Origin of the sequence: Acinetobacter sp. CIP 64.2 (assembly GCF_000369645.1) — a bacterium.
GTDB lineage: Bacteria > Pseudomonadota > Gammaproteobacteria > Pseudomonadales > Moraxellaceae > Acinetobacter.
Window position 1 is genome coordinate 959133 of sequence record NZ_KB850121.1, and the last position, 57671, is coordinate 1016803.

57 protein-coding genes (1 of these 57 only partly in view) are annotated in these 57671 nt (G+C 43.3%); 17 read left to right on the forward strand and 40 right to left on the reverse strand.

The features are described from left to right. Positions 1-448 precede the first annotated feature (448 nt). The 3 genes from F895_RS11930 to F895_RS11920 form a co-directional block, all read right to left on the reverse strand. Positions 449-2425, reverse strand: coding sequence for a BCCT family transporter (locus F895_RS11930; protein ID WP_005240355.1), 1977 nt, complete (start codon positions 2423-2425; stop codon positions 449-451). A gap of 152 nt (positions 2426-2577) precedes the next feature. Continuing rightward, complete coding sequence (locus F895_RS11925) at positions 2578-3273, reverse strand: ion channel (RefSeq protein ID WP_005240358.1); 696 nt, start codon at positions 3271-3273, stop codon at positions 2578-2580. A 45-nt stretch (positions 3274-3318) separates the two neighbouring features. Beyond that, positions 3319-3915: a TetR/AcrR family transcriptional regulator gene (locus F895_RS11920; protein ID WP_005240360.1), complete on the reverse strand. Its 597-nt coding sequence runs from the start codon at positions 3913-3915 to the stop codon at positions 3319-3321. A gap of 85 nt (positions 3916-4000) precedes the next feature. On the opposite strand from F895_RS11920, the gene F895_RS11915 reads away from it, so the two are divergent. Next, entirely contained in the window at positions 4001-5209 is a 1209-nt protein-coding gene (locus F895_RS11915) for an oxygenase MpaB family protein (RefSeq protein ID WP_005240362.1), read from the forward strand. Between the two features lie 53 nt (positions 5210-5262). Here the strand turns inward: F895_RS11915 and F895_RS11910 are convergent, their stop codons facing one another. Together F895_RS11910 and F895_RS11905 are read right to left on the reverse strand one after the other, a co-directional pair. Then, positions 5263-6978 (reverse strand): cation acetate symporter, encoded by a 1716-nt coding sequence (locus F895_RS11910; protein ID WP_010589811.1) that lies wholly within the window; start codon positions 6976-6978, stop codon positions 5263-5265. Position 6979: 1 nt separating this feature from the next. Next, positions 6980-7312 (reverse strand): DUF485 domain-containing protein, encoded by a 333-nt coding sequence (locus F895_RS11905; protein WP_005240366.1) that lies wholly within the window; start codon positions 7310-7312, stop codon positions 6980-6982. 184 nt (positions 7313-7496) lie between these two features. Between F895_RS11905 and F895_RS11900 the strand changes: the two genes are divergently transcribed. Continuing rightward, a complete protein-coding gene (locus F895_RS11900) occupies positions 7497-10991 on the forward strand; it encodes a hybrid sensor histidine kinase/response regulator (protein ID WP_005240368.1) in 3495 nt (1164 codons plus the stop codon). A 316-nt stretch (positions 10992-11307) separates the two neighbouring features. Beyond that, the gene (locus tag F895_RS11895) at positions 11308-12069 is read left to right on the forward strand and encodes a hypothetical protein (protein ID WP_005240370.1); all 762 of its coding nucleotides are present in this window, start codon (positions 11308-11310) and stop codon (positions 12067-12069) included. Positions 12070-12116: 47 nt separating this feature from the next. Here the strand turns inward: F895_RS11895 and F895_RS11890 are convergent, their stop codons facing one another. The 4 genes from F895_RS11890 to def form a co-directional block, all read right to left on the reverse strand. Beyond that, positions 12117-13304, reverse strand: a complete 1188-nt coding sequence (locus tag F895_RS11890; protein ID WP_005240372.1) for a hypothetical protein — start codon at positions 13302-13304, stop codon at positions 12117-12119. 66 nt (positions 13305-13370) lie between these two features. After that, entirely contained in the window at positions 13371-15491 is a 2121-nt protein-coding gene (locus tag F895_RS11885; RefSeq protein WP_005240373.1) for a TonB-dependent copper receptor, read from the reverse strand. 72 nt (positions 15492-15563) lie between these two features. Next, positions 15564-16001: a DUF2946 family protein gene (locus F895_RS11880; RefSeq protein ID WP_005240374.1), complete on the reverse strand. Its 438-nt coding sequence runs from the start codon at positions 15999-16001 to the stop codon at positions 15564-15566. An 11-nt stretch (positions 16002-16012) separates the two neighbouring features. Then, on the reverse strand, positions 16013-16543 hold the full coding sequence (def, locus tag F895_RS11875; RefSeq protein ID WP_004656477.1) for a peptide deformylase: 531 nt from the start codon (positions 16541-16543) through the stop codon (positions 16013-16015). A 122-nt stretch (positions 16544-16665) separates the two neighbouring features. Between def and F895_RS11870 the strand changes: the two genes are divergently transcribed. Genes F895_RS11870 through F895_RS11860 form a run of 3 tightly spaced genes read left to right on the forward strand, consistent with a single transcriptional unit; the run spans position 16666 to position 19560 of the window. Then, positions 16666-17817, forward strand: coding sequence for a LysM peptidoglycan-binding domain-containing protein (locus F895_RS11870; RefSeq protein WP_005240377.1), 1152 nt, complete (start codon positions 16666-16668; stop codon positions 17815-17817). A 10-nt stretch (positions 17818-17827) separates the two neighbouring features. Next, a complete protein-coding gene (gene dprA / locus F895_RS11865; protein ID WP_005240378.1) occupies positions 17828-18955 on the forward strand; it encodes a DNA-processing protein DprA in 1128 nt (375 codons plus the stop codon). Positions 18956-18990: 35 nt separating this feature from the next. Then, complete coding sequence (locus F895_RS11860) at positions 18991-19560, forward strand: L-threonylcarbamoyladenylate synthase type 1 TsaC (protein ID WP_005240380.1); 570 nt, start codon at positions 18991-18993, stop codon at positions 19558-19560. Positions 19561-19978: 418 nt separating this feature from the next. Here F895_RS11860 and F895_RS11855 read toward each other — a convergent pair whose 3' ends face one another. The 12 genes from F895_RS11855 to F895_RS11800 form a co-directional block, all read right to left on the reverse strand. Then, positions 19979-20896, reverse strand: coding sequence for an ABC transporter permease (locus F895_RS11855; RefSeq protein ID WP_005240382.1), 918 nt, complete (start codon positions 20894-20896; stop codon positions 19979-19981). A 9-nt stretch (positions 20897-20905) separates the two neighbouring features. After that, on the reverse strand, positions 20906-22012 hold the full coding sequence (locus F895_RS11850) for an ABC transporter permease (protein ID WP_005240384.1): 1107 nt from the start codon (positions 22010-22012) through the stop codon (positions 20906-20908). Between the two features lie 28 nt (positions 22013-22040). Next, positions 22041-23648, reverse strand: coding sequence for an ABC transporter ATP-binding protein (locus F895_RS11845; RefSeq protein WP_005240387.1), 1608 nt, complete (start codon positions 23646-23648; stop codon positions 22041-22043). Between the two features lie 98 nt (positions 23649-23746). Beyond that, a complete protein-coding gene (locus F895_RS11840) occupies positions 23747-24253 on the reverse strand; it encodes a nucleoside deaminase (RefSeq protein WP_005240389.1) in 507 nt (168 codons plus the stop codon). Between the two features lie 97 nt (positions 24254-24350). Continuing rightward, positions 24351-25259 (reverse strand): hypothetical protein, encoded by a 909-nt coding sequence (locus F895_RS11835; RefSeq protein WP_005240392.1) that lies wholly within the window; start codon positions 25257-25259, stop codon positions 24351-24353. 312 nt (positions 25260-25571) lie between these two features. After that, the gene (locus F895_RS11830; RefSeq protein ID WP_005240395.1) at positions 25572-26513 is read right to left on the reverse strand and encodes a LysR substrate-binding domain-containing protein; all 942 of its coding nucleotides are present in this window, start codon (positions 26511-26513) and stop codon (positions 25572-25574) included. Between the two features lie 118 nt (positions 26514-26631). Continuing rightward, positions 26632-27249 carry a glutathione S-transferase family protein gene (locus F895_RS11825; protein ID WP_005240397.1) on the reverse strand — a complete coding sequence of 206 codons (618 nt, stop codon included), beginning with the start codon at positions 27247-27249 and terminating at the stop codon, positions 26632-26634. Further along, positions 27246-28160, reverse strand: a complete 915-nt coding sequence (locus F895_RS11820) for a hypothetical protein (protein WP_005240399.1) — start codon at positions 28158-28160, stop codon at positions 27246-27248. The genes F895_RS11825 and F895_RS11820 overlap by 4 nt, the downstream gene beginning before the upstream one ends. Continuing rightward, positions 28153-28809 carry a Rieske 2Fe-2S domain-containing protein gene (locus F895_RS11815; RefSeq protein ID WP_005240401.1) on the reverse strand — a complete coding sequence of 219 codons (657 nt, stop codon included), beginning with the start codon at positions 28807-28809 and terminating at the stop codon, positions 28153-28155. Before F895_RS11815 ends, F895_RS11820 begins: the two co-directional genes overlap by 8 nt. A gap of 42 nt (positions 28810-28851) precedes the next feature. After that, positions 28852-30030, reverse strand: coding sequence for a BMP family ABC transporter substrate-binding protein (locus F895_RS11810; protein WP_005240403.1), 1179 nt, complete (start codon positions 30028-30030; stop codon positions 28852-28854). A 352-nt stretch (positions 30031-30382) separates the two neighbouring features. Beyond that, positions 30383-31297, reverse strand: a complete 915-nt coding sequence (locus F895_RS11805; protein ID WP_005240405.1) for a DMT family transporter — start codon at positions 31295-31297, stop codon at positions 30383-30385. Between the two features lie 105 nt (positions 31298-31402). Beyond that, complete coding sequence (locus F895_RS11800) at positions 31403-32056, reverse strand: TetR/AcrR family transcriptional regulator (protein WP_370538958.1); 654 nt, start codon at positions 32054-32056, stop codon at positions 31403-31405. A gap of 136 nt (positions 32057-32192) precedes the next feature. On the opposite strand from F895_RS11800, the gene F895_RS11795 reads away from it, so the two are divergent. From F895_RS11795 to F895_RS11775, 5 genes are all read left to right on the forward strand, one after another. Beyond that, on the forward strand, positions 32193-33425 hold the full coding sequence (locus F895_RS11795) for an MFS transporter (protein WP_005240408.1): 1233 nt from the start codon (positions 32193-32195) through the stop codon (positions 33423-33425). A 266-nt stretch (positions 33426-33691) separates the two neighbouring features. Beyond that, positions 33692-34906 carry an MFS transporter gene (locus F895_RS11790; protein ID WP_005240411.1) on the forward strand — a complete coding sequence of 405 codons (1215 nt, stop codon included), beginning with the start codon at positions 33692-33694 and terminating at the stop codon, positions 34904-34906. Between the two features lie 14 nt (positions 34907-34920). Then, positions 34921-35694 (forward strand): AraC family transcriptional regulator, encoded by a 774-nt coding sequence (locus F895_RS11785; RefSeq protein WP_005240413.1) that lies wholly within the window; start codon positions 34921-34923, stop codon positions 35692-35694. 118 nt (positions 35695-35812) lie between these two features. Further along, the gene (locus F895_RS11780) at positions 35813-36358 is read left to right on the forward strand and encodes a glutathione peroxidase (protein ID WP_005240415.1); all 546 of its coding nucleotides are present in this window, start codon (positions 35813-35815) and stop codon (positions 36356-36358) included. Positions 36359-36527: 169 nt separating this feature from the next. Then, positions 36528-37127, forward strand: a complete 600-nt coding sequence (locus F895_RS11775; protein WP_005240417.1) for a hypothetical protein — start codon at positions 36528-36530, stop codon at positions 37125-37127. Positions 37128-37205: 78 nt separating this feature from the next. On the opposite strand, the gene F895_RS11770 is transcribed toward F895_RS11775, so the two are convergent. The 10 genes from F895_RS11770 to F895_RS11725 all read right to left on the reverse strand — a co-directional run bounded on the left by F895_RS11770 (position 37206) and on the right by F895_RS11725 (position 45382). Then, entirely contained in the window at positions 37206-37625 is a 420-nt protein-coding gene (locus F895_RS11770) for a F0F1 ATP synthase subunit epsilon (RefSeq protein ID WP_004773226.1), read from the reverse strand. Between the two features lie 28 nt (positions 37626-37653). After that, positions 37654-39048 carry a F0F1 ATP synthase subunit beta gene (atpD, locus tag F895_RS11765; protein ID WP_004656517.1) on the reverse strand — a complete coding sequence of 465 codons (1395 nt, stop codon included), beginning with the start codon at positions 39046-39048 and terminating at the stop codon, positions 37654-37656. 30 nt (positions 39049-39078) lie between these two features. Next, positions 39079-39948, reverse strand: a complete 870-nt coding sequence (gene atpG, locus F895_RS11760) for a F0F1 ATP synthase subunit gamma (protein WP_005240419.1) — start codon at positions 39946-39948, stop codon at positions 39079-39081. Positions 39949-40025: 77 nt separating this feature from the next. Next, positions 40026-41570 carry a F0F1 ATP synthase subunit alpha gene (gene atpA / locus F895_RS11755; protein WP_004773229.1) on the reverse strand — a complete coding sequence of 515 codons (1545 nt, stop codon included), beginning with the start codon at positions 41568-41570 and terminating at the stop codon, positions 40026-40028. A gap of 42 nt (positions 41571-41612) precedes the next feature. After that, positions 41613-42149 carry a F0F1 ATP synthase subunit delta gene (locus F895_RS11750; RefSeq protein ID WP_005240421.1) on the reverse strand — a complete coding sequence of 179 codons (537 nt, stop codon included), beginning with the start codon at positions 42147-42149 and terminating at the stop codon, positions 41613-41615. An 11-nt stretch (positions 42150-42160) separates the two neighbouring features. Next, a complete protein-coding gene (locus F895_RS11745) occupies positions 42161-42631 on the reverse strand; it encodes a F0F1 ATP synthase subunit B (RefSeq protein ID WP_004656525.1) in 471 nt (156 codons plus the stop codon). 39 nt (positions 42632-42670) lie between these two features. Then, entirely contained in the window at positions 42671-42916 is a 246-nt protein-coding gene (gene atpE / locus F895_RS11740; protein WP_000424060.1) for a F0F1 ATP synthase subunit C, read from the reverse strand. A gap of 82 nt (positions 42917-42998) precedes the next feature. Further along, positions 42999-43874, reverse strand: a complete 876-nt coding sequence (gene atpB / locus F895_RS11735; protein ID WP_005240424.1) for a F0F1 ATP synthase subunit A — start codon at positions 43872-43874, stop codon at positions 42999-43001. Positions 43875-43973: 99 nt separating this feature from the next. Beyond that, a complete protein-coding gene (locus F895_RS11730) occupies positions 43974-44372 on the reverse strand; it encodes an ATP synthase subunit I (RefSeq protein WP_005240426.1) in 399 nt (132 codons plus the stop codon). A 170-nt stretch (positions 44373-44542) separates the two neighbouring features. Continuing rightward, positions 44543-45382, reverse strand: a complete 840-nt coding sequence (locus F895_RS11725) for a metal ABC transporter substrate-binding protein (RefSeq protein WP_005240428.1) — start codon at positions 45380-45382, stop codon at positions 44543-44545. A 220-nt stretch (positions 45383-45602) separates the two neighbouring features. Between F895_RS11725 and F895_RS11720 the strand changes: the two genes are divergently transcribed. Genes F895_RS11720 through znuB form a run of 3 tightly spaced genes read left to right on the forward strand, consistent with a single transcriptional unit; the run spans position 45603 to position 47674 of the window. Then, complete coding sequence (locus F895_RS11720) at positions 45603-46100, forward strand: transcriptional repressor (RefSeq protein ID WP_004656533.1); 498 nt, start codon at positions 45603-45605, stop codon at positions 46098-46100. Then, on the forward strand, positions 46073-46861 hold the full coding sequence (gene znuC, locus F895_RS11715; RefSeq protein ID WP_005240430.1) for a zinc ABC transporter ATP-binding protein ZnuC: 789 nt from the start codon (positions 46073-46075) through the stop codon (positions 46859-46861). Before F895_RS11720 ends, znuC begins: the two co-directional genes overlap by 28 nt. Before the next feature lie 3 nt (positions 46862-46864). Continuing rightward, entirely contained in the window at positions 46865-47674 is an 810-nt protein-coding gene (gene znuB / locus F895_RS11710) for a zinc ABC transporter permease subunit ZnuB (protein ID WP_005240432.1), read from the forward strand. Positions 47675-47680: 6 nt separating this feature from the next. Here znuB and F895_RS11705 read toward each other — a convergent pair whose 3' ends face one another. Further along, positions 47681-48307: a LysE family transporter gene (locus F895_RS11705; protein ID WP_005240433.1), complete on the reverse strand. Its 627-nt coding sequence runs from the start codon at positions 48305-48307 to the stop codon at positions 47681-47683. 157 nt (positions 48308-48464) lie between these two features. Between F895_RS11705 and F895_RS11700 the strand changes: the two genes are divergently transcribed. The 3 genes from F895_RS11700 to F895_RS11690 all read left to right on the forward strand — a co-directional run bounded on the left by F895_RS11700 (position 48465) and on the right by F895_RS11690 (position 52352). Then, complete coding sequence (locus F895_RS11700; RefSeq protein WP_005240435.1) at positions 48465-49385, forward strand: Dyp-type peroxidase; 921 nt, start codon at positions 48465-48467, stop codon at positions 49383-49385. Positions 49386-49557: 172 nt separating this feature from the next. Then, complete coding sequence (argS, locus tag F895_RS11695) at positions 49558-51348, forward strand: arginine--tRNA ligase (protein WP_005240437.1); 1791 nt, start codon at positions 49558-49560, stop codon at positions 51346-51348. Between the two features lie 389 nt (positions 51349-51737). After that, positions 51738-52352 carry an SPOR domain-containing protein gene (locus F895_RS11690; RefSeq protein WP_005240439.1) on the forward strand — a complete coding sequence of 205 codons (615 nt, stop codon included), beginning with the start codon at positions 51738-51740 and terminating at the stop codon, positions 52350-52352. 56 nt (positions 52353-52408) lie between these two features. On the opposite strand, the gene F895_RS11685 is transcribed toward F895_RS11690, so the two are convergent. The 8 genes from F895_RS11685 to F895_RS11650 form a co-directional block, all read right to left on the reverse strand. Further along, positions 52409-53062 carry a glutathione S-transferase family protein gene (locus F895_RS11685; protein ID WP_005240441.1) on the reverse strand — a complete coding sequence of 218 codons (654 nt, stop codon included), beginning with the start codon at positions 53060-53062 and terminating at the stop codon, positions 52409-52411. A gap of 97 nt (positions 53063-53159) precedes the next feature. Continuing rightward, complete coding sequence (locus F895_RS11680) at positions 53160-53558, reverse strand: OsmC family protein (RefSeq protein WP_005240443.1); 399 nt, start codon at positions 53556-53558, stop codon at positions 53160-53162. Next, entirely contained in the window at positions 53555-54502 is a 948-nt protein-coding gene (locus F895_RS11675) for a pirin family protein (RefSeq protein WP_005240445.1), read from the reverse strand. Before F895_RS11675 ends, F895_RS11680 begins: the two co-directional genes overlap by 4 nt. A 170-nt stretch (positions 54503-54672) precedes the next feature. Beyond that, positions 54673-54945, reverse strand: coding sequence for a DUF2798 domain-containing protein (locus F895_RS11670; RefSeq protein WP_005240447.1), 273 nt, complete (start codon positions 54943-54945; stop codon positions 54673-54675). Between the two features lie 144 nt (positions 54946-55089). After that, complete coding sequence (locus F895_RS11665) at positions 55090-55398, reverse strand: DUF3861 domain-containing protein (RefSeq protein ID WP_005240449.1); 309 nt, start codon at positions 55396-55398, stop codon at positions 55090-55092. Between the two features lie 144 nt (positions 55399-55542). After that, positions 55543-56076, reverse strand: a complete 534-nt coding sequence (locus F895_RS11660; protein ID WP_005240451.1) for a PadR family transcriptional regulator — start codon at positions 56074-56076, stop codon at positions 55543-55545. Positions 56077-56273: 197 nt separating this feature from the next. Beyond that, complete coding sequence (locus F895_RS11655) at positions 56274-57539, reverse strand: OprD family outer membrane porin (protein WP_370538959.1); 1266 nt, start codon at positions 57537-57539, stop codon at positions 56274-56276. A gap of 68 nt (positions 57540-57607) precedes the next feature. Beyond that, positions 57608-57671 carry the 3' portion of an MFS transporter gene (locus tag F895_RS11650; RefSeq protein ID WP_005240455.1) on the reverse strand. It continues 1280 nt past the right edge of the window, so only the last 64 of its 1344 coding nucleotides appear in the window; the start codon falls outside the window, past its right edge; the stop codon is at positions 57608-57610.

Consider the following 57671-nt stretch of genomic DNA (forward strand, 5'->3'; position numbering starts at 1 on the left):
TATCAATCAACTCAAGAATCCAACCTTTTCAGCCAAATCCTTGTTTCTCAACAAGTTTTTATCTGCATCACCGCCGATGGATGTGCATTCTACAGCATTTCAGAACCGTTGCAAGCACTTTCAAAAATTAAATTATTCGGTTGTTTTATTTTTAAACTTTAACGCATCTAATTCACTGATTTATATAATTTAAAATTTATTAATTATCTTAAAAGTGAATTTAAACACACTAACCATTTGAAATTTAACTACTTTATTAAAAATATGTTTTTATTATCAGCAATAAAACCGCTTTATTTTTATATTTTGCTTTTATTTTAAACACCTCACTCGATTCAAAAATCTGTCTCCTATTCAATGAATGTTTAAAATTCCATCACCCAGAATAAAAACAACGGCTTTGATCGCTCAAAACCGTTGTTTTCAGTATTGCAATAAGTACTTTCTCTTAAGGAGTACTCCCTCTCACAATATTCAAGAAGTATAGATGACGTTCATATTGATCAATAATGTCCTGGATTAAATCTTCCTGCGTCCAATCCATCACATCATAGTTTTGCCCACCCTCTCTTAAGAAGACTTCTGCTTGGAAGTAATTGGCCTCATCTTCCTCCGCTCGTCCCAACATAAAACTTGGTGGAACAGTGGCATGGGAGATCACTTTATAAGTGAAGTTAATTTCATGATGATGATCGACATGCAATTGCAGACCATTTTCGATTTCACGTATCTCCACTTCCAAGTGACGGCGTTTAAATTCACGTTGAATACTTTCAAAGGCTTTACGCACCTGTGTCTCGATATAGTGCTGAACTTCAGTTTCTGTATGCGGGTAATGCATGATCAGACCCAGACGTTGCTGCCAACTACGTGGATTATTGATGGCACGTGGGGTAATGCGCGCTTCCTGAATGGCTTTCATCTTGGTGACATCCAGCTTTAAGGCCTTTAACAGCCCCCAGCTCATCAGCAACATAATAAAAGTAAAAGGTAATGCACTCATAATGATGGAAGATTGCAATGCAGACAGACCACCCACCAACAATAGAATAATGGCCAATGCTGCCATCAACACCGTCCAAAACAAACGTTGCCATGTTGGAGAGTTTTCAGTTTTAGCGGTGAGATAATCGGTAACCAACGCACCCGAATCCGCAGAGGTGACGAAAAAGAGCATCACCAATACCGTCGCCAATAAGCTCATCACTCCTGAAAACGGCAAGTGATTCAAAAACTCAAATAAAGCCACTGATGAATCCGTTTGCACAGCATGAAGCAAACTTACATTATGTTCTTGCATAATACTGAATAAAGCAGCATTACCTAAAAAGCCCATCCAGATGATGGTAAAGCCTGTCGGGATGAGTAATACCCCCACAATAAATTCACGGATGGTTCGTCCACGTGACACACGCGCAATAAACATCCCCACAAATGGTGACCATGAAATCCACCATGCCCAGTACATAATGGTCCAACCGCCAATCCAGCCATTCGGTTGATAGGCATAGAGGTTAAAGGTCATACCAAATAGATTCGACATATACGAACCCATGTTTTGAATGGTGGTTTGCAGTAAATAGATACTTGGCCCCGCAATAAACACAAAGGCCAGCAGCACCAAAGCCAGAATCAGATTCAGCTCAGAAAGGCGTTTTACCCCCTTATCTAAGCCCAAAAATACGGACATGGATGCCAAAATACTCACAAATACAATTAAACCGACTTGGACTTGGCTACTTTGCTCGATTCCAAATAGATAATGTAGGCCTGAGTTGATTTGCGTCACACCAAAACCGAGAGAGGTTGCTACACCAAAAACGGTACCAATGGTAGCGAAGGTATCAATACCATCGCCCCAAGGCCCATAAATTTTCTTACCAATAATGGGATATAAAGCCGAACGGGTTTTTAACGGCAGATTATGGCGATAAGCAAAATAGGCCAAAGCCAGTCCAACCACGGCGTAAATCGCCCATGCATGTAAACCCCAATGGAAAAAGGTAATCCTCAGGGCTTGTTGTGCCGCAGCTACACTTTCAGGGTCACCACTCGGTGGGCTGACATAGTGCATCACAGGTTCAGCCACACCAAAGAACATCAAACCGATGCCCATGCCTGCGGTAAACAGCATGGCAAACCACGAGCCATTGCTATATTCAGGTTGGCTGTGATCAGGTCCTAATTTGATTTTACCGCTGGCTGAACAGGCAATATAAATCAGCAGAATCAGAAATACCGCAACAGATAAAACATAGAACCAGCTAAAAGAGTCCGTAATCCATTGCTTCAGTTGTTGGGTCAAAAATTCAAATGAACTGGGTGCGATGACAACGATTGCGATAAAAATCGCAATGATTATTACCGTGCTTAAAAACACGTTTGGATTCACATTCGCAAACTGCGAAGATGGCTTGGAAGGCATAATTCCCTCACGTTATTCTAATGATAATGGACAGGCCATAATGGCCAAAGAAGACATTCACACAGTGAACAAAAGCGAGCTTAAATTTCGCAAAACTCGGTATAAATTATAAAAAATGTGAAAAATAAAGCAGTTGTAATGCTGTAACAAAGCTAATCTTTATCATTCAACTGTTTAGGCACATGCGCAATATACTGTAAAGCAATCAAACGAGAGACCACCACAGCCAGATACATCACCCCACCAAACATTTGTAACATGGCCAGCACACGAGCTGCTGGACTCAGTGGCATCAAATCAGACAGACCCGTTGCCGATTGCAGGCTAAAGCTGAGGAAGAGTAGATCAAGCCAACTTTGTAGTGCTTGTGGCTGATTGGGATTTTGGAAACTATCAGGCAGAATTAGCTGACAGATACTATATAGAAAGGCAAAAGCCCAAGCGATTAAGGTAAATACCGCTCCCGCTGCAAACAATTCATCTTTGGTCAGATAACGATCCGCAAACATATAGCGCAACAGACCATAGGCCGCATAGAAATAGGCCAAAGCTTCGAAACTATGGGCAATGATTTGAATGGTCGGGTTGCCATAACCCATAAAAATCATAATCGAAAATAGAAAGGCACCACTGACAAAGATCAGTCCCCAAAAGGTAAACACAGGGCTTTGCCGAATCACTTTGGCAATAATCAATAATGCCAAAACACCCAAGGACCAGGTTAAAGCCCGATATTCACTGTGCCCTGTAGTCAACATATATAAAACCAATAACGCCAGCTGAACCAGTAATAACCATGCCGATGGCAATAGCCGAAAGCTATCCCAAAATTGTTTTAAGCTCTGCATGTTGTTTTCCTTGCTATTGTTATGATTTTCATTGTGTTAATCGCATCAGAATGTAACTAAAAAGGCAACAATCATTTTAGAGAGTTCTTGTTGCAGTCGTTGTTCTTCAATCAACAAGGTATTCTTACTGGCATAACGCATCATGGTAAATAAAGTACTGTTAATTATCACAAAAGATTTATGTTTTAAAGTTTCAAAATCCCAGTGTGGATAATAGCGACCAAATAAATACATGCCGATTTCCAGAAAATGTTGTTCCAGTAGCTGTGCCGCTTCGGAATCGCTATAGGCATGCCAGTTTTTGAGAATCTCGATGAAAAAACCCTGATCGGATTTCAACGTTTCAAAGCCAAAAGCGATACTTAATCTGATGATGTCCTGAATAGCAGTTTGTTGTTGCAGCATCACCAGTTGCTTGAGTGCTTGCCCCAAGTGTTCACTTTTACGCAACAGCAATTCCGCGATGATCTGTTCTTTATTTTCAAAATACTGATAAATTGAACCGACACTAACCCCTGATTTTTCAGAAATTTTTGGGGTTGTGATCTGTAGCACACCATACTCAGAAATACATTTCTGTGTCCCTTCCAGAATGCTGTTAACAATCATTTTGGCGCGCTGTTGCTGTGGTCTTTTTCTCATCCTCAGCCTCAATTGAAATGCGAATTGAATGCGAATAAATATTCATATTAAGCTTTGATTAAATAACAATCACAGGCAGTATGCAATGCAAAGCATCGTTAGACCTAAACGCTTGGCGGCGTTTGAAGACATGATTCAAACCAATATCAAAACTAAAATTCTCAGTTATATGACTCATCAGCAGGTGCAACCGAGCTATGAAGAATACCTCGCGCTCAATACCGCCCTGCAAAGCGGAGATGCACCGATGGATCAATTGCTGCTGTGGGTATTACAAAATCCCAAACAGCATCGTAAATACTTTGAAACGGCGCTATACGAAGGTCTCGATAAATTGCCGCATGAAATTGCTGAACTGACCGCCTTCTTCCAGTTAGTGGAACAAAAACCTGATTGGTATGAACAAGTCAAAATCGATGAAGCCATTAAATTTACTTATCGCCTCGGCATCAATAATGGACTTGTTCTGCGAGATTTATCGCTAATGACAGGTTATTTGTACCCTGGTTTTAATCAACCTTTAATTCTGACAGGCGCTTTAAAAAAACAGGCAGGAACCCGTTTAGCCGAAACCACCAAATGGTGGGTGGATATCACCGAACCAAACGGGTTTGAACGTTTTAGCAAAGGCTTTACCTCTACGATTTTTGTACGTTTTATTCATTCACTTGTTCGTCATCAGCTACAAAAATCAGAGAAATGGGATGCCGACACTTGGGGTCTACCAATCAACCAGTATGATCAGGCGATGACCAATATTGCTTTTAGTGGTGTGGTACTGATTGGTATTCGGGCTTTGGGGGTTTTTCCTAACAAGCAGGAAATTGATAGCTTTTTACATTTCTGGAAATATGTAGGCTGGTTAATGGGTGTGGATGAAAAATGGTTAGTCAATAAAGAATCAGAGGGTTGGAAAATGATGTACTGGATGCAATTTGCACACCCCCAATCAGATGCCAGCAGTATTTCATTAGGTTCCAGTCTGTCCAAAGAACCCTTCGAGCGGAAATATCGCTATCTACGCTCTTTCCAGCAGAAGCTGGCGTATAAGCAACATCTAGAAATTACCCAGTTTTTTATTGGTCGCAAAAAAATGCAGAAGTTGGGTTTAGCCCCACAATCGGCCTCATGGTTTGCCTATTATCTGATTGGTCGCAATTTAGCGCTGTATAGCAGTGCCAAATTTATTCCAAAGTTAAACCGAGTGCTTGAGCAAAATGGACGACATCTACAACGCATCGGCTTGTCTCTTTATCGAAATCAGACGCAGCAACTGGCCAGTATGCATCAATAGTCCATAAAAAAGCCCTCAATCAATGAGGGCTTTTATTTTACAATTGATTGTGATTAATGATCTGAAGCACCAGATGCACCGATCCCCGTCATTGAGCGAACAAACTGAGCATCAAAGGCTTTACGCTCTTTCTCTGCACGTGCTGATTTGTCCGTAACCGAGAAGAACCAGCAGCAAAGGAATGAAAGCGGCATAGCAAATAATGCTGGACCATTGAATGGGTTTGGCGCAGTTTCAGAAATCGCCAGTGTATCTACCCAAACCGCTTTCGACAGAATGATCAGGCTCACTGCACCCACGAGACCAACAACACCACCAATCACTGCACCACGTGTGGTTAAACCTTTCCAGAACATGGATAACACCAACACTGGGAAGTTTGCACAACATGCCACCGAGAAGGCCAAACCCACCATAAAGGCAACGTTTTGTTTCTCGAACAAAACCCCCAAGATCATGGCAAAAATTGCTAAACCTAGCGTTGCGATTTTTGACATACGCAACTCTGATTGTGGCGTGGTTTTGCCTTTTTTAAACACGTTGGCATACAGGTCATGTGAAATTGCAGATGCACCTGAAAGGGTTAAGCCCGCTACCACAGCAAGGATGGTTGCGAATGCCACCGCAGAGATAAAGCCCATGAACAGGTCACCGCCGACGGCATCACTTAAGTGAACCGCAGCCATGTTGTTCCCCCCCACCAACTCCAATTTACCCGTCAATGCTGATTTCGCTACATCAAGAAACTGTGGATTGTTGGCAACAAACAGGATCGCACCAAAACCGATAATGAAGGTCAAAAGATAGAAGTAACCAATAAAGCCTGTTGCCACCACAACCGATTTACGTGCTTCTTTCGCATCTTTCACAGTGAAGAAACGCATCAAGATATGCGGTAGGCCAGCCGTACCAAACATCAAGGCCAGACCAAGAGAAAGCGCATCAATCGGGTTGGCAGCCAGTTTACCCGGTCCCATGATTTTTGCGGCTTCATCCCAACTCATATGATGTACTTGGCTATAAACACCAATGGCTTGGTTAAACATATTGGTGAAGCTAAAACCAACCGCTTTCATGACCATGAAAGCCATAAAGGTTGCACCACTGAGTAACATGACCGCTTTAATAATTTGTACCCAAGTCGTCGCCAACATCCCACCGAACATGACATAGGCCATCATCAGCAAACCGACGATCACTACAGCAATGTTGTAGTTCAAACCAAAGAGTAGTTTGATCAACTGACCTGCACCCACCATCTGTGCAATCAGATAGAACGCAACCACCACCAATGAGCTGAATGCAGCCAAGGTACGGACGGGTTTTTCTTCCAGACGGAATGACACCACATCGGACAGGTTATATTTACCCAAGTTACGCAAACGTTCCGCCACCAAGAATAAAACGATTGGCCAACCCACCATGAAACCCAGTGAATAGAGTAGACCATCAAAACCAGAACTGAATACGAGTGCCGAAATACCGAGGAACGATGCCGCTGACATAAAGTCACCTGCAATCGCCAAACCATTTTGAAAACCGCTGATTCCGCCACCTGCGGTATAGAAGTCTTGTGCGGATTGCGTCTGTTTTGCTGCCCACTTGGTGATGAACAAGGTAAAACCAACAAAGATCATAAACATAATGATCGCATGCCAGTTGGTTGCCTGCTGTTCAGCCGCACCCAAATCTGGGCCCGCAAATGCGACACTGCTACAACAAAAGCTGAGCAGCGTAAACAATATCGCTTTAAATGATGTCCCTTTCATCTCAGTGCATCCCTTTTTCATGTGCAATGGCCTCAACTTCCTTGAGCGCCTCTTCATTCAGTTGGTCGAGCGTATTATTGGCAATGTAGGAATACACACCACATAAGACAAATGACAATACGATAATGCCTAACCCAAGAGGAATTCCCCAAGTAGTTACGCCACCGCTAAATGAACTCGCTAAAAATTCTTTGTTGTAACCAACCAAAAGCATAAATCCAACGTAGATAAACAGCATGATTGCTGTTAATGTCCAACTTAATGTGCGCTTTTTGCTGACCATCTCTTGAAACTTTGGATTATGTAGAATGCGATCTACCTGTGAATCATCCATAATCAACTCCTTATTTTTGTGCCCAACCGTGGACCCTTTTCCGCATGGGATTTTTCATTATTCAAATTAACAAGATTATGCTTGACTCGTAACTTAGACTTTGGTCTCTAAATGCAAATCTCTACTCCTTGCTCTGCCTGTGCTTCGGGTATGATAAAAAATGGAATTTGATCACGTGAGCAATATGAACAGTTGGCTTATTCTTGGGGTATTGGCCCTGTATATTGTGCTGTTATTCGGCTGTGCTTTTTTTGGTGAAAAACACGCCAGCCGTTTAGGTATGCGCGGTCGGATGCTGCTGTTCAGTTTAACCTTGGGTGTCTATTGCTCTTCATGGACCTTTTACGGTGCGACAGGCGCAGCCGTTCGCCAAGGTGTGATTTTCCTCCCCATTTATCTGGGTCCATTACTGTTTATCTGGTTTGGTTATGATATCTGGAAGCGCTTAGGCCGGATTCGTCAGCACCATGCCATTTCGTCGATTGCCGATTTTGTTGCCGCTCGTTACGGCAAGAGCGGTAGTTTAGCTGCGTTAGTGACCATTCTGGCCGTGATTGCAATTGTGCCCTATCTGGCGTTGCAACTGCGTGCCATTGCCTTGAGTGCGTCAGTGATTCTGGAGCAAAATGCCCATATTCACACCACCACCAATAGTGTGTTGGTATTGACAGCCGTACTGGCAATTTTGGCGATGATTTTTGGTACCCGTCATATTGCGCATACCGAACAACACGGCGGCTTGATGTTAGCCGTTGCATTTGAGTCCTTTGTCAAACTGTTTGCTCTACTCTGTGTAGCGGCTTTCTTCTTATTGCAATCGCCTGACAATATCAAACAGGTCAGCAGCGATGTTCACCAGCATTTCCATGACCTGCAACAATTGGGCGTTCCTGAAACCTTTTGGGTGCAGACCTTGTTGGCGGGCTTAGCCATGATTTGCCTGCCGCGCCAGTTTCACGTGGCCGTGGTCGAATTACGTGATGAAAAACATATCCGCGGCGCACGACGCTGGTTCGCGGCTTATCTCATTCTGACTGTGATTGCAATTATCCCGATTGCCAGTTGGGCATTACACTCCTTACCAGAATCACTGGGTACGCCAGATATAGCGGTATTGGCCCTGCCTTTAAGCTATCAACAAGAATGGTTGGCCTTATTGGCATTCTTAGGCGGCTTTTCAGCTTCAACAGGGATGCTGTTGGTGGCCTCAGTAGCACTGTCGATCATGCTGAGTAATGACCTGATCATGCCTGCATTATGGCGCTTTAAAATCATTTCCCGCCATGATCAACATTTGCCGCGTGTGCTGAAACTGACCCGTCGGATTAGCATCATCAGTGTGATGTTGCTGGGTTTTTTATTCTTCCACTTCTTTAATGACATTAACCAGCTTTCTGTTTTTGGTTTATTGGCCTTTAGTGCAGTGGCACAATTTTCTCCTGCACTGATTGGTGGACTCTACTGGCGCGGTGCCAGTCGTCAAGGGGTCTATGTCGGCTTACTCATGGGCTTTGCCATGTGGAGCTATACACTGCTCTTCCCAACGGTATTGCGTAGTTTGCCTGATCATTATCAAGACTTTGCACAACATCTGTTATTGTTTGGCCCTTTTGACATTAATGGCTTACGTCCTGAAGCACTCCTCGGATTTGAATCTTTTGCGCCCCTCACCCACGGCGTATTGTGGTCATTGGGTCTCAACGTGGTGCTGTATATCTGGGTATCTCGCCTCTATCGTCCAAGTGTGGCGGAACAAATTCAGGCAGAAAGCTTTTTCTATTATGAAAGCAAACCGTTGCCATCTGCACAATCGAATACTGACCTGACCGACCTGCATTTGAATGCTGCACGCCTCAAAGTCGGTGATCTACTGGCTCTGGCCAAACGGGTTACAGGGGATAAGCCTACCCTGCAAGCCTTCCAGCAGTTCTGTGAACAAAACCATGTAGTTTTAAATGAGAATCACGTAGCCAATGGCATGTGGTGGCGTTTCACCGAGCAGTATCTGGCAGGTATTATTGGGGCAGCCTCTGCCCGTACCTTGCTGACCACCGCCATGATTAACAATGGCCTAGCCCTTGGGCAAGTCGCCAATATTCTGGATCAGGCCTCGCAGTGGCAACGTTTCAACCAAAACTTACTCATGACCATGATTGATCATATGACCCAGGGTGTCAGCGTGGTAGATAAAAACATGTGTCTGGTGGCATGGAATAATCAATATCTTAAACTGTTTGATTATCCTAAGGATCTGGTCTATGTCGGCTGTCCAATCGCTGATTTGATTCGTTATAACGCGGAGCGTGGTGAATGTGGTCCCGGCCCTGTGGAAGAACACGTCCGTAAACGGCTGCACTGGATGAAAGTCGGCAGTGCACATGAATTTGAGCGCATCCGTAAAGATGGTTTGGTCATTCAAATGCGCGGCAATCCAATTGAAGGCGGTGGTTTTGTCACAACATTCGCGGATATTACCGCCTTCCGCGAAAATGAAGCCATCTTGGAAGAGCGTGTCAGTGATCGAACTCAACAGCTAGCCAATGCCCTGACTGAACAGCAATTGGCGCTGGAACAAGCCGATAAAGCCAATCAATCCAAAAGCCGCTTTTTGGCAGCCGCCAGCCATGACTTATTACAGCCGATGCATGCAGCACGTTTGTTTAGTACCGCGCTAGAACAAAGCGTACATTCAACGGAAGATCAACAAACCTTGCAACAGCTGGATCGTGCCCTGTATGGCGCGGAAAGTATGCTCTCTGCACTACTGGATATTGCCCGTTTGGAAGGCGGTACCATTCAAGCTAAACGTCAAGCCTATTCTCTGCATGACCTGTTAAATGACCTTGAGCTGCAATTTAAATCGATTGCGGCGCAACGCAATATTCAACTGTCTGTACATGATACCCAGTTCTGGGTAGATACGGATCCACAATGGATGCGACGCATTATTCAGAACTTTGTCAGCAATGCCTTGCGTTATACCGCACAAGGCCGTGTGGTGGTCGGGGTATTACGCTCCGCACATCGCCCGAAGCATATTCGGATTGGGGTCTGGGATACTGGCCCTGGGATTAATGAACAACAACGCCTGAAACTATTCCAAGAGTTTGAACGTTGTGGGCACACCTCACCTTGGGGTGAACAAGGTCTTGGTCTCGGGCTGGCGATCGTGCAACGCATGACCAGCCTGCTTGATTTTCCGGTATATGTGTATTCGCAACTGGGCAAAGGCTCATGCTTCATGATCGAAGTGCCGTTGGTCGATGCACCGAAAATTAAGATGAACACGCCACAAGTGACCGCACTACAGCACACCGCCTACAAAGTGTTGTGTTTGGATAATGATGAAACCATTTTAGCAGGCATGCGCACCTTGCTAAGTAAATGGGGGTATCAGATTTTTACGGCCACTGAACCTGAGCAAGCATTGCAATTGATTGAACAGGAAGATATTCAGGTTTGGCTCATCGACCAACATTTAAACCATGATCAACGTGGTCTAGATTTCATTGAACAATATCGTCCTGCACATATTCCAGTGGCCCTGATTACTGCAGATTCTGATCCTGAGTTACCACAATATTTAAAGCAGCAGAATATTGTATTGTTGAAAAAGCCATTAAAACCTGCGGGTTTAAGAGCTTGGTTATCAGGTTTAAAAATCATGCCAATGCAATAAATGACCAAATATTTTGCAACATAGGCAGAAACCATCAAAAAGCAGCGCTTAGTGCAACGATAAATTGACCAAAGTGCTCAAATCATGATTGGCTATGGCAAAAACGTTCACTTACATTAGTGAACGTTTGTACACTTACTTACAATTACATAAGATAATGTTTTTATTTATAAATTTTAGCATAAAAATCCTATCTACAACTTTAGTCGTATTCTACTTGCTTTCTTGATCCCGCATAAATTGATCAACGAGATTGAAAGCCCAATGAAGGTTTATTGGGTTCTCATCAGAAACATTGTCAAAAAGGACATTGATCATGAATAGTAATCACTCATCAACTGACCACAGTTCACAACAGCTGTATCGCCAATATAGTGCCAATGCATTATTACCTGAACTGGATTGGCAAACGATTTTTGTGCATAGCAAACTGGAGGATACCCATTTACGTGCACTGAATACGCTTTATCAAGCCGCTGTTCCACTGGCACTCAATGTATTTGATCAACTCAATTTTGATGTGTTTGCACCTGCGGCTTATCATCCACAAGGCTTGGGCTTATTTGAAAAACTGGCACAACAAGAACAAAAATTCTTGGAAGCGCTGGAAAATGAATCTGCTCATCTTGACCATGAGACCCGCTATCAAATCTGGAGTATGTTATTGCGTGGTGGTGCGGTACTGGTATTCAAAGCCTGGTTAGGCCATGTCAAAGGCGGCGAAAACCAGCTCGATAAAACCCATTTTGATGAACTTTCTGACTTACTATTTATCAAAACACGTCCCGATCAATTGGCTCAACGCTTAAAAGTTGATACCAATGCCCCGCTTACCCATATTTTCTTGATGTATGAAAATGACGTGTTTCTGGATCACTTTAACAGTTTGGAAACCGCCGCTTTATTTGTTGATTTGGGTGTATATGATGCTGCATTTTTAAGTTTGCGTGATGATCGTGTGGCTGAATATCTCAAAGCCAAAGGTTATGTGACTCAAGAGCAGATTGATGATTTGCAATGCGCATTGAATCCCTTGTATTGCGATAGCTTAATGCCAAAACAGGATTGTCTGGCCTAACCGACCGAGGCCACAATCAAGATTGTGGCTTCGCTTTGGCTTTTCATTCAAGAACGATCTTTTTCTAAACGCTGTTTATGGATCTGCATCACCACATCACTAAACTCGTTTAAAACATAATTGACCCATAAACGGCTATACCAGTTATATTCAGTGGATAAACGATAATCAATGCTCAGAATCAACTTGGTGGTGTGCGCATCGATTTGTTGCAACTGATAATCTGTTTTCAGCAAATCGAAATACTTACCGCCCATTTCCAGGTGGTCATCCAGTGATCCCTTCGGAAAAGAATCTGGAGCAAACTGGTATTTCCATGACAATAAATACGGCGCATGTGATGCGGTCACCTTTTCTTCAAACTTGATACCACGTTCCCACTGGATGGTGCGTATCAACTCGCCTTCATGCTGCTCGGTCATACCAAAAATAGGTTTGGGAAAGCCCATGCTAAAAATAAAACTGTGTTTGACTTCTTCAGGCTGAATCTTACCAATTTGGTTAATAGCCTGAAATACTTGCTGTGCTGGCGCATGAATCACGACCGAGCGCTGGGTTTGTCCATATTCAGTACGGCTAAAATCAGGCAACAACAACCATAAAATCAGAGGCAGCAGTGCAAAAGAATAGATTTTTGCACTAGGTTTCCATAGATAATGACAAATCAATCGCATCAAGCCCGCACCCAGCAGCAACCCCATCAACAGAATGGGTAAGAGCATGATTAGACAGATAATGCCTTCTCTCAACACGATCACACAGAATACAATCACGATCACAAAAACAAGCGGCTGAATTTTAAACAGTCTGGAGAGAAAAATGGGATTGGGCTGTTTTCGAATCATAAAGTATTCGAATAATGAACCGAGTATTGCCGGAATCACGAGAACCACGACAAAGGACATTAGATCTTTGGCATAACTACTCAGCAGCACGGTAAATGCCATCAAGCTCGCAGCCAGAATTAGCGGTAAAATCCGTAAAAAAGACGATCTGGCTGGATAAACCTTTTCCAAAGCATAAGGCAGATCATGAGTTAAATTTGTCAGAACAAGCACATAACTGTTCTGCTCATGCTTAATTTTATGCACATGGTAGTGCCTGAATCCTGCCTGCCGCAACATCTGATCGATACTGTCCCGAACTTCATCAGTCCAGGCTTCAACTACAATGCGGGCATACCCCTGTTGTTGTAATTCTTGAATAATTGTTTTTGGATCCTGAAGATAATGCATGCCGGCCTCGATTCAAATCTCAATCAGCCCAATGCAGGTCATTGAGCTGATTGATTCTAACCGAGCTTAGAACTTCATGCTCATACGCATCCAATAATTGCGTCCAGTATTATTGAACTGCTCTTCACTGGCAAAACCAAAGCCTGAACTACCGGCTTTATTGAGATGCTCTGTATAAGTTTTATCCAACACATTATCGACACCGACTGAAAGGTCGATATCTTTACTCAGACTATAACTACCATTTAACGAAATCGTTGAGAAACCAGCACTTGGCTTGAGGTCATAACCCACAATGTTCCCTTGATGCAAACTGACACGGTTTTGCTGATCTACCACACGCCACAACATGCCCAGTGTATATTTATCTGCGACATAACGTAGGTTCAAACGTCCTTCTAATGGTGCAATTTGTGGTAAAGGTGTATTGTCCGTGGTATTTTTACCCCACGCATACATGGCACTTAGATCCGCTTGGATATGATCAGTAAACTGATAGCCAATTCCAGCCTCGGCACCTGCAATCGTGGCATCCACATTCTTGGCACTTGCAGTAATCTCACTGCTGCCATGCCCGCCATGTCCACCACCATGCAAATGGCTATGATCGTGATAATTCATCAGAATATAATCATCAATCAACCCTGCATACGCCGACACCCAAGACGTAAAAGCGCCCTGTTGCTGGGTAAAACCAAAATCTAACTGCAAGGTTTTCTCTGGACGCACACCATTAAAAGTATTTGTCGAACCTGCATTGCCATGTTCAGGACTGAACAACTCCCAATAATCAGGCATACGTTCGACATAACCTACGCCAACATAACTATTTAAGCCATGTTCAACATTCTGATTTTCCAAACGCACAAATGCACTTGGTAGAGTTTTTTCAAGCTGGGTATTGAATCCTTTGGTTTTCGAATCAACACGCTCATCATCAACAGTGACTTGGTCTACGCGAGCACCTGTCACAATCTTATTCTGCGGGTTCAATTGATAAGTCAACTCACCGAAAGCACCATAAGACTGGAAGCGCATATCCTGACGGAAGGGTACATTCATCGATGGCATGGTCGGCGATGACATACTGCCACCATGTTTATTGAACTGAGAATCAACTCCAGTAATTAAACTCCATTGATTCCATTCCGAGGTCATGGCCAAACGCGAGTTCAAGGTACGGCGTGTCACTTGCATGGCCATCGGGTTTGGCATCAGCATGGTCATGCCATCATGGCTCATTTCAACCAAAGGCGGTGTACGCAAACTATAGTTATCCATAATATGGTCGTTATAGCTATAGTTCACCTGAGCTTCAATTTTCTTGATCACATCGGTGACATTTTTCTTTTCAAACCGTAAACCTAAGCTTTCACGCGCAAATTGTGCACCGTCCATACCACGACCAGCATATTCCGCTTCACCATCAGCCTTGCCACCCGTCAATTCCAGCCAGGTATTCTCATCTGGCATCCAGCCTAAAGCGACATCGGCATTCCAGCGTTCCCATGAAGATGGAATGGTTTTACCATCACCATCTTGATAACTATTCGATTCAGAACGGTTGGCATTTAAGCGGATATATTTTTTCTCATCACCAACTGCTGCTTCAACATTCTGATCTAAACGTCCAAACGAACCCCACAATACACTCGCCTGCCCACGATATGGTTTTTCTTGCGTAAGCTTTTCAGGTTCACGTTCAAAAATCACCGTCGCTGCTGAGCCGGTATTGGCATATTGAACAGTTTGCGGCCCTTTAATCACTGAGATTCGATCATAACTTTCAGGGGAAATATAAGAGGTTGGTGCATCCATACGAGCAGGACATGCACCGAGGTTCTCGCTACCATCAGTCAAAATCTTGATGCGGGAACCAAACATACCACGGAAAGTTACATCCCCATTGGTACCACCACTTTGTATCGAATTAAACCCCATAATGCTTTGTAGATAATCCGCCCCATCTGTCGCAGGGATCGGTTGAATCGGTTGCTTTGGATCGGCTTGCACCACCAGACCATTATTCTGATTCGGTTGTTGTGCTGTTATCACAATCGGTGCAAGTGAGGTGTGCGCATGATGAGTATCTGCTTGCTCAACAGGATTTGCCCAAGCCATCACTGTATTTGAGGCAGCCAAGATCGCAACCGTAAGCGGTTGTAGTAAAAATTTAGGTTGAGCCATGATCGGTCTCTCTTAAAACATAAATAAAACGTGGCTAGGGCTATAAAAACCCTAACGAATATAAAGTCTTAATTATGCAAAGAGTGGTGGTGCTCGCCCTTGAGGCAATAAAAACAAACGTTGTAGCGCAAAATAAATATGCTTAAACGCTTGTTGATAGGCAACTAGACGGATTTGGATGCGGACCAGAACTTCTTTCACCCCAAATTCAGGCGGCAATACCAAATTGGCATACACCGTACAGTACTGACATTGGTGATTGGGATCGTGATGATCGTGTTGCGGCCTCGACACTTGAGCCTGTTCAAGCTGAGCTACATGATGCTGAGATGCATGGGCCGAATGGCTCTGCGAAGCTTGTAATTTAGGTAAGAGTAAGGCCTGAGTAATGGTTTCACAGACTGGCGCGATTTGATACTGCTTCGGAAGTAACGGCTGCAAGAAAACCGCAATCTGTAAACAGACCGCGGTTAAGGCAAGCAGCAAGCCACAACGAAACAGAGACAACATCTTTAAAAAAATTATCGCTTGACGCTAACTTTTTCTTTTTCGCGCTGGCGAACCACCTTTTCCACTTTTTCACGTGCGCGCTGACGCTTCAATGGTGATAAATAGTCAACAAAAAGTTTGCCATTTAAGTGATCCATTTCATGTTGGATACAAACAGCGAGAAGTTCGTCAGCTTCTAACTCAAATGCTTGACCTTCAAGGTTAATTGCCTCGATTTTTACGCGTGACGGACGCTCAACTTTGTCGTATATTTGAGGCACAGAGAGACAGCCTTCTTCATACGGCTGCGTATCTTCGGTCAGTGGAATGACTTTGGGGTTAATGAACACCATCGGTTGGTTTTTCTCTTCAGAGATGTCCATAACAATAAGCTGAATATGATGATCAACCTGAGTTGCCGCTAAACCGATACCCGGTGCCTCGTACATGGTTTCAAACATATCTGCTGCAAGCTGACGAATATCATCAGTGACTTCTTCGACTGGCTTGGCAATGGTACGAAGGCGGGGATCAGGAAAACTTAGAATAGGTAATAAGGCCATACTGTCGTCCTCACTTATGCCATTGATCAAAAAACCAACTGAAGGGAATGCTTGATCAAAAAATTGTGTGTAAAGTCGTTATTATAGCGCAACTACACACATAATTTTTAGGAATTATGATAATGAAAAAGGTTTTAAACGGCATACACTCATTTCATGCCTTGGGGTTAAAAAAACAACTGATTGCTGCTGCGATTTGTGCAGGACTGGGGATGGGAGTAAATTTTGCCCATGCAGCCAGCCCAAATGTCAGCCCACCCTCAGTTAAAGTCGGTGCCCCACACGTTTATGTGGTGAAAAAAGGCGATACACTTTGGGATATCTCAGGGAAGTTTTTAAGCAAGCCATGGCGCTGGCCAGAAATCTGGGCAAGCAACAAACATGTCAAAAATCCGCACTGGATTTATCCAGGCGATCGCTTGCTGCTGTGCAGCTTGAACGGTAAACCCTTAGTTGGTAAAGATGAAGGCGACGGTTGTGACGGAATTATCCGTCGTTATACGGGGAATACCTCAACATTACGCCCACAAGTGCGTGTCGAAGCATTGAACAACAGCGTTCCAGTGATTCCTCTGGCCGATATTCAACAATGGCTGGAACGTACTTCAGTTCTGCCAGCGGATGCCATTGCCAACACTCCTTATATCCTGGGCACAGCAGATAACCGTGTCATCGCTGGTAAAGGTCAGAGTGTTTATGTCCGAGGCAAAGGTCTGGAAAATGGCCAACGCTATGGGGTCTTCCGTGAAGGTGAACCTTATGTGGTCTTAGATCCAAATGGTAAAAAGCAGGTCCTTGGTGTTGAACTGACCCAAGTCGCTTCAGGCGTTACCATTCGCAATGAAAATGACATCACCACGCTTGAACTCACGGAAAGTTATAACGGCGAAGTGCGGCGTGGCGATCGGGTAATGGCCGAACAAGATGCCATGTTACCGACTTTATTCTATCCCGTTGATGCTCAGCAGATCAAAGACGGCGGCAAAATCATTCGGGTGATGGGTTCAATTGGTACAGCGGCCAAAAATGGCGTTGTAACGATTGATCGTGGCACCGCAGACGGCGTTGAAATCGGTCAGGTGCTCAGTGTCTACCAAGATGGTGAAATGATCAGAGACCCAAAAACCAAAGAAAAAGTTAAACTACCAGGTCAATATCTGGGAAGCATCATGGTCTTTAAGAGCTTTGATCGGATCAGCTATGCCTACGTGCTTGAAAGTGAACTGCCAATCAAGATTGGCTCAAATATTAAGCCACCCCGCCTCGATGACTGAGTAATTGCCGATGTTGAATCAACTATCACCACATCACTATCACACTGTGCTGGTGTGGTATTTGGTTCAACATTCACTCTCCAGTTTTGCCAAGCTTCAACAACATTTTGGTAATTGTGAACAAGCCACACAGCCACACCGTTTCTCTGAATGGTCACAACTGGGCTTACACGCCAATCACTTAAAACGTTTGGCGGAATTTCAAAGTCCTCAGGGTCAACAACAATTTAAACAGTTGCTTGATCAGGTGTGTAAACATAGTGATTTTATCCTGACTCCTGAAGATCTGGGCTATCCGACCCAATTACAGCCTTATGCAGACCGCCCCCCGATTTTATTTGGACAAGGTCAGGCACAAGCCTTATTACAACCGCAAATTGCCATGGTCGGTAGTCGTAAACCGAGTCCTCATGGACGACAAGTTGCTTATGATTTTGCCTATTATCTCAGTGAAAAAGGCTTCTATATCAGCAGTGGTTTGGCGCAGGGTATTGATCAAGCCGCGCATCAAGGAGCTTTAGCTCATCAACGTACCATTGCCGTGACGGGCACTGGTTTAGATAGCGTTTACCCTGCTCAGCACAAGCAATTGGCACAACAAATTACCCAATCAGGTGCTGTCATCACTGAGTTTTTACCCTCCACCCTGCCATTGCAACAGCATTTCCCAAGACGTAATCGAATTGTCAGTGGTTTGAGTCTGGGGGTATTGGTGGTCGAAGCTGCACTGAAAAGCGGCTCTCTCATCACAGCGAATGAAGCAGCCAATCAAGGCAAAATGGTCTTTGCGATTCCTGGACATATTTACAGTGAGCATCATCAAGGTTGTCATCAACTGATTCGGGAAGGTGCGATTCTGGTCGACCATCCCGAGCAAATCATTGAAGATTTAGCCTTGCCAACGCAATGGCAAACGCAACAACAAACCGTGGAAGCCATCAACTCTCCACCTAGCCTGCCAACCCATTTGATTGCGTTGTATCAAAGTCTAGACTGGGTCGGACAAGATATAGATCAACTGGCACAGCGCCATCCAATCACGACTGCAGCACTCACCGCTCAATTGATGGAGCTGGAATTACTCGGTTTATGCCTGCAACAAGCAGGCCGCTATTTACGTTGCCGCCCAATGCATTAAACTAGTCATATTCTCCCATTTGTTTTAGTTATCCTATGATTACTTCCTCTATTGCTGAAGCAGCACATCTATTAAAACAAGGGCAGGTTCTGGCTTATCCGACCGAAGCAGTCTGGGGCCTAGGCTGTGACCCCTTCAATGAGCAGGCATTTCAGGACATTTTGGAACTGAAGCATCGTCCCGTTGAAAAAGGGGTGATTTTATTGGCGGGACATATACAGCAAGTAGAACATTTATTGCAGGACTTAAATACAGACATCCGCCAGCAAGTGATCGCCAGCTGGTCTGATCGTCAGCCAACTGAACGTGCGACGACATGGCTATTGCCTGCAAATGCGTCTATTCCGACGTGGATTAAAGGACAGCATCCGCTAGTTGCAGTTCGGGTCACCACACATCCTCTCTGCATAAACCTCTGCCAGCAATTTGGTGGCTTTATTGTTTCGACCAGTGCCAACCCGACAGGTCTTGCACCTGCGCAGAGCTTAGACAGTGCACAGGTTTATTTTGGCAACAACTTAAATTACCTTCAAGGAGATTTAGGGTTGAGTAGCGAACCAAGTCGCATTTTAAATGCTTTAACCGGTGAAGTGATTCGTGCTTAATTAGGTGAATAGCGGACAAAAAAAAGCTCAGTTATATAGGGATAACTGAGCATAAAAAGGATGTGTATAAGCACATCCAGAGGGTTCATCAATTTGGTGAGCAACGTATTCATTATCCAATGAATCATCTTGCTATGTTTGCTATTATGAGGGAATAATCACATTTATACAAATATATTATTTATCTAACAAAAAGTGTGAAAAGCGTACAATTTTTGTCACTCCTACATTTTCAATAAAATTATATTGATATTTTTATTCAACTTTTTTTGATCATAAATTCAAGAGTTGTTAAAAATATATTTGCAAATCATATAGAAGACACGGCAAAAAAATTTTAATTTTAATTTTAGATGCTTAAAATCTGATAATAAATAGATGATCCAAGCTGATTCATCTATTGATCATCATAAAAATATTAAGGAATAAAGGATTTCCCCAATGATGCAGGTAAGTTCATTTGCAATAGTTTTTTATCACGTGAAATCAGGACCAGAACTAAAATCGTAACCACATACGGCAACGCAGCCAGTAATTCGACAGGCAGATCCAGACCCAACGCTTGCGCATGGAATTGTAAAATGGTGACACCACCAAATAAATAAGCACCGACTATCAATCGTGCAGGTTTCCAGACCGCAAATACCACTAGTGCAATGGCAATCCAACCACGGCCTGCTACCATATTTTCAACCCATAATGGCGTATATACCGTTGATAAAAATGCCCCACCTATTCCAGCCATTGCTCCACCGAACAACACGGCACCATAACGAATCAACAGTACTGGATAACCCATGGCATGTCCTGACTCTGGTGACTCGCCCACCGCTTTAAGCAATAAACCCAGCTTGGTTTTTGCCAAAATCCACCAAATGACAAAAAAAGATAAAATCGATAAATACACCATATAATTTTGGTGAAATAAAATCGGCCCAATAAAAGGGATCTCCGACAGGACGGGAATATCCAGTGCCTTTAGCCCCTCCAAACTGTTACTGACAAAATGTTGCCCCACGAAAGCGGATAACCCTACACCGAAAATGGTTAATGCAAGCCCACATGCAGCCTGATTAGCTGCGAGCGAAAGGGCCAAAATTGCAAAAATGAGTGCAGCACTCGCACCTGCAATGGCCCCTGCCAAAAGTCCTGCCGCAGGCCCTAGACCTGTGCTTGCACAAAAAGCAAAACCCGCAATGGCACCAATCAACATCATGCCTTCAACACCCAGATTAATCACCCCTGTTCGCTCTGCAACCAACTCACCCATTCCTGCAAAAATCAGGGGTGTGCCTGCGGCTAGAGTACCCGCCAAAATTGGAACTAAATCAATCATGTCTAACTCCTAAGCTGTTTCAATGGATGCAATCGAAGATGTATGCTTTTTCATTGTTTCAGACCTGCCAAACCGATAGCGATTTTCGATGAAAGCATCCGCAGCCAATAAGAAAAACAACAACATTCCCTGAAATAATCCTGTAATTGCCGCAGGAAGCTGTAGATTTAGCTGTGCGGTTTCTCCACCAATGTAGAGCAAGGCCATCAAAAATCCTGACAAAACAATCCCGATCGGGTTTAATCGTCCCACATACGCCACAATAATTGCGGCATAACCATAACCTGGGGAAATATTTGGATTGAGTTGTCCAACCGGACCTGCAACCTCACCAATGCCTGCAATACCTGCCATAAAACCTGAAATCATAAGACTAAACCAGATAGCCTGCTTTGCAGAAAACCCCGCGTAGCGTGCAGCATCAGGTGCTTGACCACCGACTTCAAGCTGATATGCAAGAAAACTGCGTTTACTAAACAGCCAGAATGCCAACACTGCAAAAATGGTCACCCCAATCACAGCATTGATTCGTGTGCCTTCAAATAAAATAGGAAATAAAGTTCCACCGTCGAACATAACCGATTGTGGAAAATTCATGCCTTCAGGATCTTTCCACGGCCCGTTAATCAAATACAGTAAAATAAATGTCGCAATATAATTCAGCATTAATGTGGTCAGAGTTTCTTGCGCATTAAAATGGGTTTTTAGTAATGCAGGAATAGCTCCCCATAAGGCTCCGCCAATTGCACCCGCAATCACCATAGAGGGTAAGACCCAGAATGCGGAGGTTCCCTGACAGGCAATGGCTAAACCACCGCCAAAAATTGCCCCCATAATAAGCTGGCCTTCAGCACCGATATTAAAAATACGGGCTTTAAATCCAACAGATAGGCCTAATGCAATTAAAATTAAGGGGCTGGCTTTAATAATCAACTCACTCCAGCCATACCAACTGGATAAGGGTTCAATAAAGAACACCAGAAATGCTTCAAGCGGATTTTTGCCTAAAATCATAAATAATAGGCCACCAATAGAGAATGTTGCCACCAAAGCAATTAAGGGAGAAAGCCACTTCATTAAAATCGATGGATGATCACGCGGTTCGAGTAAATGCATATGTAACCCCAGTTCAAATGATATAGACCTAAGCGGATGCGTCTAAAACGCTTGGACTTTGCGATTGCCGATGCAATCCGGACATCATCAAACCAATCGTTTCAGCATTGGTTTCATTCACAGGTTGAGCTTCACTTAGGCGACCTGCGGCCAAAACAGCAATTCGATCACTGATCTCAAATAACTCTTCCAATTCTTCAGAAATTACAATAATGGCGACACCCTGACGCGACAGATCAATTAGTGTTTGACGAACAAAGGCGGCTGCACCGACATCGACCCCCCAAGTGGGTTGGGCCACCAGCATAACTTTAGGCTGTTGCAAGATTTCACGACCTACGATGAATTTTTGTAGGTTGCCACCCGACAAAGAACGCGCGACAGCCGCCGTTCCAGAGGCCTTTACCGCAAATTTCTGCATACAGTCTTGTGCAAAATGACGCGCTTTTTCGTAATTGACCAATCCATAACGCACAAAACCTTGTCGAAATGCGGTCAGTAAAGCATTTTGAGTTAGACTCATCGCGGGAATAGCGCCTCGTCCCAAACGTTCTTCAGGCACAAAACCAAAACCCAGTGCGCGGCGCTGTCCCGCATTTAAATGGCCGATCGCCCGTCCCTCTAACATTACGCAGCCTTTTGCAGTCGTTATTTCGCCAGACAAGGCCGTCAACAGTTCGGCTTGCCCATTTCCTGAAATACCTGCAATCCCCAGAATCTCTCCTGTTTTCACACTAAGCTGAATATGTTCGAGCGAGGTTCCAAAAATATCAAGTGCCTGAACATTGAGCTGTTTCACTTCAAATATAGGCTTACTCTCGCCTACATAAACAGGATGTTCATAAGCAGGAAGATCACGCCCAATCATCATCTTAGCCAGACTCACGGTACTTTCCTGTTTAGGAATAGCAGTTCCTGTCACGGTTCCACCCCGTAAAATAGTAGCGCAATCACATAAGCTCTGTATCTCATGGAGTTTATGACTGATATATAAAATTGATACCCCTTCACTGGCTAAACGGCGTAACGTTTCAAACAAGATTAATACCGCTTGAGGCGTGAGTACCGAAGTAGGTTCATCTAAAATTAACAATGATGGGTTTTGCAATAAACAACGTACAATTTCAACACGTTGTCGCTCTCCAACCGATAAACTATAAACGGTTCTTTTCGGATCAATGGGCAATCCATACTTTTCAGAGACTGCAATGACGCGCTTGGATAATACGTTTAGATCAAATTTTTCATCCAGACTCAGGGCAATATTTTCCACTACCGTCAACGTTTCAAATAAAGAAAAATGTTGATACACCATACCGATTCCCAAACGTCGGGCCGCAGCAGGACTTTCGATCGTGACAGAGCGACCATTCCAGACAATTTCTCCTTCATCAGCCTTGACTGCCCCATAAATAATTTTCATCAGGGTACTTTTGCCTGCCCCGTTTTCACCCAATACTGCATGGATTTCACCGGGTGCGACCTGTAAATTAATATGGTCATTGGCCACTAAACTGCCATACTGTTTCGTTATATTGATTAACTCCAGACGATTTTTCTGCAAGATAGGTGCAGGTCTGCTGGTGCTCATATTCAAGTCTGGATTAACAGAGATTTTATCGGTCGGTAAAGCCATCAGGTCATCTCTTTAGCTCATGTGATTAGAGAGAAGCAAGGGGCATGCCATGCTGCAATCACTTTATTTTGTGGATCATATTTAAATAAAAAATCTGTTTAGTGACTTAATTCAGTCCAAAACCCTTGATGTGCTTGCGCTGCTTCTTCACTCAAACACGGCCCAATGACCCTGATTTCGCGTTGTCCACTAGCAAATACCTGACGACAAGGTAAAGATAATGTCGGGTTTTCTGGGTGATTCCCTGTAATTTCGAGGAGTTGTGTTTCACTCATGCCATAGACGACCCGACCAATGCCGGTCCAATAAATCGCACCAGAACACATCGCACAGGGTTCAGCATTGGTATATAAAGTACAGTTACGCAACTGTTCCAATGACAAAAGTCGTGCGGCCTGCCCTGCTGCAACAGTTTCAGCATGACGGGTGGGATCACCCGTCGGAGGTAATGAATTATTGCCTGCCTGAGTGACAACCTCGCCTAGTGCATTCACCACAATTGCAGCAAAGGGATGCAAGCCTTGCAATTTAGTTTGTTCTGCCAATTCAAACGTTTTTCTTAGAAAAAACAGATCTTGCGCTGTTGCCTGATCATTTAATGTCATTTTGATGTCTCTTTTAATTCAATAACGATTGATCTTAAAGACGGAGCGTAAGTAAAAATTTTCTATTTAGGCTCTATCTGCATCATTGCCGATATTTTTAAAAATGATAGTCAACCCGAACCATTGGTGTACTGGCCGTGGCACCTTTTCCTGCAAAGCCATCGCTGTCACTGCCAAATTTATTTTTCCAATACTCATAGCCTGCGCCTGCGCGTAACTTGCTGCCTTTTAACCCAATAACTGGGCCCAAGTCATACATCACACTTACATCAATATGGGTTTCAGCTTTTGTATCACCACCAGACTCATTTTTTCCTTTTGAATCAATCCAAAGTGCATATCCTTCAAAAGATAGCGGTGTTTTTCCAATTGGAATGCCCCATGTAAACTGTGCAGCAGCATGAGTGTCATAGGTGTAACGCCCCGAAGAATACCCAAATCGCGGGGTATCTGATGAAGGATCATTACTTTCAAATAATGCCAATACGCTAAAATCTAGAAAACCAGGCACATCAAATTGAATAGTTGGCCCTACGACCCACATACGTTTTTTTGAACCATAACTATCATTTTTAGTGTTCCAGTCCAGCCCCAATGTTAAACCTGCACCACGAATGTAACCTGGTACAGATAAATTTGTTTTAGTAATGGCGCCAACATCCAGATAACGACGAATGACCACATAGGCTTCCTGAGTTCCTTTAGCATTGGATTGAGTGCTATTCGGTTCATCATCTGACTGAAGCAAATCGACATTAAAGAAATTTGAACCATACTTATCACCACTGGCATGGGTCAGATTAAAAATTTGTTTGGTGATATCGGTACGACTGCCATCTGAATCATTTTTATACGGTTCTGCAAATTGTGATCCATAACGCCATCCAATAGAGGTATCGCTCCATGTGGAAGCCTGTACAGATTGCATGGTTCCAATTCCCCCCAGAATAGTAGCCATAGCAGTCATTAGCGTTTTTAATGCATTCTCTTGTTGGAATACCTTCATTGCACATTTCCCCTTATCATGTTCTCAAGATCAAAGCTCACAATATTCATCTCAAGACTCATAATGATGGCTTTTCAAAAATCACGTTTGCCCAATGCAAAACGATCTGACCCTGTGATAAAGGCAAATTTCCTACCAAAGATTGGCATATTAAAAATGTGCAATGTTGCTTATGTTAAAACAGATATAAACAATAAGATGATTGTTTTGAACCGATGTCATGAAATCACAGACAGAATTTAGCACAGGAAAATGAGCGTTATCTTCCTGTGCTTAAGCAGAAGTAATTGAGACAATGAGCTTAGATATTGGTTAATTGACCACATGACTATCGTTTCTCAGAACCGAAATCACCAACTCTCTGAACCAGCGAAACTCAGGAGAACGATGCTGACGTTCATGCCAAAGTAGATAATAGGAAATTTTGGGAAACTGGATTGGCGCATCGGAAATAGTCAAAGGCAATAATGCACTATAATGGCGAGAAAATGAGCGCGGCGCAGAAAAAATCGCGTCAAGTTGTAGCAGCATATAAGGAATCATTCCAAAGTACGGAATAAATGCCACAATATTACGTTTTAGGCGTTCTTTGGATAAATGTAAATCGATAACTCCACGTTGCCCAACGGTATAAGGTGTTGGAGCAATATGATCAGCATTAAGATAATCATCCATCGACAAGGTCTTATGCGCCAGAGGATGTGACTTACGCAGCAAACAGACCACTTCATCCTCGAACAATGGAGCAAGCCGTAAATATTCAGGAGGCTGTGGCCAGTTACCAATCACCGCATCGTACATACCACTTTCCAATGCGTGTGCATAATCTACATTATGTCCCATGGAATGCATGATGACCGTGCAATGGGGTGCTTCAACATGAATCCTGCGAAGAATTTCACCAATCGCGATGGGGTTTAAATAGTCCGATGCTGCCAGATTAAATATCTGACGCGATTGTGCCGGATCAAAATTAACTTGTTGGGTGGCAATTAATTCAAGCTGGCTTAATACCTGACTCACTGGCTCGAGTAAGGATAAACCACGCTCAGTAGGGGTCATGCCATTACGGCTACGCACCAAAAGCTGATCACCTGTGATCTCCCTTAATTTTTTTAAAGCGGTACTAATGGCCGGTTGTGATTGATTTAGTCGTTTGGCTGCATTAGAGACACTTTTTTCTGTTAAAAGCATATATAAAACTTGCAGCAAATGTGCATCTAATGCTTCCCATTTATTTGTAGGATGAATCACCAATCTGTCCTTATCTAAGATCACCCGAGTCCATAGGCAAAATTTATACCATCTCTGGGCTACAATAAGGCAGAACGATTCATAATGATGAAAATAAAAACGATTTTTACGATTTATCTCAGTTGATAGCCAATAAACCAGCCATTGGAATAAATTTTGGTTGATGGCGAATATGATTGATCCAACGACGAATGTGTAAAAAAGGCAGCAAACTTACACCCGCATCCCAAGCCAATGCAACTTGAGGAAATACAATCAAGTCAGCGGCCGTCAGTTGCCCACGCAATAAATAACGGTGTCCGCAAATGGTTTGCTCACATAAATGATCATCCAGCTCACGGAACTGCTGCGCTGCCTGCTGAAGTAATCTTTTCTCATCTGTCAAAAATTGATCCATTGTCAGACCGGCCTGACGTAATTGTCCCAAACTCAGTTTGAGTTTCTCATTAAAATCATGCCACTCCTGTATTTGCGATGACAAATAAACTGGTATCCATTGAGATTGTGTTCCTGTTAATTCAATTAAATATTGAAAGATAAACATCAGCCCAGATATGTTTGAAGAAGAATCTAATAAAACTGGCGATTCAAATTGATTATCGAACTGTTCAACATCTGCATATACAGACTGGTAAGGAAGTTGTAAAAACTCAAGTAACAAACGTACGCTATAGCAATCTGTCGATAATGGATCATCGGCAAAATTTAGAGGCAATGTTGATAGATTCACGTTCATACCACTTGCTCCGTTTGTATGCTTTTATGTACTCCATAGCTCCAATTCTTGGTGATCAGCCATTTGCGATATGCAGTCGCCAGTGCATCAGCTTTGGTCGGAATTTCCAGTTTGTCCAAAGGAAGTTTTAAAGGCACATGATTTTCCAGAATCGGTTTGTCCTGAGTAAAAATTTTCTGCTGAAATAAAACCATATCGGTCATGCTGCTCGTCTGATCATCCAAAATCATCAGCAAATGCGCCCGAATATGAGTTTCACTCAGGGGTTGAATAAAAAGACACACTACATCAGCAGGAATAATCCCCTTAGCCGCAGTATTCACTTTATATAAAATCGCGTTTAAGGGGGAAGCAACGCGATAGATATATTCAGTTTCCTGCGGCTGGGGTGAACTCGGTGCGGCAAGTGGTTGCGTAAAAAAACACTCCGTTGCCCAGATTTCATCGACATCTTCACGCCATTCAACGTGATAGGGTTTGACTGCAGTTTCTGGTTCAGCTCCCAAAATACCAGTATGGACATACGGAAAATGTGCCATATCCAGAAAATTTTCTATGCCACGTAGTGGTGAAGTGCGTACCCCGTAAGCACCACACGGCACACGGCGTGCCTCTACAACCTCATATTCATCAAGCTGAAATAATGGTTTTTTTTCAGTTCCGACACATAACCATACAAACCCAAAAGCCACTTGCACAGCCAAATTCAACATGTCTACATCGAGTGAATCGAACTTCACCTGATAAACATGGACATCATTGATGATATCTCGATGGATCGTTAAAATTTGTCCATCCAGACATGTTTTTATCTGCTGGCACCGAACGAATTCCTGCTCTGACGCAACCACAATCCATTCCCCCATCAAACTAGATGAAATCATCTGCGAATACTGCTGTGTATTAGGCATGGCTGAGTTTCTCCGACTCCAGATTTTCTCGCATCTGTCTTAATAAAGGATAACATTGAGTAGGCTTTGCGCTTTGTAATAGCATGGCATGTACCGTTACAACATTGGTCTGTGTCGGCGTGAGATAAATACGCAATCTACGATCTGCTGCATCATCTCGCCAACTCAATCCATTATGCATAGCGCATTCAGTCAAACCCGCTTCCAATAAATAATCTTGTACTTGAGGGAGTGTGACCGAGATAGTGACAGACCCTGCATAGACTAATTGTATTTCCTCAAATAAAGGATCAATGTCAGGTAAAGCATCTTCGCCATACCAGATCAGGCCTGAATTTTCCATGACTGCATAAGATCTTGCACATACACTTTTCGGTGCGCGCTGTTCAGGCTGAGCAGGAATACGCTGACAATGCCCATCTTCTGCGGCAAACTGCCAACCGTGATAGGCACAGACCAGACTTTCACCCTGTACCTGCCCCAAACTTAAACGCACACTACGATGTGGACAACGGTTTTCCCAGATTTGAACATGACCCTGCATGGAACGCCAGACAGCAACATCTTTCCCCCTCACCAGAACCTGCTCTACCTCACCTGTTTCGATCAGTATAGAAGGGACTAACGGAATCCATTGACCTGTAATCATGCCCATTTTCCTCAATATAACTTAAACCACTTTGCCCAATTTTTATTTTGGCAATACACCTTGCACGCCTTGTACATAGAAGTTCATTTTGTCGAGTTGCGCTTCGGTATAAGCACTCCCCGCCTTAACAAATTCTTTACCTGCCTGTGTATATAGAGGGCCAGCAAATGGATTCAATTTGCCTGCTTTAATCGCATCACGACGAGCTAATACCATCTTTTTGGCATCCGCAGAGACCGCTGTGCCAATATTTTCAACATTGATCGTGCCTTCTTTTACACCAGAGTAGATCGGTGCATTGCTCCATTTTTTCGCAGCAACATCTTTCAGCACTTTGTCGTAAATCGGATCCCAATGTAGTACCGCAGCACCCAATTGCGCATCGCCACCAAATTTACCCATATCTGAGTTCCAACCTAAGCCCCAAACACCTTTTTGTTTGGCTGCCTGAACAACTGCTGGCGAATCAGTATTTTGTAATAACACATCACAACCTTGTGAAATCAAAGCCAATGCAGCATCACGTTCTTTACCCGGATCAAACCATGAACTCACCCAAACCACCTGTGTCGTGATTTTTGGATTAACACTACGCGCGCCAATGGTAAAAGCATTGATATTACGCACTACTTCTGGAATGGGGTAAGAACCGACAAATCCAATTTTATTGGTCTTACTTTTGCTTCCTGCCAATACACCCAGTAAATAAGCCCCTTGATAGGTACGGATATTGTAGTTACCCATATTCTTACCAGACTTATAGCCCGTCGCATGCATAAATACGGTATTCGGATAAGTACGTGAAACTTTTTCCATCGCATTCATATAGCCAAATGACGTTCCGAAGATCACTTTATTGCCTTGCTGTGCTAGATTACGAAATACTCGCTCCGCATCTCCTGTTTCAGGCACATTGGCAACAAAGGTGGTTTTTACTGCTCCTTTCAGATCTTTTTCGGTGCGAATGCGAGATTGGTCATGTGCATATGTCCAGCCATGATCACCTGGCGGACCAATATAAACAAAAGCTGCTTTGAGTGGATCAGCCGCATAAGCTGCAGTCACCATTGTTGCTGTTGTCGATAGAGCCCCTACGGTGAGTAAACCACTACTAGCCGCACAAAATGCGGTCTTTTTAAATTTTGAGAATAATTTTGAAAATAAACCCTGCGGGCTTTGATCGTGTAACGTATTTGGATTTTTGTTCATTTCAATAGGCATCGCATTACCCCAATTTTGTTATGGTATAAACGCCAGAAAATAAAATTGCTCGAATCACAATGATCTATTTTCCAGAATACATAGAGGTAAAATGCAACGTTTGCGCCAACATTCAGTTTAATATTTTTAATTGATCATTTTTAAATAAAGGTTATACAAAAATTAAAATAGATCACTCTTTAAATTAAAAATAAAATTCATAACAATCAAATTGTTAAAATAAATTTTTTTAGCAACCGCTACTTTCTCTTACGGCGCAATAATCGCTCCAAAAAGTAATTTCTTGATCGTGATAATTATTTTGCACAAGTGTGGAACATCTAGGACCCACACCTGCTTCAAAATCGTATTTCTAATTCCGAAGTAACTGCGCTACCTTTGCAGGAGTTTTCTTCTGTGCCATGACAATACCGATCAGAATCATGATCCCACCAATGCTATGATAAACAGTCCAATGTTCCGACAACCACAGGCTGGCAATAATTGCGGTAAATACAGGCATTAAATTCATAAAAATACTGGTACGGTTTGGGCCAATCGCCTGTACCGCCACCATCCATAATAAAGGTGCAATCAGCGATGGAAACACCCCTGCATAGAAAACACTGGCTGCATTTTCAGCATTAATCCCATCTAGGCCAAGCCAGAGTAGAAATGGCAGGTGATACAACAATGCAAACGCAATTTGTACATATAGACTGGTCAGCAATGGCAATTGCAGCTGCCATTTTTTTAGAAAAACCCCATAAAAGGCATAGAACCCGACAGCGAGTACCATCACCGCATCGCCCCAGTGTCCGCCCTGTGCAAACAAACTGGAAATATGCCCTTGGCTCATGACATAGATCAAGCCAGCAAAGGACAACAGACTGCCAAAAATCGCAAAACGGTTTGGTGCATCTTTTAAAATGAAATAAGAGATAAAAATGGTAAATATCGGGACAAAGGCATTCACAATGCCCATATTGGTTGCGGTGGTATAATGCGCTGCGGTATAAGAAAGACCTTGATACAACACCATCCCAAAAGCACTCAACACCGCTAATTTAGGCAGGTATGGCACAATTAAACTGCGCTGTTTCCATACCTTGGGCAACATGAATGGTGTTAAAATCAGAAAAGCCACAAACCAACGATAAAAACTAATACTGACGGGTGAAATATAATCAGCCACATAACGAGTCACCGCAATATTCAGCGACCAAATCAAGACGGCAATCAAGGGCAAGACAAAGGCCCATTTTTGGTATTTACTCAACTGACCCATCATTTTCTCACAATATCTCAGCAATGCTATATTGTGAAAGATGTCCAAAATAATTGAAATATTGAATTTCAGACATTTATATCGCGCTCACGACATCTGTTATGCTTAGAATAGCTCCCAAGCACGCATGGCGTGTTCAACCACCCGATGCAATTGTTCAACCGTCGCACCATCGCGTGCCTGAATAGTTAGCCCCTGCACAACCGTTGCATAAAAGTCTGTCATTTCCTGTAAAGGCGCTGTTGCTGGCAAATCCCCGTTGGCAACGCCCTGCTCTAAACGTTCAAACAGTTTTTGCTTGGTCTGCAAACGTTTTTCCAGAATATTGTGTTGCACCGCCTGTGCATTGTCCGAGCAGTTCATGGTTGCAACCACCAACATACAGCCTGCTGGTTTATTGGGTTGAGCCAAACGTTTGACGTTGTCATATAAATAAAGCTCAAATGCAACTTTGGCGGTTTTGGCTTCTAAAAAAATAGGAATTATCGGGCAAGCTTCATGTGCCAAATAATAATCGATGCATTTATAAAACAGCCCAGCTTTATCACCAAAACTGCTGTATAAACTCGGGGCAGTCAGCTCTAGCGCTTGTGTCAAATCACTGATTGACGTAGCTTCATAACCATGCTCCCAAAATAACAACATTGCTTTTTCCAAAGCCTGCTGCTCGTCAAAACACTTCGGACGACCACGCTTCTTTTTCAAGCTATCATCACATGGTGTTGGCAGAGGATCAGGTGCATTTGTCATAACAGTCACAGGTATTTTCATAACGATCACTATCAAACTAATTGACGCAGCAACATTAATCAACTATTTTATTTTATAGCGATCATTATAAAACTTATTATTTTTAAATTTTATTGTTATCCGACTAACAATAAACGGAATTTTTATGGAAAACTCATCTGCAACTGAGATCAGCTCACTGGAGTCAAACCCTTCGCAAGGGAACTGGCTCGCGCTGCTTTCAGTGACATTCAGTGCCTTTGCTTTAGTTACGGGTGAATTTCTTGCCATTGGCGTACTCAACGACATCGCACGGGATTTCCAGATCTCAGTGGGAACAGCGGGTCTCACGGTTTCGTTAACTGCAATTGTGGGTATGTTCGCTGCTGTGCTGATTCCAATTTCAGCGAAGACACTCGATCGACGTAATTTGCTCTTGCTGCTCACTCTGTTCATGATTGTTGCCAATCTTCTTACTGCATTTGCGCCTAACTTTCTCCTGCTTTTAGTCGGGCGCATTATTTTGGGCGTTGCTGTTGGAGGCTTCTGGGCCACTGCGGTTGCTTTAAGCGGCCGTCTTGCACCCCCTCATTTACCCATTGCCAAAGCTACCGCATGGGTCGCGTTCGGAGTCACTTTAGCCAGTGTATTGGGTGTTCCCATGGGCACCTGGCTGGCTCAATATAATGGCTGGCAAACCTCTTTCACGGCGATTTCATTGATGGGGATATTCCTGTTTATATTCCAGTATCTATACCTGCCTCAATTGAAACCCGCATCTTCCCTACGCTGGAAAGAGCTTCCGATCCTGCTACAACATCAGGCTGCACGTAAAGGACTGATTATCTTTCTTTTTATGGGTTTCGCACATTTTGCAGCTTATAGTTATTTTTCTGCCTTTTTTAAGCATGAACTGGATTTCTCTGAGGGCTTGATTAGCCGTTTACTGCTGGTCTATGGGATCGCAGGGATTTTTGGCAATATTTTTGCGGGCTACCTCGGACAGATCAATATTCGTTATACCTTCGCAGTGAGTGGTATTGCCTTCTTGTTTGCCTTTCTCAGCCTGCCGCTGTTTGGCACCCATATCATCTCTGCAATCATATTGACTGCCGTGTGGGGCTTCGCTTATGGCATTATTCCAACTGCAGTCAACATCTGGATGTTTACCCATGCACCCGAAGCCGTTGAAAAAGGCATGCCTATGGTAACATTGACCTTTTTAATCCTGATTGCGCTAGGCAGTATGTTTGGCGGCATTATCGTTGATTATTTTAATGGTACGATCTTATTTTTTGCCATGCTGCCCTTGGTCTTCTGTTCTCTGGTATTGATCTTTACGCTGGCACGCGGCTTAAACAATCCTAAAAACCATTATCAAAACAATAATACAGGCTGAGATGGAACCTGTCTGTGATCAATGATGAATGGTCGCCGCTATAGTACGATAAGTTAAGGCGACCGTATTGATTGCTTTCTGTTCCAGCATCCATTTCCCCGACCATGCAAATTTATAATAAGCCTTACAGATATTTTTATAATGATCACTATAAAAACATTTGACGACCTTCTATTTATGCACTATTTTATTTTATAGCGATCGTTATAAAAAATTAATCAATTCTTCACCCTTTTGTCATGCTACTGACAAATAAGGATATTCACATGGAACAATCCACCTCTTCAGACACCCGACCCACTGAAACTACACAAGGAAGCTGGTATGCAATTTTAGCGGTAGCTGTTGCTGCCTTTGCACTGGTCACCAGTGAATTCTTACCTGTGGGCGTCCTCAATAGTGTCGCGACCGACTTGAATATTTCAGTAGGCACAGCGGGATTAATCATTACCTTACCTGGTGTTATGGCTGCAATTGCAGCGCCGCTCTTGCCCATTTCCGTGAAACAGCTTGATCGACGCTATGTATTGATCTTGCTGACCGCAATTATGGTGATCGCCAATACCATTACTGCTTTTGCAGATAGCTTCAATGTGTTATTGCTTAGCCGCTTGGTACTGGGGATTTCAATTGGCGGCTTCTGGGCCACCGCCATCGCGTTAAGTGGCAAACTTGCACCCGCACATTTGCCAATTGCCAAAGCTACTGCGATTGTCATGGCTGGTGTTACTTTTGCTACTGTACTCGGTGTTCCAATCGGGACTTGGCTCAGTGAATTCTATGGTTGGCGCAGCGCCTTTGGAATTACCGCTGCCATCGGCTTAGTGGTGTTAGTACTGCAACTGATTTTCTTACCTGCACTAAAACCTGAATCTGCCATTCATTTACATGATCTGCCCGCCCTACTCCGTACACCAAAGGCGCGTAGTGGTATGTTGATTGTCCTGTTAATTGGTCTAGCTCACTTCTGTGCCTATAGTTATTTAGCGCCTTTCTTTAAAAATATTGCAGGCTTTGATGGTACCACCATCAGTTCATTGTTGTTGCTCTACGGTATTGCAGGTATTTTTGGTAATGCATTTGCTGGCTATAGCGGCAATTTAAATGTGCGCTATACGCTCGCCTTTGTCGGGATCTGTTTTGTAATCGTATTTTTCGGCTTCCCGATTTTCGCGACTCACCAGTTTGGGGCAATTGTATTGACTGCTTTATGGGGGTTTGCATTTGGTGCTTTCCCGACTTCAGCCAATATCTGGATGTTCGTGCATGCCCCTCACGCTGTTGAAAAAGGTATGCCGCTATTTGTAGGGATGTTCCAAGTGATGATTGCCACGGGTTCATTACTCGGCGGCTATGTGGTTGATCATTTCAATGAAAATATCTTAATTTATGGTGTAATTAGTTTTGTTGCCTTGGCATTGATCAGTATCTTCACTTTGGCCAAAGGCTTGAATAACCCCAAAGTGACTTTCGAAAATTAGCATGAGATCCTCAAATGAAGCGTGATGTTGCTGAACAATTTCCATTCTTGCACGGTATAGAAGTCCATGAATTTCTGTATCAAAAGGATGATATTGTCACACCTCATTCTTCACTTTGGGGCGATTTCAATTTCAGTCTGAATGGGACTTTAGAGTTTGATATTGAAGGTAAATATTACCTATCACCCCCCTGTTATGGATTATGGTTACCCCCACGAACCGAACATCAATCACTGCCGGTTGAGCATGAAATTCATTATATCTGTATTCGTCTACATCCGAAGTTTGGCGATTTTTTGGGTGCTGAATGCCGTTGTTATAGTATCGAACCATTTTTGCGGGCCTTGGTACTGCAGATCCTTGAGCAGCAAAAACAGGCTGCTGCGCCTGAATATCGTGAACATCTGCTTCAAGTTCTGTTGGATCAACTGAAACAAGCACCCGCTTATTCTCATTACCTCCCACAAAGTAGCCACCCGATCTTGGCTCCTATTCTGGAAAGACTGGCAGATCCAGATCAATTTAATCAAAGCCTGCAACAGCTCTTACAACAGTTTCCAGTCAGCGAACGACATGTATTACGCCTTAGTCAGCAGGAATTACAACTTTCATTATCTGAATGGCGTAATCGCGCCAAAATCATTTTTGCCATCAATCAGATTCGGCAAGGCATGACCATCAAGCAACTGGCTTTTACGCTGGGCTATCATCATAGCTCCAGCTTTATTGAATTCTTCAAACGCTATACCGGGCAGACGCCAATTCAACTCAAAAATTCAGCAGTCTAAAACAAATCTTTGGTTTTACTTATTATTTGTATGGATTCATATCAAGAGGATTGCACTCTGAAGCAATAGCAGTTAAAACAAACAGGTCTTGTCACAACAACAAATTAGGACGCATTCCATGAGCCAGTCGGTTTATCACATTCCTGTTAAGGACATCAAAGGTCAAGAGGTTGATCTTGCTCAATATCAAGGCAAAGTTCTGCTTATCGTTAACGTCGCATCAAAATGCGGTTTAACCCCACAGTATGAAGGTTTAGAAAAACTCTATCAGGCCAAGAAAGAACAAGGCTTGGAAATTCTGGGTTTCCCTGCCAATAACTTCTTGGAACAAGAACCAGGTACGAATGATGAAATTCAACAATTCTGTTCTTTGAATTATGACGTGCACTTTCCGCTATTTGCCAAAATCTCGGTTGCAGGTGATGACAAACATGCATTATATCAAACCCTTACTCAAGCCATTCCTGAACGTATTGGCGAAGGGCCATGGTGGAAAGATCTCGTGGATTATGGTTTAACCCCAAATAATCCGCCAGAGGTGTTATGGAATTTTGAAAAATTTCTCGTGAATAAACAGGGTGAAATTGTCGCTCGTTTTGCACCAGACATCACTGCAGATGACGAGCGTATTGTCAGTGCCATTGAAGCTGAATTGGCCAAATAAACTTTAAAAACATATAAAAAAGAGCAGTTGATCTGCTCTTTTTCTATTTGAATTCCCTCTCTCCATATGATCGTCTGCCATCAAACTGTTGCAGAATTGCAAAAATCACTTTTTTCTCCACACTTTCTCACTATAGTGACTTCCCTCTTATAATCTGGTGTGTTCAGCCATGATGGAAAAGCGATCTATCAAAGCCATTCTCACAACATCTACACTTGCCGCAGTGCTTGCCTTGGTCGGTTGTGACCAAACACCACAGGACAATCAACAGGCTGAACAATCCACTGAGCTGGAGCAATCCATCAGCACACCAGAAGATCAACAAGGTCACAGCTCAACTGCGCAGCAAAGCCAGAATTTAAGCCGTGGCAATATGCTCAATATTGCCCGTGATATTGCCAAGCTTCAGATCGAAACCGATGACTATGTCACGCTGCTGAAACAATCGCAAAGCAATCTAGAGCAGGCGATCCAGGATAAGAATGCACAGAAGTTACAAAGCACCACAGGTGAGTTAAATCAGCAACTGCATAACTTGCACGACGCCTTATTGTCATTGAATCTCAGAAGTGATGAAGTCGATCAGATCCGCCAAAGCCTATTGGCTGCCAATCAGCAGCTGTTAAATATGCCTCTCTTGCATGGTCAAACCGACCTTTCAAAAATTGATTTTGCCAAGATCGAGAAACAGTTTAATAGCATTCAAATGGACATGGTGAAACTGGCCACTTTGGTATTGGGCAATCATAAAGCCGATTCGAATGCCTAGAGATTAATTCTTTTAATTTTCAATTTGCGATAAAAAAGCCACCTGACGGTGGCTTTTTTAATCTCGAACCTGCAGTAATTAAAGTGCGCGGTTTTTGATTTTACGAATTGTTTCAAGCTGGCCTGAGATCTCTGAAAGAGATGCCAATGCCGCAGCTGAGTCCAAATCACTCTTTTGATTGGCTAACAATGCTTCAGCTTGTTTACGAGCTTCCATAATTGCAGCTTCATCCAAGTTGTCAGCGCGAATTGCAGTATCTGCAAGTACGGTCACAACGTGAGGTTGAACTTCTAACACACCGCCTGATACATAAACGATTTCTTCTGTACCATTTTCCAACTGAACACGAATCGGGCCCGGTTGGAGCAAAGTTACGAGTGGCGCATGTCCTGGTAAAATACCAAGCTCACCGCCCGCACCTTTTGCGATTAACATCGTAACTTGTCCAGAGTAAATCGACTCTTTAACACTTACAACATCACATTGCATAGTCGCCATGAGAATCTCCTTAAATTAGAGTTGCTAATTAAAGTTTCTCGGCTTTAGCAATCACTTCGTCAATACCACCAACCATATAGAACGCTTGTTCTGGGATGTGATCGTATTCACCAGCTAATAGACCTTTAAAGCCACGAATCGTTTCTTTAAGTGGTACTAATTTACCAGGCGCACCCGTAAATACTTCAGCAACATGGAACGGTTGAGAGAAGAAACGTTGGATTTTACGTGCACGGTAAACAACCAATTTATCTTCTTCAGCTAACTCGTCCATACCCAAGATTGCGATGATGTCTTTAAGCTCTTTATAACGTTGCAATACGTTCTGTACAGAACGTGCAATTTCATAATGCTCAGCACCAACCACTAATGGGTCTAACTGACGTGAAGTTGAGTCAAGTGGATCGATCGCTGGATAAATACCAGAAGATGCGATGTCACGGCTCAATACAACAGTAGCATCTAAGTGAGCAAACGTTGTTGCAGGCGATGGATCTGTTAAGTCATCGGCAGGTACGTATACTGCTTGGATCGATGTGATCGAACCAGATTTAGTCGACGTAATACGCTCTTGAAGAACACCCATTTCCTCTGCAAGTGTCGGTTGGTAACCTACTGCAGATGGCATACGACCTAACAATGCTGATACTTCAGTACCCGCAAGTGTATAACGGTAGATGTTGTCGACGAATAATAATACGTCACGACCTTTACCATTTTCGTCTTTTTGATCACGGAAGTATTCAGCCATGGTCAAACCAGTCAACGCTACGCGTAAACGGTTACCTGGTGGCTCGTTCATCTGACCGTAGACCATTGCTACTTTGTCAAGAACGTTAGAATCTTTCATTTCGTGATAGAAGTCGTTACCTTCACGAGTACGCTCACCAACACCAGCAAACACAGATAAACCTGAGTGAGCTTTCGCGATGTTGTTGATCAACTCCATCATGTTAACGGTTTTACCAACACCGGCACCACCGAACAGACCAACTTTACCACCTTTCGCGAACGGGCAGAGTAAGTCGATGACTTTAATACCAGTTTCTAAAAGATCAGTCGAAGCTGCTTGTTCAGCATAAGAAGGGGCTTGACGGTGAATCGGCAAACGCTCTTCAGTCGCTACAGGACCTGCTTCATCGATAGGGCGACCCAATACGTCCATGATACGACCAAGTGTCGCTGGACCTACTGGAACAGAAATCGGTGCATTTGTGCTAGTTACATTTAGGCCACGTTTAAGACCTTCTGTAGAACCCATTGCGATGGTACGAACAACACCATCGCCAAGCTGTTGCTGAACTTCTAATGTAGTTTCAGTACCGTCAACTTGGAGAGCGTCATAGATCTTAGGAACGCTATTGCGCTCAAACTCGACGTCGATAACCGCGCCGATGATCTGAATGATACGACCGCTACTCATTGCTGTCTCCTCAATTCAAACTTAATAATGTTAAACGGCAGCGGCACCGCCAACGATCTCGGAAATTTCCTGAGTAATCGCGGCTTGACGCAGCTTGTTGTAAATGAGCTGTAGGTCTTTAATCAATTGTCCTGCGTTGTCTGTCGCTGCTTTCATCGCGACCATACGAGCTGACTGCTCACATGCAACGTTTTCAATCACACCTTGATAAACCATAGACTCGATATAGCGAACCAACAAACCATTTAACAATTCTTCTGCTTCTGGTTCGTAGAGATAGTCCCAACCATAAGTACGGTTGAGGTCATCGCCTTCTTCTGCCGGTGCTAAAGGAACAAGTTGTTCAACTTTAGGCTGCTGAGTCATTGCATTGACAAAGCCATTTGATACGAGGTAGATACGATCTAATTCGCCCTTATCAAATGCATCAAGCATAACCTGCACTGAGCCTGTTAACTGTTCCAAACTCGGCGCATCGCCAAGTTGGGTCGTTGCACCAAGCACTTTACCGCCGTAATTCTTAAAAAACGAAACCGCTTTTTGACCAATCAAAGCAAATTCAACTTCAATTGACTGCTGTTGTTGTGCTTTGACATGCTGCACAACTTTCTTGAACAAGTTAATGTTCAAGCCACCTGCCAAACCACGATCTGAAGACACTACGATATAGCCAACACGCTTAACTGGGCGTTCAACCATATAACGGTGTTTGTATTCAGGGTTTGCTTGGACCAAGTGAGCAATTACACGGCGCATATTATCGGCATACGGACGGCCCTGAGCCATGCGCTCTTGCGCACGACGCATTTTCGAAGCAGCTACCATTTGCATCGCGCGAGTAATCTTTTGCGTGCTCTTGATACTAGCTACTTTGGCGCGAATTTCTTTTAAATTTGCCATACGCTTAACCTAGTATTCGAAAGCTCTTTCGAGCTTCCGAAGGTTGATCCGTGAACCAAACTTAACTAAAGATAAACTTAGTAAGTTTGAGTCGCTTTGAAGCTCTCAATACCTGATTTGATTGCTGCTTCGATGTCTTTGTTGTAATCACCAGTTTCATCGATCTGTTGCATTAACGCAGCATATTCAGAGCGGAAGTAAGAGATTAACGCAGCATCAAAGTCTACGATTTTCTTCACTTCTACGTCAGCCATATAGCCTTCGTTCGATGCATATACAGAAACAGCTTGGTCAGCAATTGAGTATGGAGCATATTGTTTTTGCTTCATTAACTCAGTTACACGTTGACCATGCTCAAGTTGCTTACGTGTTGCTTCATCAAGGTCAGAAGCAAACTGAGCAAACGCAGCCAATTCACGGTATTGTGCTAGAGCAGTACGGATACCACCAGACAATTTTTTGATGATCTTAGTTTGAGCTGAACCACCAACACGTGATACCGAGATACCCGCGTTCACAGCAGGACGAATACCTGCGTTGAATAATGATGTTTCTAAGAAGATCTGACCGTCAGTAATCGAGATTACGTTGGTTGGTACGAATGCAGATACGTCACCAGCTTGAGTTTCAATGATCGGTAATGCAGTTAAAGAACCAGTTTGACCTGTTACAGCACCGTTCGTGAATTTCTCAACATAATCAGCTGAAACGCGCGAAGCACGTTCAAGAAGACGCGAGTGAAGATAGAATACGTCACCTGGATACGCTTCACGACCTGGTGGACGACGTAACAATAATGAAATTTGACGGTAAGCAACAGCTTGCTTAGACAAATCATCATAAATGATTAACGCATCTTCACCACGATCACGGAAGTATTCACCCATTGTACAGCCAGAATACGGAGCTAAATACTGCATTGCTGCAGGATCAGCGGCCGCAGCTGCGACAACAGTTGTATACGCCATAGCGCCAGTTTCTTCTAGCTTGCGTACTACGTTTGCAATTGTTGATTGTTTTTGACCAATCGCAACGTATACACATTTAATGCCAGAGTTTTTCTGAGCGATGATCGCATCGATCGCCATTGCTGTTTTACCAGTTTGACGGTCACCAATAATCAACTCACGCTGACCACGACCTACAGGGATCATGGTATCAACTGATTTATAACCAGTTTGAACAGGTTCGTCGACAGACTGACGCCAAATTACACCTGGTGCTACTTTTTCAACAGCATCCGTTAGTTTTGCATCAATCGGGCCTTTACCATCAATTGGGTTACCCAAAGCGTCTACGACACGGCCAAGAAGTTCAGGACCAACCGGAACTTCTAATACACGACCTGTGCAACGAGCTTTTTGACCTTCTTGCAGGCTTAGGTAGTTACCTAAAACAACGGCACCCACTGAATCCTGTTCTAGGTTCAGTGCCATACCAAATAAGCCGCCGTCGAATTCGATCATTTCACCGTACATTGCATCTGCAAGACCGTGAATACGCACGATACCGTCAGATACCATGACGATGGTACCTTCATTCTTCGCGGTCGCGCTGGTGTCCAGATCGCCGATACGCTGTTTAATGAGCGCACTGATCTCGGATGGATTCAGTTGTTGCATTGCGCTATTCCTCAATCTTTTTTAAGTTCAGTCTTTTTGCTATTAGGCAAGAAGACGAGTCCGCATTTTTTCAAGCTTGTTAAGCGCAGAGTCATCTATCACTTGGTCGCCTGCACGAATCACAACACCTGCGATTAACGCTGGATTAACGTTAACAGTGACATGAACTGTTCTGTTAAAACGTTTTTCAAGCGCGTGAGCTAAAATATGCTCTTGTGTCGCATCCATTGGAAAAGCAGATTCAATCTCTACTTCCAATGTGTTGTTGTTCTGCGATTTAAGTAATTCGTATTCTGCTGCGATTTCAGGCAATAAAACCAAACGATCGTTGTCTGCAAGCAAGGTCAAGAAATTTGACACTGATTGAGACTGATCTTCACCTAAAACCTTCGCAAAAAGACCTACTTGTTCCGCAGGAGTCAGCTCAGGGCGATTTAAATAAGCGGAAAATGCTTCGTCTTGCACCGCAGCACCGAGCAGTTGTAACGCATTTGACCAAGCGTCAGTTGCATTCTGCTCAGATGCATAAGCAAATGCTGCTTTGGCGTACGGGCGTGCTAACGTCAAGAGTTCAGCCATATTCGCCTCGCTTAAAGTTTAGCAGCCAGCTGATTCAGCATGGCATTATGAGCTTCTGCGTCAACTTGTTGGTTCAGAATTTTTTCTGCGCCAGCAACTGCCAAAGCAGCAACTTGTTGACGTAATTCTTCGCGAGCAGAATTGATGTCTTGATCAACAGTTTCTTTCGCCTGTTGACGAATACGCTCACCTTCAGCAGATGCTTGGGTACGCGCTTCTTCGATCAATTGTGCTGCACGACGGTTCGCTTGTTCGATCAATTGAGCCGCTTGTGCTTTTGCTGCGTCTAATTCTGCCTTAACTTGTGCTTGCGCATCAGCAAGGTCAGCTTTTGCTTTTTCAGCAGCATTTAAGCCATCAGCGATTTTACGCTGACGCTCACTAATCGCATTGATTAGTGGTGGCCAAACAAACTTCATGCAGAATGCGACAAAGATCGCAAATGCAATTGCCTGGCCAATCAATGTGAGGTTGATATTCATTTCGCTATTCCTCAATATGTGGATTTAGGAATTAAGCTATTAACCTACAAATGGATTAGCGAAGATGAAGAACAAGCCAATACCAACACCGATCATAGGCACAGCATCAAGAAGACCCGCAATTAAGAACATACGAGTTTGAAGTTGTGGAGCCAATTCTGGTTGACGAGCAACAGCTTCTAAGAAGCGACCGCCTAAAAGACCGAAACCAATCGCAGTACCTAAAGCACCGAAAGCGATCAAGATAGCAGATGCAATTGCAACTAGACCTAAAGTGAGTTCCATGAAAAATTCCTCAGAGGTTAGGTTATTACCAAATTAAACTAAAATTTAAGCCCAACTGTCAGGTGACAATCAGGCAATACCATTAATGCTTTTCGCTTGCCATGCTCAAGTAAACGATGGTCAGCATCATAAAGATAAATGCTTGCAGCGTGATTACGAGAATGTGGAAGATAGCCCAAGGCACAGATAACGCCCACTGGATCCAGAACGGCAATAATGCGATCAAGATGAAGATCAACTCACCCGCATACATGTTACCGAACAGTCGTAGAGCCAACGAAACTGGACGAGCAAGGAAAGTTACTAATTCCAAAATTAAGTTCACTGGAATCAATAACGCTTTTGCAAATTTGTTACTTGGGTTGAATGGGTTAAGTGCCAATTCACCGACGAAACCGCCGATCCCTTTCTCACGAATACTATAGAACAAGATTAAAACAAATACAGACAACGACATACCAAGGGTAATGTTCGGGTCAGTAGATGGAACGATCTTGAAGTAAACGTGGTGAGGGTCCATGCCAAATACGTTTGCACCAATCAATTGAGCTGTATACGGGATCCAGTCAACTGGGATTAAGTCCATTGCGTTCATGAGGAAAATCCACACGAAAATGGTTAATGCCAAGGGTGCAATTAAGCGTGATTTGCCGTGGAAAGTATCACGAACACTTGAGTCAACAAACTCGATAATCATTTCAATCGCTGACTGAAATTTAGTTGGAACACCTGCATTCGCAGCTTTCGCAACTGTCCAGAACAACAAACAGAAAATAACACCAAGTCCGATAGACCAACCCATTGAATCCAAGTGAATTGCAGTGAACCCCATCGAATGAGCTTCTTCAGCAGTCTCAGCCAATTTCCATGTACCGTCAGGCATTTTGCCATAGGTCATATTGGTCAAGTGATGCTTGATATACTCGGTCGAAGTCAGGGCATGTTCTTCAGCAGCCATAAATCACACCTGGTCAATGTCAATCATTAAAAAGAAGAGAAACGAATCATGCGGATGGCCATAATTCCGCTTCTACTTCCAAAAATCTCAAAATGTGCCTTACCCTCGTTTTTGTAGACGTGCCACCCAAAATGGCGCGACCCACGACATCGCTTGTACGAGAATAAATCCACAAAACAATGCAACCGGTGACAGCGGTTTAACATTGCTCAAAATTAATATAAAACCCACGATCACAATCGCAAACTTACCGAGCATTCCTCGGTACATATTCAGCATGACTTGTTTTGATGCTCTTGCGCCTGCCGTTCTAAACGACTGCCAAGCAAAATAACAGTGTGCCAACCAACATACCAAAGCCCCAAGCGCAGCACTCAAAGCAGCAGTTGTATCTTTTATTGCCCATGCAAGCAACGCTGCAACAGCAATCATACACGCTTGTAAGAAGACCAAAGCTTTTGCTAATCGTCGGTCAATCATGCGACTAGTTTGGCTCATTTTTTACCCACTTACAGCAGAACTGCTTGACAAGTTTTAATCATGATCGTTTCGAATCGCAGGCATTATAGAGTTACACCCCTGAACATGCAATCTTTTCTCGACTTAAGTCGGGTTTTTTCGTTACCATATTTTCTGACGATAGAGTCAATTGATTTTTATTTTTTTGATCAATTTTGTGCACTTATTACGCATTTATCGGTTTTTGAAGCCAATTTTTGCCACGCTGTTACAAAATTGTCTTCGCCACGCATGCTTTCATCGACCGGTTGGAAAACTACTGGGTTCATTTTTTGGTACTGACTGGCACTCGCTGTCGTTTCAGCCAATAAGCACATTTTATTTTGTGGGCGATTATCTCTTAAATACTTGATTTGGGCTGCAGTCGGAGCAATGTGCGGATCATCCGTTAATGCGCCTGCAAATTTCAAGTTTAAGGCCCGCTCCAAGTATTGATAGGCATCATGATAAGACCAATAGTTCTTGGTTTTGGTTGAACTTTCATATTGTTGAGAAGCCTGCAACATTTGCTGTGAAAATTCTTTGGCATTGGCCATATATTTGGCCCGATTTTCGGGATATTGCTGCGAACGTAAGGTCGCGATAAAAAATGCGATGCGAACTGCATTATTCGGATCCAACCACACATGACTATCTATAGTATTTGGCATAGACGCACCACGCAAATTACGTAGTGGCAAAGTGGTTAAAATACCTGAGTCCAATAAAGCAATCGCTTTACGGTTCGAGCTCAACATTTTTTCCAGTGGCGCTTCATGGGATTTACCCAACCAGATGACCAATGACGCATCTTGAATCGCTTTACGATGAGCAGGGGTAAGTTGTACATCATGACCACTCTGGTCTTTCAGGAGCAGAACAGGTTGTTCTACTCCATCTGTGACTTGTTTGGCAATCAAATAAATTGGATGTGTTGAAACCACCAAGCTTTGTGTCCAGCCCCATGTGCTTAACATCGAAAACAAGACAAAAACAATTAGGCGGGACATTTCAACATTACTCACGAAATAAAGCATGTTATAATATAACAAAAGTTAAAAAATGCCTATGTCTATTTTAAGATTCATAGCCCGATCGACCACGAGCTTAACTTATATATAGCTCGTTATATTAAATTGCATGTTATGATAGTAAATCTATTGAAATGTCATAAACCTTTATGACCCACTGAAACATCGATAGATTTTACAAAAACAATGAGGTCAATCTATGAGTTCTTGTTCACATGAACATGACAATGCCTTACATGGTGTTCATGGTCATCATGACATTAAAGCGCGACTTGCTGAGGCAGAACTGTTATGTACTGCAACTGGCGCTCGCCTGACACCTTTACGTAAAGAAGTGCTTGAACTCATTTTAAATGCCTCTGGCCCAATGGGCGCCTATGATTTATTGGCGAAAATCAAAGGTCAGGCAGACCGCCCTGCTGCACCACCAACAGTGTATCGTAGCTTAGACTTTTTATTAGAAAAAGGGTTGATTCACAGGCTGACTTCAATTAATGCCTATATTCCTTGTTGTCACCCGCGTGAAGGACATCAAGCCGCGTTTCTCATCTGTACAGAATGTCATTCCGTCAAAGAAGCATCTGCACAAGGGCTGATCCAGCAGCTTGATCAACTCGCCGCCTCAGACCAATTCTTAGCGCAGCACAGCATTATTGAAATTTCTGGAAAATGTCATCAGTGCAGCACACGCCAATAAGCACTCCACTTATTCAACTGGAGAATATCTCAGTTCGGCGAGACGAACGGGATATTTTGAGAAATGTAGATTTTGCTTTGCAGGCAAAAGAGATTGTGACGCTGATTGGTCCCAATGGCGCGGGTAAATCTACATTAATCAAAGTACTGCTTGGCATCATGTCCCCCAATAAAGGCAAGATCCACTGTGCTAAAAAATTAAAACTGGCCTACGTGCCGCAAAAGTTTAATCCATCTGCCAGCTTGCCTTTACGAGTACAAGATTTACTGGATCTGGAAATCTGCACAGCAGATTTACGTGCAGAGATTATTCGCGACACAGGCATCCAAAAATTACAGGCATCCAAAGTACAGCAGCTGTCAGGGGGTGAACGGCAACGGGTGTTACTGGCTCGCGCCTTACTGCGTCAGCCTGATATTCTCGTCTTGGATGAACCGATGCAGGGGCTGGACATTCAGTCCGAAGCTGAACTGTATGAATATGTACGTAGCTTACCTGAACGTTATGGCTGTGCTGTGCTGATGGTGTCGCATGATTTGCAATGGGTGATGCAAGGGACGCACCGTGTGGTCTGCCTGAACAAACACATCTGTTGCAGCGGTCTACCTGAAAGCATTCAACAGCATCCAGAATACCAAGCCATTTTTGGTACCCAAAGGATGTTCTACCAGCACCATCACAACCACTGTGGCCATAGTGATCATGCTGAACCGTGTTCCCACGATCCGCGTCCTCATATCCACCCAGAACCAAAGGTCTAAGCCATGATGGAATGGTTACAACTCCTGTTACCTGCTTGGATCATGGGGTCATTGCTGGTTTTCCTGACCGCTCCACTCGGTTGCCTGATGCTGTGGCGCAGAATGTCTTTTTTTGCCGACACCATGGCACATGGTACCCTGCTCGGTGTGGCAGTTGCAGGTATTCTGAATTTACCGTTCTGGCTCGGTGTAGCCTGCCTCGCCCTATTGCTGGTTGCCCTGCTATGGGTGCTGCATGATTCACGCTTACCCAATGATGCACTGCTCGCTTTAAGCTCGGCCACCCTACTCTGCTCTGGCCTACTGTTAATTCAGCAAGTGCCAAGCCTACGCCCGGAATTATTGAGCTATCTATTTGGTGATTTACTCAGTATCGAGTGGTCTGATTTACCCATGTTTGCAGTGGTGATCAGTGCTGCACTGATCGTGCTCTATCGTTCATGGTCAGCTCAGATTCAGATTGCAATTGATCCTGATATTGCGATGAGTGAAGGGGTAAATGCCAACTGGCAACGTCTGGTCTTTATGTTGTTATTGGCATTGTTTACGGTACTGGCGTTACGTGCGGTGGGTTCACTCTTGATGGGCGCGCTGCTGGTCATCCCAGCCCTCAGTGCCCGTTTACTGGCACACTCTCCTAAACAAATGGTGATCTGGGCATTTGTGTTAGCACAGTTTGGCGTTACCGTTGGCTTATGGTCAAGCGCTGCTTTAAATATTGCAACGGGGCTAAGCATCGTTTTATGTATGGCGCTGTGTTTTGCTGCCATTTTTATCGCACAAAAATTTAAAAGCCAGTCACAATCTGCCTAACACGATTTAGGCCGATTGCTGAATTACACTCAATAATAAGGCTGCACCACTAAACATCACGGCAAACCCACGATTTAAATATTTTTGCTGTGTCGGTGAGCGAAGCAGTCTCAACACTTTCGATGCCAGTCCGGTATAGCCCGCCATGACAATCAAATCAATCGTCACCATTGTCATTGCCATGATCAGGTATTGCAGCCACTGTGGTCGATTTAAGTCCAAAAACTGCGGTAGAACAGCCAATAAAAATACGATTGCTTTGGGGTTGCTCATATTCACCACAAAGCCTTTAAACACCAAAGCCAAAGCAGATTTATCATTCTGTTCCTGCTGAATCTCGATGTTTTGGATAGGTGCTGTCCACTGCATATAAGCTAGATAGAGCAAATAAATCACACCAAACCATTTCACCACCTGAAAAGCCCAAGGAGTCGTGGCAAATAGGACACCAACGCCCGCAGCGACAATCAAAATTTGTAGAATCAGGGCCACTTGCAAACCGATCGCATTCCAATAGCCATGCTGAAAGCCATAGTTGAGACCACTCGACATTGAGGCAATTGCACCAGCCCCTGGAGAAATACTAATCACCCAGCAAGCCAACATAAAAGCAAACCAAATATGCAAAGACATAGAAGTCGTGTCTGAAAAAAACGGAAATTATACCGTTTTATCAAGCTATCATGATGATATTTTGGACAATAAAATTTCATAAATAAGCTACTCAGCCTTCATCACATCAGGCACAATTATTCTTTTTGTCCCTTAAAAAACAACTAAGGAGATTTTAATGACTGCGCAATCTGTCATTCTTCCACTACCTTCTGACCATGCCCGCTTTATTGTTTTACGTTTAAAAGATTTAAGTGTTGCCGAATTAAAACAACAAATTGAAGTTCTACTTTCAACACGTGATCGCCTGATCACACAGCATCCCAATGACCAGATCAAAACTGCGGTTGCATTTGGCCCTGAACTCTGGTCAAAACTCTATTCTCAAACTCCAGAAGGCTTTAAGCAACTCGATCCGCAACAAGGCGCCTTCAATATGCCTGTAGTTCCTGCCGATGTGTTTATTCATATTGCCAGTGCCCGTGCAGATATCTGCTTTGCCATCAGCCAAGCCTTCTTTCAGGGTATTCAAGATAAAGTTGAGGTTTTGGATGAACGTGCTTGCTTCCGTTTCTTTGATGGCCGTGACATGACCGGCTTTATTGATGGGACGGAAAACCCGCAATTCCCAGATGACCGTGCTGAAGCCGCCCTACTCCCAGAAACAGCCGAAGCTTTTGCCAATGGCAGTTTTATCTTTGCACAACGCTATGTTCATGATCTGGCAAAATGGCAAATGCTCAAAGTCGATGCGCAAGAGCATGTCTTTGGTCGTACCAAACTAGAGTCAATTGAACTAGATGATGAGATCAAGCCAGAAAACTCACATGTGGCACGTACCGTGGTGGAAGATGATAAAGGGGAAGAAATGGAAATCTTGCGCCACAGCTTGCCTTATGGAGATGGCAAAGGTGAGCAAGGTTTATTTTTCGTCGCTTATACCAACAACCTCAGTATTATTGATGAAATGCTGAAACGCATGTTCGGCACCACAGGTGATGGTATCCATGACCGCTTATTGCATTTCACTACTGCCATTGATGGTGCTTATTATTTTGCGCCAAGTGATGAATTATTAGCACAACTTTTAGAAGACTAAAACACCAAGATGCTATATCTATCAAGGGTATAGCATCTTTAAAACCCAGCTTTAAAACATGAACTTAAAAAGTTTTATAGGAATATGTTAATTCCAGATCAATCCCACTCCCCCTAAGCCGATAAAGTTTGCTATATTGTTCGTTTTTCCGCGACATTTATTTTCGGTAACTATGAATACGGCAATACAAGCAGCTCTTGATCATGCGGTACAAACTCTGCAACAGCAAGGTGTACTTCCTTCAGATTGGACCAACACGAGCCATTTAACCCGTACCAAAGACCGAAGTCACGGAGACTTCGCTTCAAATATTGCCATGATCGGTTCAAAAGCCGCGGGCATGAAACCACGCGATCTTGCTGAAAAAATCCTGGCGGCCCTCCCTGAAGTGGCGGACATTACTAAGTCAGAAATTGCAGGTCCGGGTTTTATCAACTTCTTTTTAAATGCTGATCAGCGCTATGCAGTGCTCGACCAAATTCAAGCGCAAAAAAATGATTATGGTCGCAGCCAAGCCAATGCAGCTAAAAAAATCCAAGTCGAATTTGTCTCTGCCAATCCAACTTCTAGTCTGCATGTCGGACATGGTCGTGGTGCAGCCTATGGCATGACTGTTGCGAACTTATTAGAAGCAACAGGTGCATCCGTTGACCGCGAATACTATGTCAATGATGCAGGCCGTCAAATGGATATTTTGGCCACTTCAACTTATTTACGTTATTTAGAATTGACTGGTCAAACTTTAGTTTTTCCTAAAAATGCCTACCAAGGTGACTACGTCAAAGAAATTGCACAAGAAATTATTGATAAAGATGGCAATGCCCACGTTCGTGCCGTTGCTGACATCTATAAAGATGTACCCGAAGATGTTCAATACGCTGAACAACTCGATGCAGAAGGCAATAAAGTTATTCTTTCTGGCGACAAAGAAAAGCACATTGATGGTTTGATCGCAAACTCACAACAACACTTGGGTGCGGACTACCGTGTTTTCCATCAAGCAGCTTTACATGCCATCTTGGATGATATCAAAGATGACTTGGCAGACTTTGGTGTAACCTTTGACAAATGGTTCAGTGAAGACTCCCTGACCGACAAGATTGACGAAGCGCTTGAGACATTAGACCAACGTGGTTACCTCTATGAAAAGGACGGTAATATCTGGTTTAAATCGACCGAGTTCGGTGATGAAAAAGACCGTGTAGTGAAACGTCGTAATGGTCAAACCACTTACTTTGCTTCTGACATTGCTTATCACTTGAATAAATTACAACGTGGCTATACTGACCTGATTGATATCTGGGGTTCAGACCACCACGGGTATATTGCACGTGTGAAAGCAGCGATTGATGCCATGGGTTACGACTCCAAAAAACTGACCGTACTTTTGGTTCAGTTCGTAAGTTTGTGGCGTGGTGGCGAGATGGTACAAATGTCATCTCGTTCAGGTCAGTTCGTGACATTGCGTGATCTTCGTAAAGAAGTGGGGAATGACGCGGCGCGTTTCTACTATGTGATGCGCAAGTCTGAACAACACATCGATTTTGACCTCGATCTTGCCGTCTCACAAAGCAAAGACAATGCAGTGTATTACATTCAATATGCACATGCCCGTATTTGCCGTATGTTAGAAAAAGCAGCCACTACAGGGATCAGTTTTGATGCTGTTGCGGCGCGTGAACAAGCCAACCGTTTAGAACTTGACGCTGAAACAGAAATTTTATCTAAGCTTGCTGCGTATCCAGATATCTTGGTTCGTGCAGCCAATGCCTATGAACCGCACCAGATTGGTAACTATCTGAAAGAATTGGCGGCCTTGTTCCACGCATGGTACAACGAGCATAAAGTATTGGGTGATGATGTGGCTCTGACTCAAGCACGTTTATTGCTTTCAATCAACGTACAGCAAGTTCTACATAATGGCTTAGAATTGCTTGGTGTCTCCGCTCCTGAGACCATGTAAAAAAAGTGAAGCGAAAGCTTCACACATGGTCGCAAGACGAAGGGCTGTGCCCGAAGTAACCATGTAAATAGTGAAGCGAAGCTTCACACATGGCTGCAAGACCGAAAGCTATGCTTGAGGTGGGCTGTAAAATAGCAAAGCAACGCTTTGCACATCGTCGCAAGACCGAAGGCGATGCCTGAGGTACCGATGTAAGCAAGCCCTCTTTGCATCGGAGGGCTATGCCTAAGGTGAACGGTAATGAGTAAAGCAACGCTTTAAACCCATGTAAACTTAAGCCATCATTGTTAAACAATATGGTAAACAAAGCATTATTTTTAAACATAATGCTTTGTTTTTAAGCAGATTCAAGTTACAAATAAACCAATAGGATCAAGAGGAATTTTCCGGTGTTTGGAAAAACGCAACGTGGTGTATCTGAACGACCAAACAAGCCTAAAAAACCGCTCATTCCAAAGTGGTTAGGAATGCTTGTCGCCATTCTCGCGATTCTATGTGCTGCGGTGATGTTGATGCTTTGGCAACCATGGCAGCCCGTACCTGCGAAAAATCAGGTGACCTCTGAACATTATCAAGAAGAAAATACCAATAAAGACTACCGTTTTTATGACTTGCTTCCTCAACAGCAAGTAACCCCAATTCCTGAACAAGCGGTACCTGAGACCAAAACTCAAGGAAATGTAGTCATTATTGAATCACCAAAACCACAAACCACCACAACTCAAGAGCCTGATAGCGGAATCAGTGCAACTGAACAACCCACAGCACCCGCACATGCGACCTACATTTTACAGGTTCGCAGCTATCCTGACCCAGACAGTGCCGATGCGCGTCGTGCAGAAATTATTCTAAATGGTTTATCTGCTGATGTGGTGAAAAGCGTTGAAAATGGTCAGACTTGGTACCGTGTATTCTCTGGACCTTACGATAGTCAGGAATCTGCACTGGCCGCACAACAAACCTTGCAACACAGCGGTATTGACTCTATTGTGATTAAACGCTAAGGCAAAAATCCATTAAAAAAGGGAACCCATGGTTCCCTTTTTTAATGCTCAAAATTCTATGCGCATTGCGAATGTAAGGTTTTTTGTTCAGCACGCTGAAAGGCTGGACGTTGTTGAACCCGTTGTACAAAAGCTTGAATATGCGGATATTTACCATGTAAACGATTTTGTATGGCGATCAACGGAAAGGCCATTTGAATATCTGCAAAAGAAAAGTCGCCTGCAAAATAATCATGTTTTGCCAGATAATCTTCAAGATACAAAATATGTTCTTTGACGCGCGGACGCACAAAACCTGCTTTGACACCATCACTAATTTTTTCAGCGATGGGACGAATCACCCAAGGAACATGTTTACTGACATTGTTCATCACCAAAGTCATGACCAATAAAGGCATTAATGAGCCTTCTGCATAATGCATCCAATAGGAATATTGGCGTTGATCAGCAGCTTGTTGCGGTTTAAATTGATGTTGCAGATCATACTGTTGCTGCAAGTAGTCTAAAATGACAGCAGATTCAACAATCACATCGTCACCATCCACTAAAATAGGTGCTTTACCCAATGGATGGATCTGTTTGAGGCTGTTGGGTGCTGAGAAATTGGCTAACCTTTGATAATACTCAACTTGGCAATCCACACCAAGTTCTTCTAATGCCCACAAGATACGGAACGAACGTGAACATTGTAGGTAATGTAAGGTAATCATTTTTGTGCCTGCTTTTGAGCTGCGTAACCATGGTGTTAGTCCCTCTCACGGTTACGCTTAGAATTTTGTTTTGCCCAAGCACAATAGCACTTTAGTCTTAAAGAATCATGGTGTGAATGTCTAAACTACGTAACAAAGTTTTAGTTACTGGTGTTTTGCTACAGACATTAAGAAGTTTTTCTTGCAAATCCTGTGCAACAGGTTGCTTAAACACAACTCGACGTTCTATACGCTCCTGCTGCTCGCGATTGATATGAAAATCCACCTCAACCTTGAATTCACCTAAATCGATTTCCTTATGCTGCGCATACATACGCAAGGTGATCATGGTACATGAAGCCAAACTTGCGGTGAGGAAATCATAAGGTGCAGGACCTGTATCATGTCCTCCAAACTGTTCTGGTTTATCGGTAAGGAATTGATGCCTGCCACTGTGTACCTCACCCTTCCAAGGTTCTGGCAAAGTCTGGACGGTTGCACTTGCAATCATACTCATTTTGATGCCCTCATTTGATCGGGTAACACAGGGGCTTCCAAACGTTTGCCCTGATAATCTGGAATTTCGCCGAAACGTGCATCATGGTTCACCCAGTCTTCACGCGCTTGCTTTAACTCTTCCATCGTTCGGCCTACGAAATTCCACCACAGCAAAATCGGCGATTGAAACGGTTCTCCGCCAATCAGCAACAAACGATGCCCTTGGGTAAGTTCTACCTCAATTTCCGTCAGCCCAGTTTCCAGTACCACCATGTTATCGGCAGTAAGTTCATGACCATTAACGCGAGCGGTACCTTCAAGTGCCATAAACGCATATTCAAACTCTGGGTTTAATGGAATACGGGTCTTGGTATCGGCTTGTGCGGTAAGATCTACACCCACTAAAGGCGTATGCACCTGCACAGGTGAAGTTGTGTCGAGGAAATCTCCAACCAGTACGGTAAATTCAACCTGATCTTTATTTACAATTGGTAATTCTGGATAGTGTTCAAACTTAGGCTGTATATTCAGTTTGTCATCAGGCAAGGCAATCCATAGCTGAGCAGCGTGCATTTTAGTTTCAGTATCAGGTGCAACTTCAGTGTGTGAAATCCCACGACCGGCGGTCATCAAATTGACCTGTTTCGGACGGATGAGTTGTTTTGAACCCAGACTATCGGTATGCATCATGGTGCCTTCAATCATCCATGTAAAAGTCTGCAAACCAATATGTGGATGCGGCCCCACATCCAGACCATCACCTGCAGGAAAGCTCACAGGCCCAGCATGATCGAGAAAACACCATGCCCCGACCAAGCGCTTTTGTCGACTCGGTAAAGCACGTTTAATCACGGTTCCCTTGCCAATTTCGGCCGAGCGAATAGTAAATTCTTGAATAAATTGATTGATATATGTTTCGCAGTCTTTTGAATCAGAAATATCGTAGTCGTTATTATTGCTCATGATATTGCTCTCTGTTACCTATGCTAATGCAATGAGTTGATATCTTGATCTTAACAATACATACATTCAGCAATATAGTCTTTTCGTAATACACAGAGTGCTATTCATAGGACAATCCTGATGAAAATTCAAGAAGCGTTGCCCTTCTAGATAATGCCGCCTCATCCAGTTTATGGCTTAGGTTGCATATCCACAATCAGACCTGTTAATCGCCGAACTACGGGCAATAAAATCAACACCAAAGGATAGGCGATCAGCCAGGAAAACATCCATGTCTCTAGCCATATGATCAGAAAACCTGGAATAAAACCTGTCCTCATCCATAGATTAACCAGTGACAGCGTCCCACTCATAAAAAAGGATAGAATCAATGGTAATATCCACATCGCATACTTGGCGGGCAATTTCGCAATCCGCCAAGAGCTTGCTTTCAATTCCTGCATTTTCAGCCTATTTTAATAAAAAAACTCTTTAGTTTATTTTAACAATTTAAAGCTTCGTCGACACCATATATTGCTGATACGCAGAGTGCTATCTATGCAACAACCTGTTGTCAAATTGACAATACCTCTTGTTTTAAATTCGTCTTATTCCAGAAGATCTTGTTTCACCTGCTGTTTTAAATTTTTCATAAATTGACCAAATTGAGGTAAGAACGTTGCGAATAATGGATGATCTTTATTTTCTAACATCACCTCACTAAATAGTTTTAAACCCACTGCAAATGACTTGGTGGTTTGATCATCAAAAAAATCTGCTTTCTTCAAACGTTCGACTATCTCGAAGAGATCGTCATGATTGCCCGTATAAAACTCTAGACGCTCACTATAGGTTGAGACATGCCCTTTCGCATCTTTTAAATGTTGCACCGTGACATGATATTGATGTTGTTTCATACTTCTGCTCCAAGGTGCTGCTCAGCACTCTCTTTGATTTCAACCTCTATCAGATCGACTTTAAATTGATGAAATACCGCAGCCAAAGACTGTACAAACGGTGCCCGCTTGTTTTGTGTTGTAGCTCTGACAACTCGCCCCAACTTATAAACGTCCGATTGCGATGGCGGCCTGATCAATTTTTTCCGCAATTTGATGGATCTGCTCTTGTTGCAAATCCGCGATATTCAGTTTTAAGCGCAATGCCGTCTTGAGGTTCTCCATGGCGCGGTGGATATCAATCAGCTGATCATTATTGTGAATTTCACGTCTTAGTCGTAGCTTTTGTAGAAGTGCCAATAGCATGTCTTGCTGCTCTTTTAAATAACTGTCGCCATAGTCGGTGATCTGGTATTGCTTACGTTCGGCATCCAGCAGGCGAATCAAATTCATTTCTTCCAGTGTGGTCAGCGTTGGATAAATCGTTCCTGCACTTGGGCTATAACCATCACCGACCAGATCGCTAATTTCTTTAATAATTTCATAACCGTGTTTGGGGCTTTGCTGAATCAAATGCAACACCAACAGTTTCATGCGACCTGATTCAAATAAGCGACCACGGCGGCCTGAACGAGGATGTTCCCGATGGAATAAAGCCGCTTCGGCTTCATCATGAGAATGCTCGGATTGATATTTCATCTGTTATTTTTCTCTATATTTGCTTAATTTGCGACAATTAAGATATATCTTAAATAGTCTTATAGCAAGTTAAGATATATCTTTAAATTTTAATATTTTGATAATCAATGAATTATTTATTCTTTAAAAAGCGCTTGAGCAAAATTAAGCAATAAAAAAGAGTGCTCAGGCACTCTTTTTTATGACTTTGCATGCAATTAGAATCGTTTCGTATAATTCACAAACAGACGATCTTCACCAAAGTCATTGCCATGTTTGACTTTGTAATCAACACGTAGATATTGAATGGCAAAGCCCTTTAAATAAGGCTGCTGAAAAGCATAATTGACCAAGACATTCGATTCAGTTTCATGGTTTTTCACACCATCGGCTGTTTTAAAGTCATAACCATAGACATATTTCACCATAGCATTTAACCCTGGTACGTAGTCCTTAAAATCATAGCCGTACATCAGATGATAGGACTTTTCATTCTGCTTAAAAAAGCCTGTGGCATTCCAGTTGATAAAATACAACTCAGGTAAAAATCCATCGGGTAAAGGATAGGCTGATTCACCCATAATTTGCTGATAACCCAAACCAAAACTCTGATTGTTTACTTTCAGCATTTCCAACACCCCGATATTCTGGGCATCGATCTTAAAATTGTCGCCATCATTTTTGGCATTGAAATATTTAAACTTGGAGTTCAGTGAAAAAGTGGGCTGTTTCCAGGTATGCTCCAGACCGAGATAGTGTTTGTTATATAAATCTTCTAAATTGCCAAAGTAATATTCAGCTTTGAGCGAGGGGGTCAGCTGATAACGTAGGTCAAGATAATTCAGGCCATCGGAATAGGCCGTTTTACCATTCGAGCTGAAGGAGAACTTATGAAAGTTATCTTCATTACGTGGAGACACTTTTGTCACCCGACCCAGTTCAGCATAGAGTTGATCCGAAATCTGTGATTTTAAACTGCTGCCCCAATAGGAGGTAATTAACTGACGACTGGCATCCGAGCTGGTAACAGGCAAGTCCAGCCATAGCTCCCCAACACTCAATAAAGTTTTGCCATAGCCTAGTTTCAGGGTTGCTCCATACTTTGAATAATCAGCCGCTTGGGACTGGGTCTGCCGATCAAAAGGCAATACCATATCACTGACGTGTCGATCTGCGCTTAACCGTACTGCATATTGTACCGAAGCATCCGCCCCGATCCGAATTGGCTTGTCTGCGATCACGAAAGGGGTATCGTATAAGTTTGAGGTATAAAACAAAGATACCCCTTGAGACCAACTGCCAAAGTTTTTTGCATTGCTATTGGCATAATCACGGTATAGATAGGCATTCTTCAGGTTAAATTTCCATTCGTCTTGAATGGGCTGGGTGGGGTCAGCTGCCCATACGCCCGAACTTGCCCCAGACATTGGCAGCAAGATACTCAGCGCTACAATTTTCACATTAAAGTGGTGCATAGAATCAATCATCCTGTGTTGAGTTGCCGTGCCATCCACTGGCACAGCGATCTATTTTTATTGGCAATGGCTTGAACTCAGCCGAGAGTTGTCACAACGCTAGGCTGTTCTTTTTTAAGACGTTTAATCAACAACAATGAA

Bases quoted from the DNA above. Each gene is read 5' to 3' on its own strand.
- F895_RS11930 (WP_005240355.1), bottom strand. From the start codon at position 2,425: ATGCCTTCCAAGCCATCTTCGCAGTTTGCGAATGTGAATCCAAACGTG.
- F895_RS11925 (WP_005240358.1), bottom strand. From the start codon at position 3,273: ATGCAGAGCTTAAAACAATTTTGGGATAGCTTTCGGCTATTGCCATCG.
- F895_RS11920 (WP_005240360.1), bottom strand. From the start codon at position 3,915: ATGAGAAAAAGACCACAGCAACAGCGCGCCAAAATGATTGTTAACAGC.
- F895_RS11915 (WP_005240362.1), top strand. From the start codon at position 4,001: ATGCAAAGCATCGTTAGACCTAAACGCTTGGCGGCGTTTGAAGACATG.
- F895_RS11910 (WP_010589811.1), bottom strand. From the start codon at position 6,978: ATGAAAGGGACATCATTTAAAGCGATATTGTTTACGCTGCTCAGCTTT.
- F895_RS11905 (WP_005240366.1), bottom strand. From the start codon at position 7,312: ATGGATGATTCACAGGTAGATCGCATTCTACATAATCCAAAGTTTCAA.
- F895_RS11900 (WP_005240368.1), top strand. From the start codon at position 7,497: ATGAACAGTTGGCTTATTCTTGGGGTATTGGCCCTGTATATTGTGCTG.
- F895_RS11895 (WP_005240370.1), top strand. From the start codon at position 11,308: ATGAATAGTAATCACTCATCAACTGACCACAGTTCACAACAGCTGTAT.
- F895_RS11890 (WP_005240372.1), bottom strand. From the start codon at position 13,304: ATGCATTATCTTCAGGATCCAAAAACAATTATTCAAGAATTACAACAA.
- F895_RS11885 (WP_005240373.1), bottom strand. From the start codon at position 15,491: ATGGCTCAACCTAAATTTTTACTACAACCGCTTACGGTTGCGATCTTG.
- F895_RS11880 (WP_005240374.1), bottom strand. From the start codon at position 16,001: ATGTTGTCTCTGTTTCGTTGTGGCTTGCTGCTTGCCTTAACCGCGGTC.
- def (WP_004656477.1), bottom strand. From the start codon at position 16,543: ATGGCCTTATTACCTATTCTAAGTTTTCCTGATCCCCGCCTTCGTACC.
- F895_RS11870 (WP_005240377.1), top strand. From the start codon at position 16,666: ATGAAAAAGGTTTTAAACGGCATACACTCATTTCATGCCTTGGGGTTA.
- dprA (WP_005240378.1), top strand. From the start codon at position 17,828: ATGTTGAATCAACTATCACCACATCACTATCACACTGTGCTGGTGTGG.
- F895_RS11860 (WP_005240380.1), top strand. From the start codon at position 18,991: ATGATTACTTCCTCTATTGCTGAAGCAGCACATCTATTAAAACAAGGG.
- F895_RS11855 (WP_005240382.1), bottom strand. From the start codon at position 20,896: ATGATTGATTTAGTTCCAATTTTGGCGGGTACTCTAGCCGCAGGCACA.
- F895_RS11850 (WP_005240384.1), bottom strand. From the start codon at position 22,012: ATGCATTTACTCGAACCGCGTGATCATCCATCGATTTTAATGAAGTGG.
- F895_RS11845 (WP_005240387.1), bottom strand. From the start codon at position 23,648: ATGGCTTTACCGACCGATAAAATCTCTGTTAATCCAGACTTGAATATG.
- F895_RS11840 (WP_005240389.1), bottom strand. From the start codon at position 24,253: ATGACATTAAATGATCAGGCAACAGCGCAAGATCTGTTTTTTCTAAGA.
- F895_RS11835 (WP_005240392.1), bottom strand. From the start codon at position 25,259: ATGAAGGTATTCCAACAAGAGAATGCATTAAAAACGCTAATGACTGCT.
- F895_RS11825 (WP_005240397.1), bottom strand. From the start codon at position 27,249: ATGAACGTGAATCTATCAACATTGCCTCTAAATTTTGCCGATGATCCA.
- F895_RS11820 (WP_005240399.1), bottom strand. From the start codon at position 28,160: ATGCCTAATACACAGCAGTATTCGCAGATGATTTCATCTAGTTTGATG.
- F895_RS11815 (WP_005240401.1), bottom strand. From the start codon at position 28,809: ATGATTACAGGTCAATGGATTCCGTTAGTCCCTTCTATACTGATCGAA.
- F895_RS11810 (WP_005240403.1), bottom strand. From the start codon at position 30,030: ATGCCTATTGAAATGAACAAAAATCCAAATACGTTACACGATCAAAGC.
- F895_RS11805 (WP_005240405.1), bottom strand. From the start codon at position 31,297: ATGGGTCAGTTGAGTAAATACCAAAAATGGGCCTTTGTCTTGCCCTTG.
- F895_RS11795 (WP_005240408.1), top strand. From the start codon at position 32,193: ATGGAAAACTCATCTGCAACTGAGATCAGCTCACTGGAGTCAAACCCT.
- F895_RS11790 (WP_005240411.1), top strand. From the start codon at position 33,692: ATGGAACAATCCACCTCTTCAGACACCCGACCCACTGAAACTACACAA.
- F895_RS11785 (WP_005240413.1), top strand. From the start codon at position 34,921: ATGAAGCGTGATGTTGCTGAACAATTTCCATTCTTGCACGGTATAGAA.
- F895_RS11780 (WP_005240415.1), top strand. From the start codon at position 35,813: ATGAGCCAGTCGGTTTATCACATTCCTGTTAAGGACATCAAAGGTCAA.
- F895_RS11775 (WP_005240417.1), top strand. From the start codon at position 36,528: ATGATGGAAAAGCGATCTATCAAAGCCATTCTCACAACATCTACACTT.
- F895_RS11770 (WP_004773226.1), bottom strand. From the start codon at position 37,625: ATGGCGACTATGCAATGTGATGTTGTAAGTGTTAAAGAGTCGATTTAC.
- atpD (WP_004656517.1), bottom strand. From the start codon at position 39,048: ATGAGTAGCGGTCGTATCATTCAGATCATCGGCGCGGTTATCGACGTC.
- atpG (WP_005240419.1), bottom strand. From the start codon at position 39,948: ATGGCAAATTTAAAAGAAATTCGCGCCAAAGTAGCTAGTATCAAGAGC.
- atpA (WP_004773229.1), bottom strand. From the start codon at position 41,570: ATGCAACAACTGAATCCATCCGAGATCAGTGCGCTCATTAAACAGCGT.
- F895_RS11750 (WP_005240421.1), bottom strand. From the start codon at position 42,149: ATGGCTGAACTCTTGACGTTAGCACGCCCGTACGCCAAAGCAGCATTT.
- F895_RS11745 (WP_004656525.1), bottom strand. From the start codon at position 42,631: ATGAATATCAACCTCACATTGATTGGCCAGGCAATTGCATTTGCGATC.
- atpE (WP_000424060.1), bottom strand. From the start codon at position 42,916: ATGGAACTCACTTTAGGTCTAGTTGCAATTGCATCTGCTATCTTGATC.
- atpB (WP_005240424.1), bottom strand. From the start codon at position 43,874: ATGGCTGCTGAAGAACATGCCCTGACTTCGACCGAGTATATCAAGCAT.
- F895_RS11730 (WP_005240426.1), bottom strand. From the start codon at position 44,372: ATGAGCCAAACTAGTCGCATGATTGACCGACGATTAGCAAAAGCTTTG.
- F895_RS11725 (WP_005240428.1), bottom strand. From the start codon at position 45,382: ATGTCCCGCCTAATTGTTTTTGTCTTGTTTTCGATGTTAAGCACATGG.
- F895_RS11720 (WP_004656533.1), top strand. From the start codon at position 45,603: ATGAGTTCTTGTTCACATGAACATGACAATGCCTTACATGGTGTTCAT.
- znuC (WP_005240430.1), top strand. From the start codon at position 46,073: ATGTCATCAGTGCAGCACACGCCAATAAGCACTCCACTTATTCAACTG.
- znuB (WP_005240432.1), top strand. From the start codon at position 46,865: ATGATGGAATGGTTACAACTCCTGTTACCTGCTTGGATCATGGGGTCA.
- F895_RS11705 (WP_005240433.1), bottom strand. From the start codon at position 48,307: ATGTCTTTGCATATTTGGTTTGCTTTTATGTTGGCTTGCTGGGTGATT.
- F895_RS11700 (WP_005240435.1), top strand. From the start codon at position 48,465: ATGACTGCGCAATCTGTCATTCTTCCACTACCTTCTGACCATGCCCGC.
- argS (WP_005240437.1), top strand. From the start codon at position 49,558: ATGAATACGGCAATACAAGCAGCTCTTGATCATGCGGTACAAACTCTG.
- F895_RS11685 (WP_005240441.1), bottom strand. From the start codon at position 53,062: ATGATTACCTTACATTACCTACAATGTTCACGTTCGTTCCGTATCTTG.
- F895_RS11680 (WP_005240443.1), bottom strand. From the start codon at position 53,558: ATGAGTATGATTGCAAGTGCAACCGTCCAGACTTTGCCAGAACCTTGG.
- F895_RS11675 (WP_005240445.1), bottom strand. From the start codon at position 54,502: ATGAGCAATAATAACGACTACGATATTTCTGATTCAAAAGACTGCGAA.
- F895_RS11670 (WP_005240447.1), bottom strand. From the start codon at position 54,945: ATGCAGGAATTGAAAGCAAGCTCTTGGCGGATTGCGAAATTGCCCGCC.
- F895_RS11665 (WP_005240449.1), bottom strand. From the start codon at position 55,398: ATGAAACAACATCAATATCATGTCACGGTGCAACATTTAAAAGATGCG.
- F895_RS11660 (WP_005240451.1), bottom strand. From the start codon at position 56,076: ATGAAATATCAATCCGAGCATTCTCATGATGAAGCCGAAGCGGCTTTA.